Annotated in this window: 43 protein-coding genes, 4 tRNA genes and 1 riboswitch (1 of these 48 only partly in view); of the genes, 24 read left to right on the plus strand and 23 right to left on the minus strand. The window is 54.2% G+C overall.

The genetic code is table 11. The features are described 5' to 3' along the window. The 6 genes from MJ923_RS11670 to MJ923_RS11695 all read left to right on the plus strand — a co-directional run. A protein-coding gene (locus MJ923_RS11670) for an ABC transporter permease subunit (protein WP_240591228.1) crosses the window boundary here: on the plus strand, positions 1–213 show its 3' portion. It extends 699 nt beyond the left edge of the window; only the last 213 of its 912 coding nucleotides appear in the window; the start codon falls outside the window, past its left edge; it ends in the stop codon at positions 211–213. Beyond that, on the plus strand, positions 210–1,025 hold the full coding sequence (locus MJ923_RS11675; RefSeq protein WP_126167849.1) for an ABC transporter permease subunit: 816 nt from the start codon (positions 210–212) through the stop codon (positions 1,023–1,025). Before MJ923_RS11670 ends, MJ923_RS11675 begins: the two co-directional genes overlap by 4 nt. A 176-nt stretch (positions 1,026–1,201) precedes the next feature. After that, entirely contained in the window at positions 1,202–2,488 is a 1,287-nt protein-coding gene (locus MJ923_RS11680; RefSeq protein ID WP_240591229.1) for an NAD(P)/FAD-dependent oxidoreductase, read from the plus strand. Between the two features lie 55 nt (positions 2,489–2,543). Continuing rightward, a complete protein-coding gene (gene gabD, locus MJ923_RS11685; protein WP_240591230.1) occupies positions 2,544–3,986 on the plus strand; it encodes an NADP-dependent succinate-semialdehyde dehydrogenase in 1,443 nt (480 codons plus the stop codon). A 21-nt stretch (positions 3,987–4,007) separates the two neighbouring features. Continuing rightward, positions 4,008–5,285, plus strand: a complete 1,278-nt coding sequence (gene gabT, locus MJ923_RS11690; protein ID WP_240591231.1) for a 4-aminobutyrate--2-oxoglutarate transaminase — start codon at positions 4,008–4,010, stop codon at positions 5,283–5,285. Between the two features lie 137 nt (positions 5,286–5,422). Then, positions 5,423–7,543, plus strand: a complete 2,121-nt coding sequence (locus tag MJ923_RS11695; RefSeq protein WP_240591232.1) for a methyl-accepting chemotaxis protein — start codon at positions 5,423–5,425, stop codon at positions 7,541–7,543. Between the two features lie 59 nt (positions 7,544–7,602). Here the strand turns inward: MJ923_RS11695 and MJ923_RS11700 are convergent, their stop codons facing one another. Continuing rightward, a complete protein-coding gene (locus MJ923_RS11700; RefSeq protein ID WP_240591233.1) occupies positions 7,603–9,468 on the minus strand; it encodes an MOSC N-terminal beta barrel domain-containing protein in 1,866 nt (621 codons plus the stop codon). A 194-nt stretch (positions 9,469–9,662) separates the two neighbouring features. Continuing rightward, positions 9,663–10,115, minus strand: a complete 453-nt coding sequence (gene azu, locus MJ923_RS11705) for an azurin (protein WP_240591234.1) — start codon at positions 10,113–10,115, stop codon at positions 9,663–9,665. Between the two features lie 255 nt (positions 10,116–10,370). Between azu and MJ923_RS11710 the strand changes: the two genes are divergently transcribed. The 5 genes from MJ923_RS11710 to MJ923_RS11730 all read left to right on the plus strand — a co-directional run bounded on the left by MJ923_RS11710 (position 10,371) and on the right by MJ923_RS11730 (position 15,222). Next, a complete protein-coding gene (locus tag MJ923_RS11710) occupies positions 10,371–10,715 on the plus strand; it encodes a DUF805 domain-containing protein (protein WP_240591235.1) in 345 nt (114 codons plus the stop codon). A gap of 81 nt (positions 10,716–10,796) precedes the next feature. Then, a complete protein-coding gene (locus tag MJ923_RS11715) occupies positions 10,797–11,390 on the plus strand; it encodes a hypothetical protein (RefSeq protein ID WP_240591236.1) in 594 nt (197 codons plus the stop codon). An 88-nt stretch (positions 11,391–11,478) separates the two neighbouring features. Continuing rightward, a riboswitch (cobalamin riboswitch) is annotated at positions 11,479–11,606 on the plus strand. Positions 11,607–11,692: 86 nt separating this feature from the next. Further along, a complete protein-coding gene (locus tag MJ923_RS11720; RefSeq protein WP_240591237.1) occupies positions 11,693–13,672 on the plus strand; it encodes a TonB-dependent receptor in 1,980 nt (659 codons plus the stop codon). A gap of 80 nt (positions 13,673–13,752) precedes the next feature. Next, positions 13,753–14,349, plus strand: a complete 597-nt coding sequence (locus tag MJ923_RS11725; protein ID WP_240591238.1) for a GDSL-type esterase/lipase family protein — start codon at positions 13,753–13,755, stop codon at positions 14,347–14,349. Between the two features lie 144 nt (positions 14,350–14,493). Next, positions 14,494–15,222 carry an HDOD domain-containing protein gene (locus tag MJ923_RS11730; RefSeq protein WP_126167839.1) on the plus strand — a complete coding sequence of 243 codons (729 nt, stop codon included), beginning with the start codon at positions 14,494–14,496 and terminating at the stop codon, positions 15,220–15,222. A 64-nt stretch (positions 15,223–15,286) separates the two neighbouring features. Here the strand turns inward: MJ923_RS11730 and MJ923_RS11735 are convergent, their stop codons facing one another. Then, positions 15,287–16,186 carry a LysR family transcriptional regulator gene (locus MJ923_RS11735; protein WP_240591239.1) on the minus strand — a complete coding sequence of 300 codons (900 nt, stop codon included), beginning with the start codon at positions 16,184–16,186 and terminating at the stop codon, positions 15,287–15,289. Positions 16,187–16,350: 164 nt separating this feature from the next. On the opposite strand from MJ923_RS11735, the gene metE reads away from it, so the two are divergent. Both metE and MJ923_RS11745 read left to right on the plus strand, forming a co-directional pair. Beyond that, positions 16,351–18,621, plus strand: a complete 2,271-nt coding sequence (metE, locus tag MJ923_RS11740; protein ID WP_240591240.1) for a 5-methyltetrahydropteroyltriglutamate--homocysteine S-methyltransferase — start codon at positions 16,351–16,353, stop codon at positions 18,619–18,621. A gap of 88 nt (positions 18,622–18,709) precedes the next feature. Beyond that, a complete protein-coding gene (locus MJ923_RS11745; RefSeq protein WP_126167836.1) occupies positions 18,710–18,919 on the plus strand; it encodes a dodecin in 210 nt (69 codons plus the stop codon). On the opposite strand, the gene queG is transcribed toward MJ923_RS11745, so the two are convergent. Further along, positions 18,916–20,076, minus strand: a complete 1,161-nt coding sequence (queG, locus tag MJ923_RS11750; protein WP_240591241.1) for a tRNA epoxyqueuosine(34) reductase QueG — start codon at positions 20,074–20,076, stop codon at positions 18,916–18,918. The two genes, MJ923_RS11745 and queG, sit on opposite strands and share 4 nt — an antisense overlap. Before the next feature lie 194 nt (positions 20,077–20,270). Between queG and MJ923_RS11755 the strand changes: the two genes are divergently transcribed. Next, the gene (locus tag MJ923_RS11755) at positions 20,271–21,083 is read left to right on the plus strand and encodes a substrate-binding periplasmic protein (RefSeq protein WP_240591242.1); all 813 of its coding nucleotides are present in this window, start codon (positions 20,271–20,273) and stop codon (positions 21,081–21,083) included. Between the two features lie 289 nt (positions 21,084–21,372). Here MJ923_RS11755 and MJ923_RS11760 read toward each other — a convergent pair whose 3' ends face one another. After that, the gene (locus tag MJ923_RS11760; protein ID WP_240591243.1) at positions 21,373–23,256 is read right to left on the minus strand and encodes a tetratricopeptide repeat-containing diguanylate cyclase; all 1,884 of its coding nucleotides are present in this window, start codon (positions 23,254–23,256) and stop codon (positions 21,373–21,375) included. A gap of 190 nt (positions 23,257–23,446) precedes the next feature. Here MJ923_RS11760 and MJ923_RS11765 point away from each other — a divergent pair, with 190 nt between their 5' ends. Beyond that, entirely contained in the window at positions 23,447–23,971 is a 525-nt protein-coding gene (locus MJ923_RS11765; RefSeq protein WP_240591244.1) for a phosphatase PAP2 family protein, read from the plus strand. Positions 23,972–23,980: 9 nt separating this feature from the next. Beyond that, positions 23,981–24,415, plus strand: a complete 435-nt coding sequence (locus tag MJ923_RS11770; RefSeq protein WP_240591245.1) for a DUF3069 domain-containing protein — start codon at positions 23,981–23,983, stop codon at positions 24,413–24,415. Positions 24,416–24,476: 61 nt separating this feature from the next. Here the strand turns inward: MJ923_RS11770 and MJ923_RS11775 are convergent, their stop codons facing one another. The 3 genes from MJ923_RS11775 to MJ923_RS11785 form a co-directional block, all read right to left on the minus strand. Next, entirely contained in the window at positions 24,477–26,165 is a 1,689-nt protein-coding gene (locus MJ923_RS11775; RefSeq protein WP_240591246.1) for an NAD-dependent malic enzyme, read from the minus strand. A 226-nt stretch (positions 26,166–26,391) separates the two neighbouring features. After that, positions 26,392–26,853 (minus strand): YehS family protein, encoded by a 462-nt coding sequence (locus MJ923_RS11780; protein WP_126167829.1) that lies wholly within the window; start codon positions 26,851–26,853, stop codon positions 26,392–26,394. A gap of 93 nt (positions 26,854–26,946) precedes the next feature. Next, complete coding sequence (locus tag MJ923_RS11785) at positions 26,947–28,077, minus strand: serine hydrolase (RefSeq protein ID WP_240591247.1); 1,131 nt, start codon at positions 28,075–28,077, stop codon at positions 26,947–26,949. 156 nt (positions 28,078–28,233) lie between these two features. Between MJ923_RS11785 and MJ923_RS11790 the strand changes: the two genes are divergently transcribed. Then, positions 28,234–30,810 carry a TonB-dependent receptor gene (locus MJ923_RS11790; RefSeq protein ID WP_240591248.1) on the plus strand — a complete coding sequence of 859 codons (2,577 nt, stop codon included), beginning with the start codon at positions 28,234–28,236 and terminating at the stop codon, positions 30,808–30,810. Positions 30,811–30,896: 86 nt separating this feature from the next. Here MJ923_RS11790 and MJ923_RS11795 read toward each other — a convergent pair whose 3' ends face one another. The 3 genes from MJ923_RS11795 to MJ923_RS11805 all read right to left on the minus strand — a co-directional run bounded on the left by MJ923_RS11795 (position 30,897) and on the right by MJ923_RS11805 (position 34,026). Then, a complete protein-coding gene (locus tag MJ923_RS11795) occupies positions 30,897–31,400 on the minus strand; it encodes a DUF4447 family protein (RefSeq protein WP_240591249.1) in 504 nt (167 codons plus the stop codon). A gap of 14 nt (positions 31,401–31,414) precedes the next feature. After that, the gene (locus MJ923_RS11800; RefSeq protein WP_126167825.1) at positions 31,415–31,816 is read right to left on the minus strand and encodes an SMI1/KNR4 family protein; all 402 of its coding nucleotides are present in this window, start codon (positions 31,814–31,816) and stop codon (positions 31,415–31,417) included. 122 nt (positions 31,817–31,938) lie between these two features. Next, complete coding sequence (locus tag MJ923_RS11805; RefSeq protein ID WP_240591250.1) at positions 31,939–34,026, minus strand: M13 family metallopeptidase; 2,088 nt, start codon at positions 34,024–34,026, stop codon at positions 31,939–31,941. A 230-nt stretch (positions 34,027–34,256) separates the two neighbouring features. Here MJ923_RS11805 and rsuA point away from each other — a divergent pair, with 230 nt between their 5' ends. Continuing rightward, a complete protein-coding gene (gene rsuA, locus MJ923_RS11810; protein ID WP_420854448.1) occupies positions 34,257–34,949 on the plus strand; it encodes a 16S rRNA pseudouridine(516) synthase RsuA in 693 nt (230 codons plus the stop codon). Positions 34,950–35,094: 145 nt separating this feature from the next. Here the strand turns inward: rsuA and MJ923_RS11815 are convergent, their stop codons facing one another. The 4 genes from MJ923_RS11815 to lhpI form a co-directional block, all read right to left on the minus strand. Continuing rightward, positions 35,095–36,024, minus strand: a complete 930-nt coding sequence (locus MJ923_RS11815) for a DUF4097 family beta strand repeat-containing protein (RefSeq protein WP_240591252.1) — start codon at positions 36,022–36,024, stop codon at positions 35,095–35,097. Continuing rightward, on the minus strand, positions 36,021–36,578 hold the full coding sequence (locus MJ923_RS11820; RefSeq protein ID WP_240591253.1) for a hypothetical protein: 558 nt from the start codon (positions 36,576–36,578) through the stop codon (positions 36,021–36,023). Before MJ923_RS11820 ends, MJ923_RS11815 begins: the two co-directional genes overlap by 4 nt. Continuing rightward, positions 36,575–37,138 (minus strand): RNA polymerase sigma factor, encoded by a 564-nt coding sequence (locus MJ923_RS11825; RefSeq protein WP_240591254.1) that lies wholly within the window; start codon positions 37,136–37,138, stop codon positions 36,575–36,577. The genes MJ923_RS11820 and MJ923_RS11825 overlap by 4 nt, the downstream gene beginning before the upstream one ends. A gap of 110 nt (positions 37,139–37,248) precedes the next feature. Then, the gene (gene lhpI / locus MJ923_RS11830; RefSeq protein WP_240591255.1) at positions 37,249–38,211 is read right to left on the minus strand and encodes a bifunctional Delta(1)-pyrroline-2-carboxylate/Delta(1)-piperideine-2-carboxylate reductase; all 963 of its coding nucleotides are present in this window, start codon (positions 38,209–38,211) and stop codon (positions 37,249–37,251) included. A 300-nt stretch (positions 38,212–38,511) separates the two neighbouring features. On the opposite strand from lhpI, the gene MJ923_RS11835 reads away from it, so the two are divergent. Together MJ923_RS11835 and MJ923_RS11840 are read left to right on the plus strand one after the other, a co-directional pair. After that, positions 38,512–40,377, plus strand: a complete 1,866-nt coding sequence (locus MJ923_RS11835; protein ID WP_240591256.1) for a methyl-accepting chemotaxis protein — start codon at positions 38,512–38,514, stop codon at positions 40,375–40,377. A gap of 122 nt (positions 40,378–40,499) precedes the next feature. Further along, a complete protein-coding gene (locus tag MJ923_RS11840) occupies positions 40,500–42,074 on the plus strand; it encodes a sensor domain-containing diguanylate cyclase (RefSeq protein WP_240591257.1) in 1,575 nt (524 codons plus the stop codon). A gap of 626 nt (positions 42,075–42,700) precedes the next feature. Here MJ923_RS11840 and MJ923_RS11845 read toward each other — a convergent pair. The 6 genes from MJ923_RS11845 to MJ923_RS11870 all read right to left on the minus strand — a co-directional run bounded on the left by MJ923_RS11845 (position 42,701) and on the right by MJ923_RS11870 (position 46,005). Beyond that, positions 42,701–44,326, minus strand: a complete 1,626-nt coding sequence (locus tag MJ923_RS11845) for a methyl-accepting chemotaxis protein (protein ID WP_240591258.1) — start codon at positions 44,324–44,326, stop codon at positions 42,701–42,703. Between the two features lie 157 nt (positions 44,327–44,483). Continuing rightward, positions 44,484–44,570, minus strand: a tRNA-Leu gene (locus MJ923_RS11850). Positions 44,571–44,600: 30 nt separating this feature from the next. After that, positions 44,601–44,687 (minus strand) — tRNA-Leu (locus MJ923_RS11855). Positions 44,688–44,724: 37 nt separating this feature from the next. Continuing rightward, positions 44,725–44,811: transfer RNA gene (locus tag MJ923_RS11860), tRNA-Leu, on the minus strand. Positions 44,812–44,863: 52 nt separating this feature from the next. Beyond that, positions 44,864–44,939: transfer RNA gene (locus MJ923_RS11865), tRNA-Phe, on the minus strand. A 301-nt stretch (positions 44,940–45,240) separates the two neighbouring features. After that, positions 45,241–46,005 (minus strand): outer membrane protein assembly factor BamD, encoded by a 765-nt coding sequence (locus MJ923_RS11870; RefSeq protein WP_126167815.1) that lies wholly within the window; start codon positions 46,003–46,005, stop codon positions 45,241–45,243. A 122-nt stretch (positions 46,006–46,127) separates the two neighbouring features. Between MJ923_RS11870 and rluD the strand changes: the two genes are divergently transcribed. From rluD to clpB, 3 genes are all read left to right on the plus strand, one after another. Beyond that, positions 46,128–47,102, plus strand: coding sequence for a 23S rRNA pseudouridine(1911/1915/1917) synthase RluD (gene rluD / locus MJ923_RS11875; RefSeq protein WP_126167814.1), 975 nt, complete (start codon positions 46,128–46,130; stop codon positions 47,100–47,102). 1 nt (position 47,103) lies between these two features. After that, positions 47,104–47,970: a peptidoglycan editing factor PgeF gene (pgeF, locus tag MJ923_RS11880; protein WP_240591259.1), complete on the plus strand. Its 867-nt coding sequence runs from the start codon at positions 47,104–47,106 to the stop codon at positions 47,968–47,970. Positions 47,971–48,076: 106 nt separating this feature from the next. Beyond that, entirely contained in the window at positions 48,077–50,650 is a 2,574-nt protein-coding gene (gene clpB / locus MJ923_RS11885) for an ATP-dependent chaperone ClpB (protein WP_240591260.1), read from the plus strand. Between the two features lie 120 nt (positions 50,651–50,770). Here clpB and MJ923_RS11890 read toward each other — a convergent pair whose 3' ends face one another. Beyond that, positions 50,771–51,220, minus strand: coding sequence for a DUF4124 domain-containing protein (locus MJ923_RS11890; protein WP_240591261.1), 450 nt, complete (start codon positions 51,218–51,220; stop codon positions 50,771–50,773). A gap of 83 nt (positions 51,221–51,303) precedes the next feature. Here MJ923_RS11890 and pssA point away from each other — a divergent pair, with 83 nt between their 5' ends. Next, a complete protein-coding gene (pssA, locus tag MJ923_RS11895; protein WP_240591262.1) occupies positions 51,304–52,167 on the plus strand; it encodes a CDP-diacylglycerol--serine O-phosphatidyltransferase in 864 nt (287 codons plus the stop codon). On the opposite strand, the gene MJ923_RS11900 is transcribed toward pssA, so the two are convergent. Then, positions 52,158–52,583, minus strand: a complete 426-nt coding sequence (locus tag MJ923_RS11900) for a hypothetical protein (RefSeq protein WP_240591263.1) — start codon at positions 52,581–52,583, stop codon at positions 52,158–52,160. The two genes, pssA and MJ923_RS11900, sit on opposite strands and share 10 nt — an antisense overlap. Between the last annotated feature and the right edge of the window lie 137 nt (positions 52,584–52,720).

Raw genomic sequence — 52,720 nt, forward strand, 5'->3', positions numbered from 1 at the left:
GTGTTTATTCCGTCGGTGGGTGAGTTCGTTATCCCTGAGCTGCTCGGTGGTCCGGACTCGCTGATGATAGGTAAGGTATTGTGGCAGGAGTTCTTCAACAACCGTGACTGGCCGGTCGCCTCGGCGCTGGCGATAGTGATGCTGGGACTTTTGATTATCCCCATTACCCTGTTCCATCATTATCAGGCCCGTGATTTGGAGAAAGAGGCATGAAAAAGCTGAGTTTTTCTACCGTGATGTTGTGGTTGGGGCTCATCTTCCTTTATGCCCCTATGTTTATCCTGATTTTCTACTCCTTCAACGCGTCCAAACTGGTGACCGTATGGGGCGGATTTTCGGCCAAATGGTATGTGGAGCTGTTTAAGGATCAGCAAATTCTCGATGCGGTCTGGACCAGCCTTGAGATTGCCTTCCTGTCGGCTTCCATGGCGGTGGTGCTGGGCACCATGGCGGCCTTCGTGATGACACGTTTTCGCCGCAGCTGGGCCAAGTTGTCGCTGTCGAACATGATCACAGCGCCACTGGTTATGCCAGAGGTGATCACAGGTCTGTCGCTGCTGCTGTTGTTTGTGCACATGGCCGACCTTATCGGCTGGCCTGCCGAGCGTGGCAGACTCACCATTTGGCTGGCGCACTCCACCTTCTGTGCCGCCTACGTGGCCGTGGTGGTGTCGTCCCGTTTGCGTGAACTGGACATGTCGATTGAGGAAGCGGCAATGGATTTGGGGGCTACGCCGCTCAAGACCTTCTTCCTGATCACTGTGCCCATGATTGCGCCGGCGCTGACCGCGGGCTGGCTGCTGTCTTTCAGCCTGTCACTGGACGATCTGGTTATCGCAAGCTTCGCCTCTGGCCCTGGTGCGACCACGTTGCCGATGGTGGTGTTCTCCTCGGTGCGTTTGGGGGTATCGCCCAAGATCAACGCCCTGGCGACGTTAATCATCCTCGCGGTATCGCTGATGGCTTTCCTGTCCTGGTACTTTGCTCGCCGGGCCGAGAAGAAGGCCAAGGCCGCCATGGAATAGTGCCTGGTGGCGCTTGGATTAACCTGCAAACGGTCGCTTCGGCGGCCGTTTTTGTTTGTTTAATATATTCAACAAATATGCAAAATATTCGGCAAATACGGCTAGAGTTTCCCTTGTCGAAGGTGTAGGATGGTTCCGTTGTTTAAAATAATGAACATAAGAAAGAAGGAAGCATCATGTCTGCTACACCTCATACCGAGTCCTACTATGCCGCTTCCGCCAATGACACCCGCATTCGTCCTCGTCTTGAGGAGCATCTTGAAACCGACGTGTGTGTTATAGGCGCAGGCTATACGGGTCTGTCCTCGGCATTGCATTTGCTTGAAAGTGGTTTCAAGGTCGTGGTTTTGGAGGCCGCCCGAATTGGTTGGGGCGCCTCGGGTCGCAATGGCGGCCAAATCGTTAACAGCTATAGCCGAGACATTGATGTCATTGAAAAAACCGTTGGCAAGGAAAAGGCCAAGCTGTTCGGTGAAATGGCATTTGAAGGCGGTCGTATCATTCGCGAGCGCATCGAAAAATACAATATCGACTGCGATCTGAAAAACGGCGGCGTATTTGCCGCACTCAACCAAAAGCAGATGGGTCACCTCAAGGCGCAAAAGGCGCTGTGGGAAGCTCACGGCCACACTGAGCAGCTGGAAATCCTCGACGAAGCCGGTATTCGTAATGTGGTAAATACTGAGCGCTACGTCGGCGGTATGCTGGACAAGAGCGGCGGTCACATTCATCCGCTGAATCTGGCCCTCGGTGAAGCCCGCGCGGTCGAAAGTCTCGGCGGTAAAATCTTTGAAGACTCGGCTGTGCTGGATGTGGTCGAAGGTGAGCCTGCTGTTGTTAAAACCGAGTTCGGTCAGGTAAAGGCCCGTTTTGTGGTGGTGGCCGGTAACGCTTATCTTGGCAAACTGATGCCTGAGCTGATGGCCAAGTCCATGCCCTGTGGCACCCAGGTGATCACCACAGAACCCCTGAGCGATGAGATGGCAAAGAGCCTGCTGCCACAGGATTACTGCGTTGAAGACTGTAACTACCTGCTGGACTATTTCCGTCTCTCCGGCGACAAGCGTCTGATTTACGGTGGCGGCGTGGTGTACGGCGCCCGCGATCCGGACAACATCAAGTCCATCATTCTGCCGAAAATGCTGGAGACTTTCCCGCAGCTTAAAGGTGTGCGTATTGACTACACCTGGACAGGTAACTTCCTGCTGACCCTGTCGCGTCTGCCTCAGGTGGGCCGTATTGGCAAGAACATCTATTACTCCCAGGGCTGCAGTGGCCACGGTGTAACCTACACCCATCTGGCGGGCAAACTCATTGCCGAGGTGCTTAATGGTCAGGCTACCCGCTTCGATGTCTTTGCTGAACTGCCCCATTATCCGTTCCCAGGTGGCCACGCGCTGCGGGTGCCATTCAGTGCCATCGGTGCCTGGTATTACACCATGCGTGACAAGCTTGGCATTTAACAGCGTTTTCGGCGTAAGTGCCCAGTAACAGATATCAAGTAACAAGGAGTCAGCTGTGCAGCTCAAACGTCCTTCACTATTGAAAACAAAGTGTTATATCAACGGCGAGTGGCGCGATGCCCTGTCCGGTGAGACAGTGACCATTGCCAATCCGGCCACCAATGAGGCCATAGCTTCTGTGCCGGTGATGGGCCGTGATGAAACCCGCGAGGCCATCGCTGCCGCCGAAGCGGCGCTGCCAGCCTGGCGTGCGCTTACCGCCAAGGAACGTGGCGCCAAATTGCGCCGTTGGTTTGAGCTTATGCTGGAAAACGCCGACGATTTGGCGTTGATGATGACCACAGAGCAGGGCAAGCCGCTTGCCGAGGCCAAGGGCGAGGTGGTGTATGCCGCCTCCTTTATCGAGTGGTTTGCCGAAGAGGCCAAGCGTCTTTACGGCGATACCATCCCGGGTCACCAAGGCGACAAGCGCATCATGGTGATTAAGCAGGGCGTGGGTGTGACTGCGGCCATTACGCCGTGGAACTTCCCGGCGGCGATGATAACCCGTAAGGCCGGCCCTGCGCTGGCTGCGGGGTGCACCATGATAGTAAAACCTGCGCCTCAGACGCCTTTCACCGCGCTGGCGCTGGCCGAGCTTGCCGAAGAAGCGGGTATGCCACCTGGCGTATTCAGCGTGGTTACCGGCGATGCGGTGGCCATTGGCAACGAGCTTTGCGAAAACCCCGTGGTGCGCAAACTGTCGTTCACCGGTTCCACCGGTGTCGGCATTAAGCTGATGCAACAGTGTGCACCAACCTTGAAGAAAGTCTCGCTGGAGCTCGGCGGCAACGCACCCTTTATCGTGTTTAACGATGCGGATCTGGATGCAGCCGTTGAAGGCGCCATGATTTCCAAATACCGCAACGCCGGTCAAACCTGCGTCTGTGCCAACCGTCTCTATGTGCAGGACGGTGTGTATGATGCCTTCGCCCAAAAGCTAGCCGCTGCCGTGGCCAAGCTCAAGGTGGGCAATGGCGCCGAACCCGGCGTGACCACAGGCCCGCTTATCAACGCAGCCGCACTTGAGAAGGTGCAGAGCCATCTGCAGGATGCGCTGGATAAGGGCGCGACCCTGGTTGCCGGCGGTAAGCCGCTGGGTGGCAACTTTATGGAACCTGCAATTGTGACCAACGTGGATGCCAGCATGAAGGTGGCCCGTGAGGAAACCTTCGGCCCACTGGCACCGCTGTTCCGCTTCAGCGATGTGGATGATGTGATTCGTCAGGCCAACGATACCGAGTTTGGCCTTGCAGCTTACTTCTACGGCCGTGACATCTCCCTTATCTGGAAGGTGGCCGAGGCGCTGGAATACGGCATGGTGGGCGTGAACACCGGGCTTATTTCCACCGAAGTGGCCCCTTTTGGCGGCATGAAATCATCGGGTCTGGGCCGTGAAGGCTCCAAGTACGGCATCGATGAGTATGTAGAAATCAAATATATCTGTCTGTCGGTGTGACCGGCGAAACAGGAGTACCCTATGAGCTTGACCAATGATTCATTGATGGTTCGTCGCCGCGCTGCTGTAGCCGGTGGCGTTGGCCAAATCCACCCTGTGTTTACCGAGCGCGCCGAAAACGCCACCGTGTGGGACGTGGAAGGCCGCGAGTACATCGACTTTGCCGGCGGCATTGCGGTGCTGAACACCGGCCACTTGCATCCCAAAGTGAAGGCCGCCGTGGCCGAGCAGCTGGAGAAGTTTTCTCACACTTGTTTTATGGTGCTGGGCTATGAAAGCTATGTGGCCGTGTGTGAAAAGCTGAACCAGTTGGTGCCCGGCGACTTTGCCAAGAAGTCGGCGCTGTTTACCAGTGGCTCTGAAGCGGTGGAAAACGCCATCAAGGTAGCCCGCGCCTACACCAAGCGTGCCGGTGTAATTGCCTTTACCTCGGGCTACCATGGCCGCACCATGGCGGCGCTGGCGCTGACCGGTAAAGTGGCGCCTTACAGCAAGGGCATGGGGCTGATGCAGGCAAACGTGTTTCGCGCCGAGTTCCCCTGCGCGCTGCACGGGGTGAGCGAAGATGACGCCATGGCCTCCATCGAGCGTATTTTCAAGAACGACGCCGAGCCAAGCGATATTGCCGCCATTATCCTCGAGCCAGTGCAGGGCGAGGGCGGTTTCTACGCTGCGACCCCAAGCTTGATGAAGCGCCTGCGCGAGCTCTGTGACCGCGAAGGCATTATGTTGATTGCCGATGAAGTGCAAACCGGCGCTGGCCGTACCGGCACTTTCTTTGCCATGGAGCAAATGGGCGTAGCGCCGGACATCACCACCTTCGCCAAGTCGATTGCCGGTGGCTTCCCGCTCTCGGGTATTACCGGCCGCGCTGAGGTGATGGATGCCATTGGCCCCGGCGGCCTTGGCGGCACCTACGGTGGTAGTCCGCTGGCCTGCGCCGCAGCGCTGGCTGTGATTGAAGTGTTTGAAGAAGAAAAACTGCTGGAGCGCTCAAACGCCATCGGCAAGACCATCAAGTCTGCCATTGGTGAGCTGGCCAGCCGTTATCCGCAAATCGCCGAGGTGCGTGGTCTGGGTTCCATGATAGCTATTGAGCTGATGGAAAACGGCAAGCCTGCCCCTGAGTATTGCCCGCAGGTGCTCACCGAGGCCCGTAATCGCGGCCTTATCCTGCTGTCATGCGGTACCTACGGTAACGTGCTGCGGATTTTGGTGCCCATCACGGCGCCGGATGAGCAAATCCAGCGCGGGCTTGAGATCATGGCTGAGTGTTTCGAGGCCGTACTCGGCAAATAATCTCAGCAACAAAGGCGGCCCATCAGGGGCCGCTTTTTTGTTGGATTAAATGATGTTATTGCGCAAGGTGTTACAGGGCAGGGAAGCTCATACCGACTATACTCAGACATGCCTTTTTTGGATTTTTGGGGAAAACCATGAAAAGACTTCCTTTGCGTCAGAAGCTGCTTTGGATGACCTCGGCACTGTTTCTGGCCACAGTGGCGATTATGTCCGTCAGCCTCTGGACCACATTGTCTGCCGATACCGAGGCGCTTGCCAGTGAGGTCGATGATGCCCTCAATGATGAAATTCGTGCCAAGCTGACTGCCAGTGCCGGTCGATACGGCGAAAAGGTGGCTGCATTTATCAACGAGGCCTACCGTATTCCCTATTCGTTTTCTGCGATGATGGAAGACAGTGCCCTGAATCAGGGGATGAGCCGCGAAGCAGTGCAGTCGGCAGTGGGCGCCATTTTGCAAAAAAACCAGCAGATATCGTCCATGTATTCCCAGTTCGAGCCCAACGGCTTTGATGGCCGCGACAGCGAGTTTACCGCGTCCGGACTGATGCACTCGGTGGCCGAGGTAGGCACCCTCGAAGTGTATTTTTATCGCAACGACGATGGCAGCATCACTCAGCAGCAAGTGGATGATGCCAGTGAAAAATACGTCGATACTCTCAATGAATTCGGTCTGCGCGAGGCCGAGTGGTACCTGTGTGCCAAAGACAGCGGCAAGCCCTGCCTGATGGAGCCCTACTTATACGAAATCGAACCCGGCAACAATATGCTGATGACGTCGCTCACAGTGCCGATAATGCGCGGCGGCCGTTTCCAGGGCGTGGTTGGGGTTGATTTGAACCTGCCGGTATTTCAAAAGCTGATTGAGGAGCTCTCGGCCAGCCTCTATCAGGGCAAGGCCAAGGTGACTTTGCTGTCCGGTAAAGGGCTGGTTGTGGCGGCGAGCCACTATGACAAAAAAGCGCGGCCACTGGCTGAATCCATCGACAGTGGCCTGTCACAGCAGATCCTGGCGCTTGGCAAGGGAAGTGGTTACTTACTGAATGACACCAGTCTGATAGTGGGTTACCCCATTGAGATCCCACTGTCGGGCAGTCAGTGGCTGCTCAGCATTGAGGTGCCCCGCGAGATTGCTTTTGCCAGTGCCGACAAGGTGCACGACAGCATGGAGGCCATGGCATCGGGCATGGGCCGCTTCGTGTTGCTGCTGGGTATTGCGGTGGCGGCAGTGGCTGTGGTGCTGATAGCCCTGTTTATCCGCAGCATTGTGGCGCCTATTCAGCAAATTCAACAGCGGGTAAGCCAGCTTGCCAGCGCCGAAGGGGACCTGACCCAGACGCTGAAAGTGGAGGAGCATGCTGAGCTGATTGCCCTTGGCGATGGCTTTAACGCCTTTATCGGCAAGCTTCACGGGCTTATCAGTGACCTTAAGTCGGTAGCCACTGAATCGCGCCATGAGAGTGAGGCCACCGCACGTATTGCCGACGAAACCAAGCAAAGCGTAAACCGTCAGTACAGCGAAATCGAAAGCGTGGTCACTGCGGTAAACGAGATGAGCCACACCGCCCATGAGGTGGCCAAGGCGTCTGAGCAAACTGCGTCTGAGTCGTCGGCAATGGCATCGCAGGTGAAGCAGAGTCAGGATAGCCTCACCGAAGCGGTGAAACTGGTTTCCACCATGGCCAATGAGTCTCAGCAGGCGAAAATTGCCGTGGGCAAGGTGGCCGACAGCAGCACCAATATCAGTAAGATTTTGGAAGTGATCAGTGCCATTGCGGCGCAAACCAACCTGCTGGCGCTTAACGCGGCTATCGAAGCGGCCCGCGCCGGGGAGCAGGGCAGGGGCTTTGCGGTGGTTGCCGATGAGGTTCGTTCGCTGGCATCCAAAACCCAGGCTTCAACTGATGACATTGGTCGCTTAATTGATGCGCTGCAACAAGAGGTCAGCGGCGCCACCAACATTATCGACAATGGGGTGGAGCTGGCCGAGCAGGCAACAGCGCAAACCGAACGGGCATTTGAAGCGCTGTCATCCATGGTGGAGCGGATTAATGAAATCTCCAATCAGGTGACCCAAATTGCCACCGCAGCCGAAGAGCAAAGCTCGGTCACCGAAGAGGTCAGCCGCAACATCACCGGCATTTCTGACTCGGCAGCCGAGCTGATGCAGCTTGCCGAACGCGCCCGTGAAAGCAGTGAGAGCCTGGCCAAACTGGTGGGTCGCCAGGATAGTGAACTGGCCAAACTTCGTACCTGAGGTCATTCAGTACAAAAAAGGCAGCCCGGAGGCTGCCTTTTTTCAATTGGTGTCAGCAGTTAACTTAAGCTGATGTCCACATCGTTCAGCGGCACAGCGCAGCAGGCCAGGATCAGCCCCGCGTTTTGCTCGGCTTCCGATAAGGCTTCGGCTTTGTGCTGCACCACCTCGCCGCTGACGAGCCTGCATTTACAGCTACCGCAGATCCCGGCGCGGCAAGACCAGGGGATGCTGATGCCCTGCGACTCGGCCTGAGCCAGCAGGCTGGTTTGGTTGTTGCCTTGAAACGCCTTGCCCGCGATGCGAATGCTGACGGATTTCTCTTCTCTGGCAGCAGGAGCTGCCAGGCCGCCAAAGCTTTCGGTGTGGATTTGCGCCTGGGATACTCCTACTGCCTGCAACTGGGCTTCCACATGTTGCATAAAGCCAACGGGCCCGCAAATATAGGCTTCGGTGGTGGCGAGTTGATGCTCAAGCCTGGCGATGCAGTTTGACTCGTGAGCAAGCCAGCGACCGCGATTCCCTTGCCAGCTGTCATCGGCCTTGGTCAGCCAAATCTCTAGCGTCATGCCACTGGCGGCAAGTTCACCTAACGCCTCGGCTTCCGGGATGTCCTCCTGGCTGCGGCATTGATGGATAAAATGGATATGAGACAGTGGCTTGGCATCAGTTGTTGCGCCGCCTTGCTGAGTGGCCTTCAGCAGGGCGGTGCGGGCCATGGCCAGCATGGGGGTGACACCTGAGCCTGCGCTGACAAGCAGCAGTGTTGTGCCCGCCCTGGGGCTGAAACGTCCTTCGGGGCGTCCGCAGAGCAGAGTGCCCCCAATCGCCAGTTCGTCATGCAGCCAGTTGGAAATATGCGCGCCTTCGGTGCGTTTTACCGCGATATGATACCGGCCGTCCCCCGGGGAATGGGTCAGGCTGTAACGGCGGATGTGGCGCTCACCATCGATGTCCACGGCAAACACCAGGTGCTGGCCCGGCAGGAATCCCGGCAGTGGTTTTTCATCGGCGGCTTTGAAAGAGAAGGCACAAAAATCACGGGCAATGATGCGTTTCTCGGTGAGGATTAGCGCGCGTTTTGCCGGAGCCAGATTGCGATAGTGTTCGCTCTCCTGGGTTTCCAGTACCTCAATGACATCGTCTTCGTGGATGGTGCCTTCGTTCAGGGCTATCAAATTCTGGCCAAAGTTGACATCGCCATTGGCACTTTTGCGAAACTTGCTCAGGGTCGAGAGTGGTTCACCCTGGGGATGGAAGCGGGCGGTGCCGGGCTGCACCGTGGTCATTACGCAGCGGCCACAGGGCTTGGCCACATCGAACTCGACCTCACCAATACGAATACGCTTCCAGGTATCCTCTTCGAAGGCGCGGGTGTCTGAAACCACCAAATTGGTGCGAAATTGGCTCATCTGGCTGATGGCGTCGGCCCGCAAATTGAGATCTTCAAGCGAGGCATCACTGATAAGCAGCAGTGGATAGCCATCGGCAAAGCTGACTCGGGTGCCGAGCTTTTCGCGGTAGCGGTCGGAGGTTTCGCCAAGCCATAAAAGCTGTGCACTTTCGCCTAAAATGGATGACACCCAGGCATCAGCAAGTGGATGGGTGGCCAGGCCATTGAAGCTGTCTTTCCAGACCCGGGTTGGTACCTGGGTGCGTTGAAAGGCCGATGCTTGCAAACGCAAATCCGGCTTACCGGTAAACCTGAGCCAGAGTTCACCGGACTGAATGGCTTCGTCGGTTCCAAGCGGCTGGATCTGTTGCAGTAATGGATGGGTTCGGGCGGTAATGAACTCGCCATTTGGCCGCACCACCATAAAGCGGCGATCCCCGGCAAGCCCTTCTTTGCTGACCCGCGCCTGAGACAGCCTCTGCGCGGCCATGGACTTGACCGGATAGATATGGATTTCACTGAGTTTCGCCATTGGCCTTCTCCCTGCATCGGCGGCAAAAGGCTCACTATATACGTTTCGCGGGCAAAACAGCAGCCGTGAAGCGGGGTTTGATGACGTGGTCGGGCTGCGGGCCTGCTATTGCTTGCAGCAAAAGAAAGGGGCGCTGGGCCCCTTTGGCGTCGTTAAGGCGTTCTCAGGGCCCCTTTGGCGTCGTTAAGGCGTTCTCAGGGCGTGATGACGAAGCTGCCCTGCATGATGGCCCAGTGGCCGGGGAAAGAGCAGAAGAAGCGGTAGGCCTCAGCGGGCGCCAGGCCTTCCAGGCTGAAACTGACAGAGGTGGACTCGCCGCCGCCCACCAATGCCGTGTGCGCCAGCACCCGGGTATCATCGGCCTTGATGTAAGCTGCGTCGGGGCCAGCTGCCATGCCGTCGGTAGCGACCGCCTGGACATCGGCAGCTTTGGTCAGCACCCAGTTATGGCCCATGGCTGTTTTGGGCAGGGTACCAGTGTGGGTCAGGGTCAGAGTGACCTGTTTGCAGCTGGCCGGAACCGTCAGCTCCTGTGCACTGAATTGCATGGCGTCGTTGGCGCTGATACTGAGTTCGCAGTCGGAGGCAAAAGCCGGTGCTGCCAGGGGGCTGCTGCCGAGCAGCAAAGCCAGAGTGAAGTGTCGCATATGCTTATCCTTTTTTGAGTTATCGGCAGGATAATAGCAATTGATTTTATGCAAATGGGAATTATTTACATTTGTTATCTAAGCTGGTACGACCTTGGTTCGCCTTAATCATTAGGCGGACTTTTCATGCTTTGAAAATGTGCTGTCTATGTTAAAGTATCGCCACCTGCCAACAGCAGGTGAATGAATCATAAGGATAAAGCCGTATTTTATGCGGTAACTTGGGGCGAGATTGCCCGTTTTTAAGGAGAAACCATGGAATACTTTATTGGTGCACTGAAAAAGTACGCTGATTTTACAGGTCGCGCCCGTCGCAAAGAATACTGGATGTTCGTCCTGTTCTACTTGATTTTTTATGTTGTGACTATTGGTATTGATATGGCTTTGGGCACGACATTTATCGCCGCAATTTTCTCGCTTGGTTTGTTGCTACCTTCTCTGGCCATCGGTGCCCGCCGTCTGCACGACACGGGTCGCAGCGGTTGGTGGCAGTTAATCGGGTTTATCCCATTGATTGGCGCTATCGTACTGATAGTTTTCTACTGCCAGGACAGCCAGGACGAAAACGATTACGGTGCCAACCCTAAGGCGCTGGCCTGATACATCCGGGGGAGGCATTGCCTCCCCTTGTCTTTCAGTCGTTTCAGGATGAAACGGCATCGACTATCACGGAAGCTGACGATGACCCGATATCTGCTCCCTCTGTTCGCCCTGTTTGCCGCAGCGAATGTCCAGGCCCAAACCCAGGAGTTATCTCTGTTTGGTGCCCCTTTCTCATTTGAATTGCCGGACGGCTGGAAACAGGCGGCGCAGGACAGCCGCGCAGACATGGTCAGTTCCGAGTTTGTGCCTGCGAGCGAAAACCTCAATCAATGGGGCGCCCTCATCTGTATTCAAAGCTTTAAACTGGCCGGTGAAGCGCCGTCGCCGGAAGTGTTCCTCGATAGCCTGGCAAGCCAGTATCAGCGCAGTTGTGAAGGTGAGTCGTCTTACCACAAGTTGGGCGAAACCCAGCTCGATGGTCATCAGGGCTTTCATGGCATCTTGGGGTGCAGCCGGATGCCCAATCAGCACCAATCCATGGAAAATCAGCGGCCGTTTTTCAGCGAGCCGGAAGGTGAGGTGGGTTACTACACGGTTTTCCTGCGCCCGGGGCAATTGCTGCTGATGCACAAATCCATGCGAGGCCAGGTGTTTGGCGCGCAGAATATTCCGCTGACACCCGCTAACCATACTGAATTTATTGCCTCTATGTTGCCACTCAGGCTGAAGTGAAACGCCAGTAAGGCAATACAAAGGTATTAGACATTTATACGTATAGACGTCTATAATGCGCCGCCCGCCGAGTTCGGGCGGTTATTTTTTAAGTCAACCCTTTGGGTGCCCGCATTGGCGGGAGAATCGGGAAGTCGGTGCAAATCCGACACTGCCCCCGCAACGGTAATGGCGTTTTGCCTGAGTCCGGAGACCGGCCCAAAAGAGGTTTTGCTGTGGATTTCGGTGGGCAGATCCGCACATGTGGCTCCCTTTGGGCCGCCGACAACCTGCCCCGTTTCCCTTGAAGGAGAAAAAGGAAAATGGGAACCAAACCTTCTTTTATCGCACTGGCCGTGGGCGCTTTGCTTGCTCCTGCAGCTTTTGCCGGATCCTCTGCCGTCGTGGCAACTCTTGATGATGCTGACGCCAAAACCCTTGCCGACGAACACCTGGTGGTGATCGGTCGCCAGCTCGACACCCCGTTGAATATTGCCGCCAATGTGGCAGTGATTACCGCTGAAGAGATAGCTCTCAGCGGTGCCACCGACCTTGCGGGTGTACTGCGCGGTCAAAGTGGCATTCAGGTGAGCGATAACGGAGTAGGCCCCGTGTTTGCCATGCGAGGCTTTGGTGCTGGCCAGGCTGCCAACAACACCTTGATTCTGGTTGATGGCCGTCGTCTGAATAACATCGATATCGCAGCCCCGAGTTTGTCGGCGGTTTCTGTCAGCCAGATTGAACGAATTGAGATCCTCTCCGGCAGTGCCGGTGTGCTCTACGGCGACCAGGCCGTTGGCGGTGTGATTAATATCATCACCAAGCGCCCGGAAGGTCAGAGCGGCGGCGCCAGTATAGGTGGCGGCAGTTTTAACAGCCTCAATGCCTCGGCCGATTTTGCCACCGAAATCGGTGCTGGCTGGCATGCCTTCTTTGGTGGTCATTTCGATAAGAGTGATAACTACCGCGATCACGCCAAGAGCGAGACCGGCAGCCTGCTGGGTCGCCTCGAGTACCGGGGGGATAGCAATCAGTTTTTTGCCGAAACTTCGTATTTCGACAACGACAGACAGCTGGCAGGCTCGCTGAATGAAGCACAGCTAAACGACAATCCGCGTCAGGCCAATGAATACAATGCCACTGATTATCAGCATGAAATCACTAAAGCGGCCCGCAGTGGTTATCAGCATCAGTTAACCGAACATTGGGCCCTGGGCGCCGATGTGGATTACAGCGACACCCAGGTGAACTACATCAGTTGGGGTGGTCAGGGCACCACTGAGCGTTCACTGCTGGCATTCTCGCCCAAGGCTATCGGCAAATATCAGACCCGTGCCGGAGAGCTGAAGCTTATCACGGGCTTTGACCTGTCCCGCGGCGAGTCGGAATTTGAATCTGCTTACATGAGCCGGGGCAACACCCAAAAGCTGTGGGCTGGTTTTGTGCAGGCCAGCGTGCCGTTGACCGAGCATTTCAGCTATGTGGTGGGTGGCCGTTACGCCGAAGTGACCGATGACATTCGTGATGGCAATACCTTCCCCAATGGCGGCGAGCTTGACAACGATGCCCACGCGCTGGAGCTTGGCGTCAATTATCGCCCTTCCGATGCAAGCCGCTTTTATCTGCGTGCAGAAGATAACTTCCGCTTTGCCAAAGTCGATGAGCAGGCCTACACCTCCCAGGGCAGCTTAAGACCCCAAACCGGCCGCAGCTACGAAGCGGGCTGGGATTATCTGGGCAATGCCCAGGCGCTGCGTCTGAGCCTGTATCGCCTGTCGCTGGAAGATGAAATCGTATTCGACCCCAGCGCCGAAACGCCAACCGGCGGTTTCTTCCAGGGATCCAACGTCAACGCCGATGAGTCCCGCCGTTATGGCGCAATGTTGGATTGGGACTGGCAAATCAGCGATGCCGTTAAACTGGGGCTGGACTACCAGTACACAGATGCCGAATTTACCAAAGGCCCCAATGACGGTAAGGCGCTGTCCTGGGTGGCCAGACACAGCGGCCGCGCCTTTGCAGGTGTGAACCTTGCAGAGCACTGGCAGCTGTATCTGGACGCCAGCTATACCGGCAGCCGCTTTGTTGAGGGTGACAATGCCAACGCAGGCAACCAGTTGGATGCATTCTGGCTTGCCAATGCGGCACTGAACTTCAACATCGACGCCATCAATGCCAGCCTGCGGGTGGATAACCTGTTCGATGAGCAATACGCCGCTTCTGGCTATTACAGCGAGTGGGGCAATGGCTATTATCCCGGCGAAGGCCGCAAGATCAGTCTGACCTTGGGCGTGCGCTACTGATAAACGCCTGAAAACAAAAAGCCGGACTTGTGTCCGGCTTTTTTTTCGGCGATAACAGGTGTACTGAAAGGGAGACAGCTGTGCGACTGAGATATTGTTTGGCCATCATATTGATGCTGAGCGCCTGTGGCGGTCCGCGTTTGCCTTATTTGGGCGAGAATGCCCGGCTGCTGGCTTTTGGCGACAGTCTCACCGTGGGTGTTGGTGCCCCGGATGACGGCGATTATCCGGCGCACTTGGCCCGTCTGTGTGACTGTGAAGTCATCAATGGCGGGATCTCCGGTGAAACCACCGCCGAAGGGCTTACCCGTTTTGCCGAGGTGCTGGAAGAATCCCATCCCGATATGGTGATCTTACTCGAAGGTGGCAATGATATTCTCAGAAACCTCGACAAGGTCGACCTAAAAGCCAATTTGGCGGCTATGATTAGGGAAGCTCAGGGCAGGCAAATTCCGGTGCTGTTGGTGGCCGTACCCGACAGGCAATTGTTTTTATCGCCACCGGACCTTTATGCTGAACTTGCCGATGAGTATTCATTGCCGCTGCTGGAAGACACCCTGTCCAAGCTCCTGACTGACAGCGCCATGAAATCGGACACTGTTCATTTAAATGACGCTGGTTACCGGGTTTTGGCCGACGATATTTACCGTTTGGCGAGCCAAAGTGGTGCCTTTTGATGACATGTGGCTAAAAAAGTGCAAACCCCGGGAAATCAACTTGACCGAGAACAGGATTTTATGGGTAAATTCCCCGATAATAATAACCAGGGCGGGTGTTGGTCAGGTCTTATTTCGTTGCCCGGACAAGAATAGGTTAGTTTCATGACTGAGCTTGAGCATCAGGTTTTTTCTCAAATCAGGGCGATCATTGCCAATGAAGAACAGGTCATTGGTCGTCGCGGGATCCTTATCCCGCTGAAAAAGGCCATCATCGCAGACGGTGATGTGCGTAATGTGGTGGACATAGTGTCCAGCGATCCCGCGTTGGCGGCGCATTTGTTGTGGCGCTCTACCACTGCTCACGCTGGTGGTGTAGCCAATAACAGCAAAAACCGCAGCCTTAAGGATGCGCTTATTCGCCTGGGTCAGGTCAACATTTACCGCTATGCCTTCAGTTTTTACCTCAAAGAGCGCCTCGATGAGCTGCCCCAGCCGTACAAAAAGTTGGTGCAGGGCTACTGGCGCCTGACCGAGAGCATTGCTGCTTCTGCGGTCGACAGCTTAAAAGATGTCGGCAGCCATATAGACCCGGATGAAGTGCAAACTCTGGCGCTGTTCAGCGTGTTCGGCCAAATCATTGCGCTGACCGCCTTTGCTTATCTCAATGCTGAGTCGGAAGAGTCGTTCCCGCTCAGTATCATCAAGCAAATCATAGATACCCAACAGCAGACGCTGACGCTGGAAGCCTTTGATTCACTGGGGCTGGATGAGGAGCTTAAAGAAGAGTTTATGATTGCTCACAACCTGCGTCAGACCCGAAACCCCAACTCAGCCGGTCTGGTGCTGCGACGGGTGTTGTCGATGCGTGGGTTGCTGCTGAATCCACTGTAAGAATGCTAAAAAAACGCCTGCATTTGCAGGCTTTTTTTATGGGTACTTTTCTATAAATCGGCTGTTATCGCGGCTGGCGGGCAATGCCTTCTGCGGCAACCAGTTCCAGATAACGTTGCAGCTGACTTGAGTTGGCACTGCCACGACGGTAGGCGCCAAACAGGGGGCGTTTTAAGCCCTCAGCGCCGAGGCGCACGCTGGTCAGGCTGAGTCCCTGGGCTTCGCTGATTGACCAGCTTGGCAGGGCGGCAATACCATCCTGGCAGGCGATGCGTTGCAGCAGTACCGAGGTGAGGTCGCAGGTTTTCTGCACCCCCGGGGTAACGCCAGCAGGCTCCAGAAACAGCCTGAACAAGTCCAGGCGCTCCAGTGGTACTGGATAGCTGATAATCGGCAGTCCTTCCAGATCCCGTGGCAGCACCTGTGGCTTGTTGGCCAACGGATGTTCGTTGGCAACAGCCAGACGCACTTCAAAATCAAACAGATGCTGATAAGCCAGTTGGTGGCCGGGCACAGGATCGGACGTCAGCACTATGTCCAGCTCGCCAGATTCCAGCGCGTTGAGGGAGTCGAACAGGTGACGACTGGAGAGATCCAGATCTGAGTCAGGAAACTCTGCCCGGAAGGCTTCCATCACAGGCATCAACCAGCGAAAACAGCTGTGGCATTCAATCCCAACCCGAATAAGGTTGGCATCACTCTCCAGCCCCTTTTTCAGTACAGACTCGGTTTCCATCACCCGCGGCAGAATTTCTTCGGCCAGATTCAGCAATCTGGCACCTTCCTGGGTAAAGGACAGGGGTTTACTTTTTCTCACAAACACAGGCGAGTTGATGCGGGTTTCCAGCTCTTTAATCTGATGAGACAAGGCAGACTGGGTGACAAAGCGTTTTTTGGCCGCGGCCGCGAGGCTGCCACTCTCTTTCAGTGCCATCAGGGTGCGAAGGTGTCTTAGCTCTATCATCTCTACTCCACATGAAGTTTGTTCATGTTGCCCGTGAATGCAATTCGTTTGCTTGCCAGAAGACTACCACAATAAACTTCTAGACGTCCAGACGCCTATTAAAATTTGTTTAACAGGGGTCTCTCTTTGAATTGTGTTCATATTAAACCAATAAGGTATACAATATGCAATTAAATAGTCTTGGTTTCCCACGGATAGGACGTCGCCGTGAGCTGAAGTTCGCCCTCGAGCAATACTGGCGTGGAGAGTTGTCCCAGAGCGAGCTACTGGCACAGGCCAAGGCTCTGCGGCAGACCCACTGGCAGTGGCAGGCTGATGCTGGGGTAGAACGTTTGCCGGTGGGGGATTTTGCCTATTACGATCAGGTGCTGACCCTGGCGGCGACCTTAAATGCTATTCCTTTGCGCCACCGCGATGGCGATAAGGTGGATCTGGATACCCTGTTCAGGGTTGCCCGTGGCCGTGCGCCAAGCGGCAAAGCCGCAGCAGCGGCGGAAATGACCAAGTATTTCAATACCAATTACCACTACATAGTGCCCGAGCTTCACGCCGACCAAACTTTTTCCATCGCCTGGACTCAGTTGTTTGATGAAGTTGAGGAGGTCAAGGCGCTGGGCTACGACCCCAAGCCCTGCATTCTGGGCCCCGTATCTTTCCTGTATTTGTCGAAAGCCTACGGCAGTGAGTTTGATAAATTAAGCCTGTTGCCTCAGCTGCTGGCTACCTATGCTGAGCTGCTGGCGCGCTTTGCCGCTCAGGGCGTGAGCTGGGTACAAATTGAAGAGCCTGTGCTGGCGCTGGATCTGGATGAAAGCTGGCAGGCAGCCTTTGCCACGGCGTACCAGGCTTTTACCTGTGTGTCGGTTAAACTGCTTTTGACCAGCTACTACGGCTCAGTGGCCCATCATGCTGACATCATAGGTGCGCTGCCGGTGGCGGGGCTGCACCTGGATCTGGTGTCTGCGCCGGAGCAGCTTGAGGTCTTTTTGCCCAAGCTTGGACAGCAGCAGGTGCTGAGTTTGGGGCTTATCAATGGCCGCAACGTGTGGGCCGCCGATCTTGATGTGATTGCCGAGCGTATTGCCCCGCTTGCAAGAGATCTTGGCGATCGCCTGTGGTTGGCAACTTCCTGCTCGCTGCTGCACACGCCGGTTGATCTCGATGTGGAAACCACCCTTAAGCCTGAACTTAAGCGTCAGCTCGCCTTTGCCAGGCAAAAGCTGTTGGAGCTGAGAAGTCTCGATACCCTGCTGACCGTCCCCAGTGGCCCTGAAGCTGCGGCGATTGCCGCCGAATGTGCGGCGCGCCGCGCCGAGCGCGCCCAGGCCGCCGATGCCGCGGTGGCCGCCAGGCTGGATGCACTCACCAGCGCCGATTTTGAGCGTCAAAGTGCGTTTGCTGCCCGTCAGCAACAGCAGCAACAGCGGCTTAAGCTGCCACTTTTGCCAACCACTACCATTGGTTCTTTCCCGCAGACCCCGGCCATTCGAGCCCTGAGAAGCCGTTTGCGCAAAGGTGAAATCAGCGTCCTTGAGTACGATAACCAGCTTAAGCAGGTGTGCCGCGATACCATCGACCGCCAGCTGAAACTCGGCATAGATGTGTTGGTGCACGGCGAAGCTGAGCGTAACGACATGGTGGAGTACTTTGGTGAGCAGCTCGAGGGTGTTGGCTTTACCAAAAACGGCTGGGTGCAGAGTTACGGCAGCCGCTGCGTAAAACCGCCATTGATATACGGCGATGTATCTCGCCCTAGGCCGATGACTCTCGACTGGGCCGAGTACGCCCAGAGTCTGACCGACAAGCCGGTGAAAGGCATGCTGACCGGGCCTGTAACCATTCTGCATTGGTCGTTTGCCAGGGAAGATATCAGCCGCGAGACTATCTGTAAGCAAATTGCACTGGCGATTCGCGATGAAGTGGCGGATCTGGAGCGCTCAGGCATTGCCATTATCCAGATTGACGAGCCAGCGTTCCGCGAAGGGTTGCCCTTGCGCCGCGTTGACTGGCAGACGTATCTCGACTGGGCAGTGGACTCCTTTAAGCTGAGCGCTGCCTGCGTGCGGGATAATACCCAAATCCACACTCACATGTGCTACAGCGAGTTTAACGACACCATAGCTGCCATTGCCGCCATGGATGCCGATGTGATCACCATCGAAACCAGCCGCTCGGCCATGGAACTGCTGCGCGCCTTCGAAGACTTTGAATACCCGGCCGAAATTGGCCCGGGTGTGTACGATATTCACTCGCCCAATACACCGGATGTGGAGGCCATGGTGGCGCTGATGGAACGGGCGGCCAAGCGCATTCCGCTCCGGCAGCTTTGGGTCAACCCGGACTGTGGCCTTAAAACCCGTACCTGGGATGAGGTGGAGCCGGCGCTGCGTAATATGGTCGATGCCACCCGCGAGCTGCGTCGCCGCCTGGGCTGAGGCTTGGCTCTGAAATCAGGGACTATACTGAGGGAACAATACCGAAGATGCAGCCCAAGGCTGGATCTTCGCCATCAGGAGGCTTGCCATGAATCATGTCTACAAGATAGTTGAAGTCACAGGTTCCTCTACCCTCAGCAGCGACGATGCCATACGTAATGCAGTGGCTGCGGCGGCGCAGTCACTGCATCATCTGCGTTGGTTCGAAGTGATAGAAACCCGAGGTCACCTTGAAGCGGGTGTGATAGCCCATTGGCAGGTAACGGTGAAAATCGGTTTTACCCTGGATACGCCTTAGGCGTCTCTGGGCATGCCTTTTTCGATGGCGCGCACCAGTCGCGCCGTCTTACGACTCTCTGTAGTGAGGCCACTTTGCTGACGGGCAATGGCCCAGTGAATGTGCTCTGCTACCATCTCATCCATGTTTTTATCCATGAGCCGTGCGTTCAGGGCGCTCAGCACTTCTTCGCTTGCCGGCGCATTCCCGAGTGCTACCGCAATGTTTCTAAGCCACCTTTTATGGCCAATGCGGCGGATGGCGCTGCCCTCGGTCTCGCGCAAAAAGGTAGCTTCATCCCAGGCGAATAAGCTTAGCAGCGACGGCAGCTTGAGTGGCTGGCGGGTTTGAAAGTCGGCTTCAGCTGACAGCGGTGAGCCACTGTTGACCGGACAGGCCAGCTGGCAGTCATCGCAGCCGTAAATGCGATTGCCCATCAAGGGGCGGAATTCTTCCGGAATGGCGCCCTGCAACTCAATGGTGAGGTAGGAGATGCAGCGTCTGCCATCCACCACATAGGGCGCGACTATGGCGTCGGTCGGGCAGCTTTTGATGCAGGCAACGCAGGTATTGCAATCCTCGGCAATGGGAATGTCGATGGGCAATGGCAGGTTAACCAGCAGCTCGCCCAAAAAGAACCAGCTGCCAGCCTGATGATTAAGAATAAGCGAGTGCTTACCGGTCCAGCCCAGGCCGGCTTTTTCCGCCAACGGCCTCTCCAAAATTGGCGCCGAGTCGACAAAGGGGCGAAAGTTTGACGATGCAAAGCCTCGCTCGGCAAGCCAGGCATCGATTTGCTCACCAAGCTTTTTCAGTCGATTGCGGATCAGTTTGTGATAATCACGGCCCCCGGCGTAACGGGAAATGTAGCCAAGGTTGGGGTCGCGCAGGTTGGTGGCAAAACCGGCGTTTTCGGGCAGATAATCCATACGTGCAGCAATCACCCGAATGGTGCCGGGGTGCAGCTCCTGCGGGCGGGCACGCATCAATCCATGGGTTTCCATGTAAGCCATCTCGCCGTGGTAGCCCTTGGCGAGCCAGTCGAGGAATTTGGGCTCTTCGGCCGATAAGTCGGTGTCCGTGATCCCAAGCTCAGCAAAGCCGAGTGCCTTGCCCCAGGTTTTTATCTGGCTGGCAAGCTCACGAAGATCGGCGGCACAAGGGAGGGATTCGGACATGAGATTAGACTGGCTGGCTGAAAACCCCGACATCTTAGCAGCTTTTACCATCATCGTCAGGCCAGTGCTGGAGTGGTGTGGCAATGACCGCTATGCTGTAACTATGATTTATCCGCACTTGGTTGCTTAAGTCGGCAAACGCTTCTGCATCCGTGGGCGAGATATTGGACGCTTCGCTGCCGCAAGGACTCGCCATGCGCCGATTTGGCCTCACCTGCTTTGCTTTGATGTTGCCATTGCTGCTGACATCGGGCTCGGCTTTGGCCGATGAGGTATCGCCTGTACCGCCGCAACTGCGGCTACTCACCGAGCCGCTGCCGCCTTTAAGTTACATGGAGCAGTCGCGGATGACTGGCTTTTCGGTTGAGCTGGTTGAGCGGTTAAAGCCAAAGGTTGAGGTTAGCGCCGACATCGAGATGCTGCCTTGGGCGCGGGCCTTTAATATTGCCTCCCACACCCCAAATGTGATGTTGTTTTCCACTGCGCTACGGGACAGTCGCCGCAGCCAGTTCGACTTTGTCGGCCCCATCGCCACCGCCCGAATCATGCTTTACAAGCTCACATCCGATGAAGCCTTGCCGACGGATATAACCGAGGCATCGAAACTGGGCAGCCTCGGGGTTTACCGTGGCTCACCCGCCGAGCGTATTTTAAAGCAGGCAGGGGTGCAGAATTTTGAGGTCTCAAGCTATCCCTTACAGTCACTGCGCCAATTGCTGGCGGGCAGAGTGCGTTTCTGGTGCCAGGTTGATTTGACCGTGGACCGGTTGCTGACGCAGGCCGGTACCAGTGAGCAGGCCTTAACCCCGCTGGCCGAGCTTGAGCGGATTGAGCTGTATCTTGCGTTTTCACGGGGCACCTCAAAGGAGATGGTGGAGCGCTGGCAGCAAGCCTTGATGACCTATCAGGAAGAGGGCGGATTTGCCGAGCTGTACGAGTATTGGTTCAGGTTGCCGCCTGAGTCTGACCGCAGTCATATTCTCTGGCGACTGACGCCAGAGGGGTGAGGAAGATGCGAACAAGTAGCACAGCTCTGGCTTTGATAGCAGCGACAGTTCAAGGCATTCAACTGAAGGCATGGCTGGGCGCCTCCGCTGTCCTGCTGAAGTTGAATAACGCCGCAATGGTGTAGCTAACAAAGCCCCGCAGGGCGTGGCTTACAGCGGTATCTGCGACGTTACCTGCTTTTGAAATCAAAGAGGTGCGAAGGACTAGGGCCATTCGCTGCGAACTGTGCCTTGCATCTATCCACTTTAAGCCGACGCAGAGCAAGCGAGGGACTTATTCGTACCTTCCTTAAGCGTCCTTTTCTACCCGATTGCGGCCGTTGTGCTTGGCGCGGTATAGCGCGTGATCGGCGCGGTTGAGCAGCGCCGAGAAGTTCTTGTCTTTTTCCGCATCAAAAGCGGCCACCCCGGCACTGATACTCATGCCCAGACCTTCGGCCACCTTGGACAGGTCAGTGCGCTCTATATTGCTGCGAAGACGCTCAGCAATTTCAACCGCTTGCTCAAGCGTGGTATTGGGCAGCAGCGCCAAAAACTCTTCACCGCCAATCCGGCCAACCAAATCTCCTCTACGCATCTGGCTGCCAGAGCAGCTGGCCATGGCCATCAATACCTTGTCACCAATATCGTGACCGAAGTGGTCGTTGATTTTCTTGAAGTGATCGGCATCGAACAGGATAACTGACAGCGGTTGCCCCTGTTTGGCACTGCGGAATAAAGCGTCGCCCTCATGATAGGTGTGGCGACGGTTTGCCAGTTGGGTCAAATGGTCGGTCAGCGCCAGCCGCTCCATCAGCCGCGAACGCTGGGCCTGCTTGAAGGCAAATACTGACACTATGCTGAGAATGATGATACCCATGACGATAATGGTCAGCTGCAGAAACTTGTTTTCCTGCAGTATGGTCATCTCTTTTTCTCTGAGCCTCTGAAACTCAATCAGTTGCTTGTTTTGGTTCTCAATACGGTCAGTGTCAAAACGGGTGCGCATTTCGGTGGTGCGCTGGGACTGCAGCTGATTATCCAGCTCAGCATGAATGGCGTTTTGAATTTCCAGCGCATAAAAGGCATTAGCCCACTCTTCCAGCGCGACATAGGCTTGGCTCTTGGTGAGATACAGCTCGGCAAGCCCGCGTTTATTCTGAATTTGCTGAAAGCTTTCTTCGCCGATTTCAAGCAGCGGCAGCGCCTCGTTGGCCTTGCCTTCCGCCAGCAGAATTTGCGCCATAAACAGATGCTCGTAAGCGTAAAAACCAACGTGCTCGGGCTTGATTAGTGGGAATGCCAGTTCGAGGTTGGCTTTGGCTTCTTTGAGTCTGGCGAGCTTTATCAGGCTGCCGCTCATGTTCACCCGGGTAGTGGCGACACTGATGTAGTCGTTCCGCTCCTGCCAGGCTTGCAGCACCTCCTGATACATCTTCAGTGCCTGCTCCTGATCGTTCATGGTCTCGTAGGCCATGGCGATTTCGGCCTTAACACCGATGACCCCGAATTCATCCGCCAAGTCCCGATACATCTCTTCCAGCTCTTCGTAGTAACGAATCGCGGTAGCCGGATCGCCAAAACGACGATAGCTGGTGGCAAGTTCCATCAGGTTGAAACGGGCCCAATACTGCAGGTTGAGGTTTTCGTAGAGGTGCTGCGCTGTGATGAGATCTTCCAGCGCGTCGGCAAAGTTGCCCTGATAAGAGAGGAGAGCGCCGCGCACACCGCGGGCGTCGGCGATAAGCCGTGGCTCTTCAGCCTGATACGCCAGCGCCACCGACTTGTTGAAGTCATGCATCGCCTCGTTGACCAGACCTTTTTGCTGCAGCGTCCAGCCTCGGCACAAAATAAGATCAGCATTGGTTGCTATATCTGATTGCACCGACGGCAGTGCCAGTTGTTCGTTCGCAAAATCAATCGCTTTGTCCAGCTCGCCTTCCTTACTCAGGTCAAATGTCCAGCATTGGAGCCGCTTGAGTTTCAGATTGCGCTGCAGATCATCGGGGGAGATATTGGCTGCGATTTGATTGACTTTGCTTTGAATGACTTCGAATTCTACCAGGTCGCCGCTCTCGATCTCTTTGATAAGATTATCGATTTCTTCCAGCGATAGATCTCCCGCCAAAGCAGGAGATGTAGGGCCAAGCAGAGCTGCGGCCAAAAGCACAGAAGTGAGCAACACTCGGATCATGAAGAGTTGGCGTCGTTTGTTATTATCTTTATTTAGGATAAATCATAACCGTATGTTGTGGCGTTTCCCAACAAATTATTGATAGGTTCAGCAAATTTACCTGTTTCATTCTGCTGGATTTTTGCACCGTTTTGCATTTGTCCGGCGGAATGTGTATAAGTCGGCCTCGGTTTTTTAACGAGTGAAGCAAATGAAACACTGGATACTGCTGAGCCTGTGTTTGTTGTCCTTTGTCACTCAGGCCAAGGACAGCCTGGAAACATCCGGTGATGCACTGCATTACCTGCTACCCGCAACCGCGCTGGGCGCCACTTTGTTTTATGAAGAAGGCAACGAAGGCTCGTGGCAACTTATCAAAGCTGCCGTGGCTGGCCGGGTTATTACCGAGGGGCTTAAATACGCGGTGGAAAAAGAGCGCCCTGATGGTTCAGGGGATGATGCCTTTCCATCGGGCCATACCGCAGACACCTTTATGGCAGCCACCTTTATTCATCAGCGATATGGCTGGGAATATGGGGTACCTGCCTACGCGTTGGCAAGCTATGTGGGCTATACCCGGATTGAGAGTGACCGGCATGAGATTGAAGATGTGCTGGCCGGTGCTGCTATTGGCGTGCTGGTGGGTTGGTACTTTACCGAACCCTATGAAGGGGTAAACATAGTGCCTGTGGTGGCAGATAATCATGTTGGCCTTTACATCAGTGGCCGTTTTTAAGGACGTAATATGTTTGAGTTAACCGATACTTACCGTGCAGAAGCCCAGGCTGTGGCCGACAGTGTGGCCGGGCGGGTGGTCGCTCTTGAGCGTCTACCTGAGCCTTTAATCGCGGCTTACCGAAATCTGTGCGATGAGCTGCTGGCCGATGAAAGCAGCCGCTTCACAAACGCCTGGGATGCCTTACCCTCCAGTGCCAAAGCCTTGTTTGAGCGCAGCCGCTTTCACGGCTTTTACATTGCCAATGCATGGATCCAATTGAGTATTCTGGCGCAGGACATTGTTGAGCGTCAGGACACCGACGAAGCTATCGCCGAGCAGGAATACAGTGGCCTGTATGCCCGGATGGCACAAGAGTCGTTGAAAGAAAGCCTTAAGAAGCTGAAGAAAGCCAGAACCGATCGCAGCATGTTAAACAGCATGCGTGAGGTGATGGGGCTGTAAGTTCGCTTTGGAAGAATAAAACGCCCGGCTTAGGCCGGGCGTTTTTTATGGTGGACAGCAATCAGAATGAAGTGCGTTTGTAGCGGCGGTATTCCGGATACCAGAAGTTCGCCTCAATCGACTGCTCCAGCAGTTCGTCTGTGGTATCCAGCGCATGGCCCTGGGCAATAGCCACCTTGGCAACGGCAAAGGCGATGTGCTTGCTCACTGTGTGGATTTCTTCCAGTGGCGGCAGCAGTGCGCCTGTGCCATTGATGGCAAGCGGCGAGCATTCCGCCAGCGCACGGCTTGAAGCCATCAGCATCTCATCGGATACCCGCTTGGCGCCGCAGGCCAGCACCCCAAGGCCAATGCCGGGGAAGATGTAGCTGTTGTTGCACTGGGCAATATCGTAAGTGACATCATCTACTACCACAGGCTCGAACGGGCTGCCGGTGGCCACCAGTGCCTGACCGTTGGTCCAGTGCAGAATATCCTTCGGAGTGGCTTCAACCCGGCTGGTGGGGTTGGACAGCGGGAACACAATAGGGCGCTCACAGTGGCTGTGCATGGCGCGGATTATTTCTTCGGTAAAGAGACCCGGCGCACCGGACACCCCAATCAGCACTGTCGGCTTGGCGTTGTTGACCACATTGAGCAGCGACATATTGTCGCTGAAGTCCTGCCATTGGTTCACTGTATCAACTTTCTGCGCCAGCTTTTGCTGGAATGGCAGCAGGTTGGGCATGTTGTCCAGTAACAGTCCCCAGCGGTCGACCATAAATACCTGGCTGCGGGCCTGCTCGTCGCTGATCCCTTCGGACACCATTTGCGCCACTATGGCTTCGGCAATACCACAGCCTGCGCTGCCGGCACCGAGGAAGGCAATTCGCTGGGCGCTGAGCTGAGTATTGGCGGCTTTACAGGCGGCGAGCAGGGAACCGACCGTCACGGCCGCAGTGCCCTGAATGTCGTCGTTGAAGCAGCAGTACTTGTCTTTGTACCGCTCAAGCAGTGGCATGGCATTTTTCTGGGCAAAGTCTTCAAACTGGATCAGCACATCCGGCCAGCGTCGATGCACGGCTTCCATAAAGGCTTCGATAAATTCTGCGTACTCGTCGCCGCCAATGCGCGGATGGCGCCAGCCCATGTACATGGGATCTTCCAGCAGGTGTGGATTGTCGGTACCCACATCCAGGGTGATTGGCAGGGTATAGGCCGGACTGATGCCGCCACAGCTGGTATAGAGTGACAGTTTTCCGATGGGGATCCCCATGCCGCCAATGCCCTGATCGCCCAGACCCAAAATACGCTCGCCGTCAGTTACAACGATAATTTTTACCTTGTGACGGGTGGAGTTGTTGAGGATGTCGTCAATCCGATCCTTGTTGGGATAGGAGATAAACAGACCCCGGTTGCGGCGGTAGTTCTTGGAGAAGCGCTCACAGGCCAGCCCCACAGTTGGGGTGTAGATGATGGGCATCATCTCAGCGATGTGGTTTTGCACCAGACGATAGAACAGGGTTTCGTTGGTGTCCTGGATATTGCGCAGATAAATGTGCTTATCCAGGTCGTTACTGAAACTCTTGAACTGATCGTAAGCGCGGGATGCCTGCTCTTCGATGGTTTCGATGGCGTAAGGTAACAGGCCTTCGAGGTTGAAAAATATCCGCTCTTCTTCGGTAAAGGCACTGCCTTTGTTAATGAGCGGGGCCTCAAGAATGGCGGGACCGGCGAACGGTAAATATAGCGGGCGTTTGTTATCGTCCATGGGCTACCTTTTGATTGCTTTTTTGGGTATGAGCGGTTGGCTGTCAATAACAGTAAAGATTATCACGAAATGTGATCTTTGTAGCTTTGGCGGGAAAGTAAATTGCGGATTTTTTCACAAATAAGCGTTTTAAACACATGTGCTTATGTGTCGAAAACGTTAAAAAATACGCGTGTATGGCGACACGCGTATTTTCAAGGCTGTTTAATCGACCTGGCGGGTAGCGTTAACGGCCACGATGATGCCTGGACAATCCTTTGAGGAAATTGCGCAGCAGCTGATTGCCGCAGGGGCGATAGTGTTTGTGGTCTGGGTTGCGGAAAATGGCGCCAAGTTCCGACTTGGATAAATCAAACCCAGCCTTGGTCAGCAGCGCGAGAATGTCATCCTCTTTGAGCTCCAGTGCAATACGGATTTTTTTGAAAATCAGATTGTTGTCGAGCGGCGTGGGCTTGGGAATGTCACTGCCGGGCTTCAGGCCACGGCGGCTGATAATCAGCCCATCGAGGAACTGGCACAGTTCTTTATCGGTGCAGGGACGAAAACCCGGCTCATCGTCTTTTTTCAGCATGGCCAGCAGCGCATCTTCGGTGATGGGCTGATGCACCAGGGCAAACAATTGCACCATCCCGGCATCGTTAATATCCAGGGCGAAGCGCAGACGGCGCAAAATATCGTTGTTGGTCATAGTTGTCCAGATTGAGGAGCTGATTTGGCGGCAAATGCCGAATGCAGCAATTATACCCAAGGCAGGCCCTGGGTGCGACTGTCCACTCGGCTTTCAAAGGCTATTGGCATACTCACGAACCAAGAGTCTGAGTTTGTCCATTCTGGCAAAGGCGCGCTCCATATCGGCAAGATCCCGCGAGACATTGTCCAGCATCACCAGTTGCAGGCCGCTCTCGGGGTAATAGAGCATCAGGCTCATATAGCCGGGTACATAGCCGCTATGGCTGTACTCCAGAGGGGTATCGACGATTTGAAGCCCGAGTCCATAGCTCATGGGCCCCCATCTATGTTCCCGTTCTGCCCATGGTGTGACCATGGCATTCAATGCCGATGCCGTTAGCAATTTGCCGCCAAACAGCCGGTCCTGAAAATCTGCCATGCCGTCCACGGAGGCAATCAGGAGTCCAGAGGCAAGTTCAGGCTCGGAAATAGTGAGTTCAGTGGCGGTAAACCTGGGGCCATTTTCTGTCAGCTGCTCTTGAAAGCCCGCCTTGAGTCTGGGCTGACGGGCCATTATCTGGCTGAGTTCACCGGTTTGTGCCTGGATATCCCATTGCTGGCTGATGAAAAAGTCATTCAGCGCCACTTGGAGCCCTGGCTTGTGATCTTGCTGAATGTTTGATTGGACACTGGGCTCTGTGCTGGAAGGGGCAGGGAATAGCAATCTCGCCAGCAGCTGATAATTGGCATTGCTGTAGACAAATGCGGCCTTATCTCCCTGCTTCTTGTCATGTAAACCACTGCCATTTCGATTAATTTCCGAGGTGTGGCTGAGTAGCATCAAGGGTGTCAGTGGCGCAGGCCGTCGCAATATCGCCGACAGGGCATTCTGATCCAGCGGCTGATTTAACTGCGCTTCATGCTGCGCCAGATAGAAAGCGGCAAACACGGTTTTTGACATGGAACCAATCACATAAAGATTGCCCTTGGTCGCATAGGCCTCATCTGATGTTGCCCGTGGACTTAGGTAAAGCGGGCGGCCGTGCTGGCGCAGCAGCACCTCGCCTTGAAAGTCTGTCGCCAGCTCTTCATCGATTGCCTTTGTCAGAGTTAGTGTCTTCTGAGCAAGATTTTGCCCCTCCGTGGTGTCATCTGCTTTCGCTACCAGGCCTGTGATAGACCACAGTGTGAAAGTGCATAAGAGCCAGGGTAGTGTCCACTCCATCCTTTTTACGACAGACATAAGTTTCCTTCAGAAAAATGTGCGCAATTGTTTCTGTGTTGTTGACATTGTTAATGATTTGATTAGCTTGGAAGCGTACATCAGTAATTACTCATCGATGGGAGTGTGCGGTCGCCGGTGGGAAAAAACAACAATCCACACAATTGGGGAATGACTATGAAAGCTCAAAAATGGATCCCGAGCGCTTGCGCTCTGGCGGTGGCTCTGGCGTTGCCATCCATTGCATCAGCGGAAGATGGCGCAAAAGTTGAACGTATCGAAGTGACAGGTTCGCGCATCAAACGTACCGACCTTGAAGGGCCCTCACCCATTCAATCCATCGGCAAAGACGATATTGCCAATATGGGGTTTGATAACCTGCAGCAATTGCTTGAAAAGATCCCCGCCAACGGAGCCGGTGCCTTCTCAACCCGTGGCAACAGCCAGGACTCTACCGCCAATGGTGCAGCTTCTATCAGCCTTCGCGGAATGGGACCTGACGCAACTCTGGTGCTTATTAATGGTCGCCGCGTGGCCATCAGCTCCTTTGCTGAAGGCGTAAGCAACTCCTTTGTTGATATCAACAACATTCCCGTATCGGCCATTGAGCGCATTGATATTCTGAAGGATGGCGCTTCAGCCATTTATGGCTCTGATGCCATTGCCGGTGTAGTCAACATTGTGCTGAAAAAAGACATCGAAGGAATCGAAGTTAATCTGGGCTACGGCACAGCTACTGGCCCAAACTACGATGAGCAAACTGCCAGTCTGGTGTGGGGAACCAAGGGCGAGAAGGGTAACGCATCCATCATCCTCGATTACTTCAAAAATGGCACCCTGAGCGCCGATGAAATGGGCCGCTTTGGTACGGCGAATCAGGAACCCTACGGCGGTGAAGATTTCCGTTCATCCCGCGGTTATCCTGGCTATTTCTATGTAGATGGCGTGAAAACCATCGACCCCGATTGCCCTCCTGAAAACGCAACGTCCGGCGGCAGCTGTCTGTTTGACTATGGTCCGTATAACCTGACAATTCCCGGTGCTGAGCGCGTGGGCGCCATTGGTCAGTTCGAATACTTCCTTAATGATGATTTGACTGCCTTCCTCGAATTTGCGGTGCAGCACAACACCTCTGAAGCCGGTGGTGCTGCCACACCACTGGATGAGTCTGCAGGCCTTACCGTACCCGGGTCGCATCCAAACAATCCTTGGGGTAAAGACATTCAAATTGGCCGTTACCGCCCGGTAGATGCCGGAGCGCGGCGCTGGGATATTGAATCTGACAGTATGCGCTTGGTGGCTGGTCTGCGCGGTACAATTAAAGAGTGGGATTGGGAAGTAACAGCTCAAAAAGGTCGCAGCGAGTCGACCCAATCCGGTGACCGCTCTCAGGGCTGGGTGCGGGTGGATTATCTGCAGCGTGAAATCGATGCCGGTCGCTACAATCCCTTCGGTGCGGCGGTTAACTCACCGGAGGTGATTGATGCCATTACCACCAGTCTGGTGCGTCAGGGGGTGTCTCATATGACAGCCTATGATGCCAGCGTGACTGGTCAGGCGTTCACTCTGGGCGACCGTGATGTGATGATGGCTGCGGGTGTGGAATACCGTGAAGAGGATGTCAGTGACGTGCCTGATGAGCAGTTCCAGCGTGGTTTGATTTTTGGTACCGAGTCAGTGTCTGCCTCTGCTAATCGTGATCAGTGGGCTGCCTATGTGGAGTTTTCACTGCCACTGGCTGATAACTTCGAACTGCAATTAGCTGGCCGCTATGACCACTACAGTGACTTTGGTTCCACTACCAATCCTAAGGTAGCGTTTCAGTGGGGGATTACTGACGAGCTGACAGCCCGTGGCTCTTGGGCTACCGGCTTCCGTGCGCCATCTCTGGCGCAGATTGGCTTGGGTCCTTCAGAAGAAAGCAGCTTCTTTATCGATAATTATCGCTGCGCAGCAGACGGTGTGGATTGTACAGCCCTCGATTACAACACCGAGTTTGCTGGCAACTCAGAGCTGGGACCAGAAGAGTCTGAAACCTGGAACGTGGGTCTGATTTGGGCACCATCCCAAGCGTTTGATATTGGTTTTGATATCTTCAGCATTACTCAGGATAACAAGATTGATAAGCAGCCGTTGGGCGAAATCTACAATGCCAATTGTAATGATCAAAGCAGTACCATCTGTGAACGTCTGGCGCCACAGCCTGGTCAGTCACTGGGCCCCATCGATGTCATTCACTCAAGCTTTATCAACCTGAGCGCTCAGGAAGCGCAGGGTATGGATCTGTCGAGCCATTACACTATGGAGATGGACAGCTATGGTGACCTGAAATTTGGTCTGGAGATGAGTTATCTGCACAAATTCGAGAAAGATGGTCGCGAATGGACCGGTGAATACCGTTACCCACAGTATCGTTGGTTGGCAACTACCAACTGGAGATTGGATAACTTTGCCGCTAACCTCAACCTCACCTATATTGGCGAATTTGAAGATACACCGGATATTGATTTCGATGGCGATCTGGACTTCGACCGGAACCAGTCCCGTACTGTGGACTCACAGATATTGGTCGATATGTCAGCATCTTATCGTTTCAGCGAAACTTTCAAGTGGACAGTGGGCGTAAACAACGTGCTGGATGAAGAGCCGCCATTTGCTATCGGCGATGGTGACTCAGACCTTTATGGTTATGTGATGTCAATTCACAACCCATTGGGCCGTTACGTGTACACCAAGGTGACCATGAACTTCTGATAACCGCATCAGCAACAAAAACGGCATCCAGGGGATGCCGTTTTTTATGTATTGCAATTGCTATGTACAGTAATAATGCCTGAGGCTTATTTCAGCTGGGCTGCGGCCCACTTGGCGCGGCTTTCACGGCTTTCACCGAGGCTATTTTGCTCGCGGAAGGCTTTGTAGCTCTCCACATCCAGAGGCACCAGGGTCACTTCGACTTCCAGCATCAGTTGGCACTCTTTTTTGATGCGCCAGGCGGAGGTGTTGTACAGCTCTGCCAGGGGCAGCGAGCTTAAAAACTCCGGGTTGTACTGGGCGTACAGGGCTTGCGTGGGGTAAACCACAAAGGCCAGGCGGCGCTTGGGCTCTTTTTTGAACATGGCTTCGATGCCGTCTGAGGTGTTCAGCACCTGCATCTCAATCACTTCGTCGATATCCAGCAGTTTTTTCTGTGCCAGACCGGGCGCTTCAGTGCTGCCTGCTTCCCAGGCAATCACCTCATCTTCACTGTGGCCGGTGACTGTGCCCGCCTGCGCAGGGCTCAGGCCCAGTGACAGCCTCAGGTACTGCATTTCAATGCCGTTGAGGCCAATCTCTTTTGCCATGATGGTTTCCGTAATTAACTGTTCATCCAGACGTCTTCGGCCCATTCCCAGAAGGAGTCCCACTGGTCTTCGGTGAAGTCGCCAAAGGCCCAGTAGTGTACCTGACCTTCCTGATCGATACAGTAAAAGTTATCGCCGTTCTGGCAGATAGGTATCATGGCGCGGGGCAGGCCGATGGACCAGGCATAAGCAGCCACTTCCGGTAAGAAGGTGTGGCTTTGACGGTCGGCGGCTGTGACTGGCTCCAGACTGCCCACAATCACGTCACTGGCATGCAGCAGGTATTCTTTTAGCTCAGATGGCAGTGGGATCAGTATCTCTTCTTCCACGTCAATCAATTGATCAAATGAAGGCAGTTCCAGCGGTACCGGAACCTGTTCACTCATTTCTTGTAGTTGTTCGATGAGTTCGTGCATGGTGATTACTCCTTGGAATTAGCCGAGTATAACCATGGCCTGATATAAAAAAAAGGGCGCCCTGAGGCACCCTTGATTTGTATCAGTTTTTACTGATTTTTACCCTTGTGGGCGCGTCTGGATTACCAGATTTTCACGCGCTTTTCAGGGGCCAGATACATGGCGTCGCCTTCTTTCACATCGAAGGTGCTGTAGAACTCAGGCATGTTCGACAGCGCGCCCAGGGCGCGGAACTTGGCCGGTGAGTGCGGGTCGGTGGCCACGCGGTTACGCAATGCTTCTTCTTTCATCTTGGCGCGCCAGATTTGGGCAAAGCCGATGAAGAAGCGCTCGTCGCCGGTCAGACCGTCGATAACCGGCGCTTCTTTGCCGTTGAGTGACATCTTGTAGGCCTTGTAGGCGATGGTCACGCCAGACAGGTCACCGATGTTTTCGCCGAGGGTCAGCTCGCCGTTCACGTGCAGGTCGTCAAACACCTGATAGCCGTTGTACTGCTCAACCAGGGCCTTACCACGGGCAGCAAACTCCTGCAGATCCTGCTCGGTCCACCAGTCACGCAGGTTACCTTCGCCGTCGAACTTGGCACCCTGATCGTCGAAGCCGTGGCCCATTTCGTGGCCGATAACCGCACCGATACCACCGTAGTTCACAGCATCATCGGCTTCCATGTTGAAGAAAGGTGGCTGCAAAATAGCGGCAGGGAACACGATTTCGTTCATGGTTGGGTTGTAGTAGGCGTTCACGGTTTGTGGGGTCATGTGCCACTCGTCGCGATCGATTGGGGCACCCAGCTTGGCCAGCTCTTTTTCATGCTCCTGAGCAGACGCGCGCTTGGCGTTGCCAATCAGGTCATCGGCCTTGATGGTCAGCTTGCTGTAGTCTTCCCACTTGTTGGGGTAGCCAATTTTTGGATTGAACTTGGCCAGCTTGTCTTTGGCGGCTACCTTGGTGTCGGCGCTCATCCAGGACAGCTCTTCAATGCTCTTACCGTAGGCACCGCGCAGGTTTTCAACCAGTTCCTGCATACGGGCTTTGGCTTCTGGTGCGAAGTGACGCTTCACGTACACTTTACCTACCACTTCGCCGAGCATGCCGTTTACTGAGGCAACACCGCGCTTCCAGCGTGGTTGCTGCTCGGCCTGGCCGTTCAGGGTCTTGGAGAAGAACTCAAAGTTTTCTTTGTCCAGCGCTTCGGTGAGGTAACCGGCGGCGTGGGTCAGGGTTTGCCACTGCAGGTAAGTCTTCCAGCTGTCCAGCGACTCACTCTTCACCAGGGCGTTCAGGCCTTCAACAAAGCTTGGCTGGTTGATGATGATGTCGGTTTGCTTGTCGGCACCCAGAGCCGCCAGATACAGGCCCCAGTTGATGTCCGGCGCCAGCTTTGGCAGGTCGGCAACCAGGTACTTGTTGTAGGTCTTGGTGCTGTCGCGAACGTCAACCACGTTCCAGTGGGCGTTGGCGATGGCAGTTTCCAGCTTAAGTACGGTCTCAGCAGCTTCTTTACCGCCGCTCAGGCCAGCCAGTTCGTACATTTTTTCGATGTGAGCCTTGAAGGCGTCACGAATTTTCACGAAGCGCTCGTCTTCGTTGAAGTAGTAATCTTTCTCAGGCAGGCTCAGGCCGTATTGCCAGATGTGAGTGGCATAGCGGCTGGAGTCTTTGGCATCCACACCAATGTAAAATGCCATTGGAGTGCCGCCGCCAACGATTTGGCTGTGGGCGAAAAATTTCACCAGATCGTCAGTGTTGGCAATGCCCTTGATGGCATCCAGCTCTGGCTGAATAGGGGTGATGCCCAGCTTGTTGAGGGTTTCCACATCCATGAAGGAACGGTACAGATCGGCAACTTTCTGCTCGTCTGTGCCTTCTTTCAGGTTCGGGGTTGCAGCTACTTCGTCGATGATGGCTTTTACGTCGTCACGTGACTTTTCACGCAAATCGTAGAAGGCGCCGGTGCTGGTGCGATCGCCCGGGATCTCGGTGTTCTTGTTCCAGGTGCCGTTCACATAGTCGTAGAAGTCATCCTGTGGGCGGACGCTCTTGTCGAAATTGGCAAAATCAATACCTGAGCCCAGGGCTTTGGCTACGGCTTCTGCGGCTGCGGTTTTGGCGACTTCAGGCGCTTTGGTTTCTGCAGCTTTTTCTTGATTGCACGCGGCCAGACCCATGATGAGCGAGGCACACAATCCCCCGATGAGTACTTTTCTCATTGCTTTTCCTTGGTTGTTTCGCCTCCGTTCGATACCTTTTTAAGTATTTCGTCCGGTTAACAGGCGGTTACTGTGCTTGTGTCCGGCCGATATGTTAAGGCTTTTGCAGGAATGTAAACAAGGGCGGGGCAACAATAGTTTGTTAAGGGTTGTAAGCAAAACTGTCGACATTGCCTTTTAGTGTCGCCGCGGCATAATGGCGGCGCAAATTCACTGTGGGATAGATGATTGTGAGACTGGATAAATTTCTGGCGGAAACCACCGACCTTAGCCGTGGTATGGCAAAAAAGGCCATTAGCGGCGGCGATGTTACCTGCAACGGTGAGGTGGTGACGAATCCGGCCTTTAAAGTGCCGGAGGGCGCGCGCGTCTGTCTTGAAGGTGAACACCTTGAGCTGGTGGGCATTCGCTATCTGATGCTGAACAAGCCGGTGGACACCATTTGTTCCACCCAGGATGAATACTATCCGTCGGTGATTTCGCTGCTCGATATTGCCCGTGCCGACAAACTGCACATTGCCGGGCGTCTCGATGCCGATACCACCGGGCTTGTGCTTATTACTGACGATGGTCAGTGGTCGCACAAGATCACCTCCCCAAAGCGCGATTGCGCCAAGCGCTATCGGGTACAACTGGCTGACCCGCTTACTCCGGATTTGATTGATACCTTTGCCGGCGGGCTGCAACTCAATGGTGAAGAGGGGCTGACCAAGCCTGCAGTGCTTGAGATCCTGGCGGACACCGAAGCTCTGCTCGGCATTACCGAAGGCAAGTACCATCAGGTAAAGCGGATGTTTGCTGCGGTGGGAAACAAGGTGGTTGGCCTGCACCGCGAGGCGGTAGGAGCCATCGAGCTTGACCCGGCGCTTGAGCCTGGAGAGTGGCGTTACCTGACCGAGGCCGAAATAGCCTCTGTTAACTAGCGTGTGAAATCGCTTGTGAAGTAGCGCAGCGAACTCGCCTCCAGCCTGCGGTTAACGGCGCCGCTGTTCACGTGCGCCACTTGATGCAAAAGTATAAAAAAGGCCTTCAATGAAGGCCTTTGTTGTTTTTCTCCGAGTGTCTGGCTCATTCCAGCGACAGGGTGCCACTCAGGGTCGAGAGTTCAATCACTCCCTTGCCGTTGCCAAGCTGCATGTTCAGGCTGCTGCCAGCACCATACTTAGACTTCTTGGGTGCTTCGCTGGAAATGCCGTTGCTAATTTTGCCTCCCGGGCCACCATTGATGGCGACGCGAGCGTCGGCATTAGTGAGCAGCTTAATCAGGATATCGCCGCTGACGGACTCCCCCGATACCTTCACATCACCTTTGAGTGCGAGCTCTGCATCGCCACTGACGGCGTTGTACTGCAGCGCGCGGGCATTGGCGAGCCTGGCTTCAGTATCGCCCGATACCTGTTCGATATGCACCACCTGAGCTTCAGTATCGAGCTTGATATCACCGCTCACGGACTTGTAGCTGGCATCCGGGCTGCTGGAGTCCTTGTCCTTGATGGCGCCGGAGACGGTTTCCATGCTCACTTTGCCGCTCAGTCCTGTGGCGTCAATTTCACCGGAAACCGTGTTGAAGTTGACTCTGCCGCCAAGTGCGCCTGCCTTGATGTCGCCGGATACAGTACCAAGATCCAGCTCGCCATTGAGGCCATTAACCTGATAGTCGGCTGACACGCCTTCGGCTTTCAAGGTCAATGCGCTTGGCACCTTAATGACCAGATTTGAGCCCTGATTGTTTTTACCCTGATAGCTTTTGGGCATCTTGTCTTCCAGCAGAATACGGCCGTCCTGGCTTTCAAAAATCAGACCTTTACTGAGTTCGTCCAGGGTGCCCTGCACCTGAATTTTGTTCTGATCCCAGGGGCTTAATTCAACGTTGCCGCGTTGAACCCGGATTTCCAGCACCGACTGGGCACCAAGGTCCAGGCTTTGGTCCACTTTTTCGGCGGCAAATAATGGGCTTGCGAGCAGGCACAGCAGCGACAGTGAATGCAGTGTCTTCATAGGGTGTCTCCTTGTGTGGCGCCGGCTGGCAACCTTTGTCCCTGGGTGAGAAGTTCAATTTCGCGGCGCTGGACCCAGAGCCAGAGCTGCCAAAGTTGTTTGTCATTCGGATTGGCTTTGAGCGAGCCAAGGATTAGCCGCGCGGCCTCCCGAAGCTCTTTAAGCCCGGCATCCACCGGTTCCTGAAAACCCACCCGTTGCCAGCCGTGGTTGGAAGACTCGGCAAGGGAAGCCACTTCCTGGCGATGAGCAAGCTCTATGCTTTCAATCAGCGGCAGCAGGCTGGTATCCACTTCGGGTGCATTGCCATTGGGCGTCAGCGGCATCAGCGGCATCAGCGGTGTCAGGGCCAGCAGCAGCGTTGCAGCCACCGCGGTGGGCACATACCAGGGTAGCCTTGTGGGCCGTGCTTGTTTCCGGTCTTCTTCGGCCCGCGTTGGCTGCGGGCGGTCGAGTCTTGCGGCAATTGCATCCCAGTTAGCCGCGGTCGGCGTCAGCTCCCTGGGGGCATTGGCAATCAGTTGGTCGAGGCGTTTGTCGGCTGCATTGGTCATGACAGCATCTCCTTCATCAGTTCCCGCGCTCTGTGGTAGTGGGCTTTGCTGGTGCCAGCTGAAATACCAAGCACTTTGGCCACTTCCTCGTGGGAGAAGCCTTCAACGGCAAAGAGTACGAATACCAGTCGCGCCCGCTCCGGCAGTCGCAGAATTAAACGGTCGAGCAGAAGATTATCGTCCTGCGACGATGACTGCGGCGCGTCCTGTAACTGCCAGTCGGGGATGAAACGTGCCCAAAAGTTGCGGTGCTGCTTGAGGGTATTCAGCGCCTGATTGAGCGCCAGCGAATAAAACCAGGTGCCAAACTGGCTCTCACCGCGAAACTGCGGCAGCTTGTGCCACAGGCGTACAAAACTTTCCTGCAGAATTTCATCGGCAAGGCTGGGCTCGCCGCCAAGGCGCAGTGCCAGGGCATAAATCCGTTTATGATGCCGTTGATACAGCTGTTCAAAGGCGAGCTTATCGCCGTCAGCGGCCAGCTGGGCCAAATGGCTGTCGCTGACGTCTGCTTGCTGTGTACTGGCTTGCTTGGAGATGGGGAGCACCTTGGGTTCCATCGGTCTTTGTTTGCTATTTAAGACAGATGCCCAAGATAGAAAGGTTTAGTCGGGATGCCAATTTTTTTACATCCCGACGGTTAATTGCAGTCAAACGGATGTGAAAACGCTTATATCGGCTCGCGATTGGTTTGGTTAAGACGCTGATATACAAGCCTTGCTCCGGCCAAATCGGCAAGGGCGGAGCCCACACTTTTAAACAGGGTGATGTCGTCATCCGATTGTCTGCCACCAACTTCGCCGCTGCAAAGCTGTGAAAGTTCGGCCCTGACCGAAGACAGGGCAAAACGCCCTTCGGCTACCGGCAGCAGCAGTTCTCCAGCTTCGTTAAATACATTCAGGCGTGAATCGACGAAAACCTGAGCATTTATCACCAGTTCTGTATCACATTCCCTACAGTTTTTATGGTGATTGCCGACAAAGTCGGTATGGGTACCTGGCGTGACCAAGGCGCCGCTGAAAAGCGGCTCCGGGCTGCCGGTGGCACAGCTGATGATATCGGCCCAGGGTACATCCTGTTCAAGGGTCTGGCTGATGGTCACTGTCATATCTGGCCTTGCCACCTGAATTTGCCGGCACACCTGCTCGCATTTGGCAGAGTTTCGCCCCCACACTCTGATCTCACGGATGGGTCTGACACTGGCATGCGCCAGGGCCATGAAAGGCGCCAGATTCCCCGTGCCCATCACCAGCAGCCGGGAGCTGTCCTTTCGAGCCAGGTAATCGGCCGCCAGCGCTGAAACCGCCGCGGTGCGCCAGTAGGTAACACTGGTGCCATCCACCAATGCCTGCGGAGCACCGGTTTGACGATCGAACAATAGAATTTGCGAGTAAAGGCTCTGAAACCCAGGATTTTTGGCAGGATTATCAGGAAGGTAAGTAAAGGCTTTCACGCCTATGCTGTCGTCGTCCCAGGCTGGCAGAACCGCAAAGGCGTCGTGGCTGTCGGCGGCCAGCGGGTAAACCTGCCGCTGTGGAATGGAAGACGGGCGGGCAAATTGTTGCCGCAGGGCAGCAATCAGGGCATCAAAAGTCAGTGACTGATGCACCTGGTGGGCGTTGATAACGTTCATGGGCAGCACCTGTGTGGGCACGTAAAGCAAAACGTGCAGAGAAGAATTTTGGAATATTGTATGCAATATTGCTTGGCGCTGTAAATGTGCTCTTTTGCCGTGCTGGTGTGAATGCTGGCCTGGTTAGTGTGTATCTGTAAAATCTACAGTAATTGAATAATTTAATGGTAAAAATTGCTTTTCATTTGCAAAATTGCAACAGAAAATATTGGTGACATTTTTGTGACAGGGATGCGTCCGTATACCAATTTCGAACTTAGGGTCTACAGTTAATAAGAGCGGGCAACCGGGGAGAGTAACATGCTCATTCGTCAAAAATTAATGCTCAGTGCAGCCCTGTCTATCGGTGCACTGGTCGCCATGTTTGGCCTTCAGCTCTACTCGGGGAAAACTCAGGTGGAATTAGCCCTTGCCGCCCAAACCGTGGTGGAGCTTGAACGGGATATGCTGGAGCTGAGAAAGGATGAAAAAGACTTTCTCGACCGCAAAGAAATGGAGTACGTGGCTGACCATAAAAAGCACGCTGATGCCTTGCTGACCAAGCTGGTCTACATCCAGCAAGTGTTTGCCGAATATGAGATCCCCCCGACGGCGCTTAACCGCTTTGAAGTGCTGGTGAATCAGTATCTGGCTTTGTTTGCCGATGTTGTGGTGCTTGAGCAGCAAATTGGCCTGAATCCAAAAGCCGGGCTGTACGGGGCACTGCGCGATGCAGTGCATAACGTCGAAACCCTGCTTAAGCAATACGATCAGGCCGAGATTGCGGTGCAAATGCTGCAACTGCGTCGCAATGAAAAAGACTTTATGCTTCGCCGTGACGCCAGCTACATGGATAAGTTTCAGAAGACGCTGGGGAATTTCAACTCAGTGCTGGACAACGCCGATCTGGACGAGTCAGTGAAAGTGCAGGTTCGTCAGTTGATGGCGGATTATAAAAAGAACTTCGAAGCCTTGGTGAATAAAGAGAAAGAGTTTGGCTTGGCTAAAGAGGAAGGCAAGCTCGGTGAACTGCGCAAAGTGGTGGGTGAAATCGACCTGATGACACTCGAGCTGCGTGAGCTGGCACTGGCCGAGATCCACGACGAAGAGTCAGACAGTGTCTTTATGGCCACCACCCTGTTTGCGGTGATTGCCGCGCTGGTGGCCATTGTGACCCTGATGATCATTCGCGCCATTATTCGCCCCATCAACAATATTAACCAGGTGATTTCCCAGGTGGGACGTGAAAAGGATTTGACCCTCAGATGCGATACCACCAGTGAAGATGAGATTGCTGAAGTTGGCTTGCACTTTAATCAGATGGTGGAAAGTTTCCAGGCACTGATCCAACAAGTGAATGAAGCCGTTGCTGTGATGCACGAGTCGTGCAGCGAGCTGTCTGAAAACGCCACCCGCACCTCTGATGGCGTGATGCGCCAACTTAACGAAACCGATATGGTCGCCACCGCCATTACTGAAATGGGCGCCACCATCGATGAGATTGCCAAGAACACCGAACTTGCCGCCGAGCGCGCCAATCAAACCCACACCAATGCCCAGAATGGTCAGTTGGGCGTGGAGCAGACCATCGAAAAAATCCAGTCGCTGGCACAGCAGCTCAACAGCTCTGCCACTGTGGTTTCTGAACTTGAGCGCGACAGCGGCACCATCGGCAGTGTGTTGGATGTTATTCGTGGTATTGCCGAGCAAACCAACCTGCTGGCGCTGAACGCCGCTATCGAAGCGGCCCGTGCCGGTGAGCAGGGGCGGGGTTTTGCGGTGGTGGCCGACGAGGTTCGCTCTCTGGCCATGCGTACCCAGGAGTCCACCGAAGAGATTGCCGGCATTATTCAAACCCTGCAAAGCCGTACCCGCTCCATTGTGCAACTGATGGAAGCCAGTCAGCGTCAAGGCGGTGAAAGTGCCGAGCAAGCGGCCAGTGCCGGTACCTTGCTGGCGCAGATCAATGCCGATGTCACCAACATTATGGACATGAGCACCCAGATTGCCGCTGCCATTGAAGAGCAAAGCTCGGTGGCCGCCGAGGTGAACAAGAACGTGGTGATCATCCGTGACATCGCCGATGAGTCTTCCCATGCCGCGCTGGCCAATGCCAAGGCATCGGACGATGTGCGTGAGCGGGCGGAGTACCTCAAAAACGCCGTGAGTCAGTTCAGGATTGTGTAGCGATTCAATATCGCCTAGATCTTGAAAAGTCATATAAAAGCCGCCATTGAGCGGCTTTTATTTTTTCAGCAAATTCTGTGTCGCTGGCTAAGCTTAAAGTATGAATGGCTGGGGCTGGGACTATGAGGCTAAATCACTTTACCTTGCTGCTTGGCGGTGGACTCACCCTAATAGCGTTTGTGACTTCCTTTCTGCTCTATGGCCTGTTTCTGCGGCCAAGTCTGTTGCATGAACTAAAAGATCAGCAAGTAATGGAAGTTCGCGCCTTGCAGGCTGGGATGGATTTCTTTCGTCAGCCACTGACCACCTTCAGTTTCGATTATGCCGTGTGGGACGAAATGGTAGAATTTGCCAAGAGTCCTACCGATGAGTTTGTCGAATCCAATCTGTATGACGAGGCCTTTGTAGCCGCTGATATGGACGGCGCCTTCCTGTTTGATACCAAAGGCAAACTGATCTGGGCCTATCAATCTCAGCCCGGACTGCTGCCGGAGGACATTCAGAATCAACCCATTTGGTTTGGCCGGGTGCTGCCGGGGGAGGATGAGCTTGCCAACGACAGACCAAGCAGTCGTTCAGGGATCCTGAGGCACGGCGCCAAGGTGATGTTTTTCAGTAACAGTACAGTGTTGCCAAGTAAGGGCGTGGGCAAGATTGTCGGCAGCTTTATGGTGGTACGCATAGTGGATGTGGCTCTGACCGAGAAGCTTAAGCAGCTTACGCTGGTAGAATCCAGCATGGCACTGGCGAACCCCAGGCTTCACGGCAGTTTGCCTACCCTGCAAGGTCTAATCACTATCCAGGATGTGCTGCAAACTCATCAGTGGCTTTTGGAAGATGTGTTCCAGTCTCCCGCGTTGGTACTTACCGTCAGGCATCAAAAGGGCGAGCTACCGTCCTTTATTTCCCGTGAGTCTGGGCTGATATTCATTACCTTTATGGTGGTACTGCTGATTGGTACTGTGCCAATTTCGCTGCTGGTGTTAACGCCCCTTGGCAACATCAATCGGGTGCTGATGAAGATGACTACCAGAGGGCGGATGATAAAGATAAATCAACGCTTCTTTTTGGATGAGCTCGACAGATTGACATCGTCTTTCAACCAGCTTGCCGAAATGCTGGAGCGGCACCAAAACTACCTTGAATCCTTGTCACTGAAAGATCCACTCACAGGTATTGCCAACCGCCGTGGGCTTGAAGCATTTGCCGAACGGGCTCATAAGGAGTGGCGGGAAGGTAAGGGGGCGTTGGGCTTTTTAATGGTTGATGTGGATGAATTTAAAAAGTTCAACGACACCCAGGGCCACAGTGCCGGCGATAAAGCACTGCTCGCGATCGCTCAGGCGCTGCTGATTGAATGTCGCCGCCGCGGTGAACTGGTTACCCGTTTTGGCGGTGAAGAATTTTGTGTGGTTGTTCATGGTGATAATGTTACCCAAATTGAACGTCTGGCCGAGCGGATGTTGGTGCGGATCCGCTCCATGGCTATTCTTCATCCGGCAGGGCAATTTGGCTGCGTCACCATCAGTATCGGTGGCATTCTGTTTGAGCGGTATGACAGACAGTTTGATGATACTTCTTGGCAGGATATGTTGGTGATGGCCGATAAGCAGCTGTATCTGGCGAAGTCTGAGGGCAGGAACCGCGTGTGTCTGCGCTTTATGCAGGCGGCCAAGTTGGTGAAAACTGTTGGTTGATGCGGGACCTGCTGCTTTGAGTGCCTGACGTTTTGAGAGCCCAAGTGCGATAGCTTGCTTTTGCTCGCTTTCCTTTCTCGTTTAGTATCCTTGTATCTCTCCTTACATTACTCATATTGTTGACCACAGTTGATATCGGCTGCGGTGCACATCAGCTCATTTAAAACATCTGGAATAGCGTTCAGGGCGCCTCTGGTTACAGGTGTCCTGAACCTCGGAGAATGGCCCGAGAGGTAAGTGGCCGTGCTGAGTTGATTTACACCCCGCCAGACTTTGGAAAACGCGCCGGCAGAGAGCTGAATGCGTATCCCAAAACGCGGCATACAGGCTACGAGGTGACCAATCGACATGGCAAGTAAGCCGCGTGGTCACTAATCGACGTGGCAAATAAGCGCTGAGGCAAATAAGTGCGAGACTGAGGAGCGGTAAATAAACACCTGATGAGAGTCATTTCTTACTGGTGCAAATAAAAAGACCGCCGTGGCGGTCATTTTAAAGGGGGGACTTAGGTTACTTATTGCTGCCCATTCGCTCACGCTGGGTGTCCGGTCTTTGCGGTTACAGCAGCAAAGGCAACAGCAGTAGAAGCCGCGGCTAATCCGCTACAGCCGAGCAATCCCGGCGGCTTACAGGGTGAAGGTACCCACCTGTTTGCGCATTTGTCCTGCCAGGCTTGCAAGCTTCGCCACTGCATTGGTCATATCGTTTGAAGCCTGGGTTGAGGTCTGGGCGATATCACTGATGGCGATAATGCTGCGGTTGATACTCTCTGCCACGCTGCTCTGTTCCTCCGCCGCCGTCGCGATATGGGTGTTGAGCTGGGTGATGCTATCTACTGCGGTGACGATTTCCCTGAGGGCAACGCCAGCTTCATTGGTACTGCGGTTGGCTTCATCTACCTGATTTATCCCTTGCTCCATGGAGCTGACGGCACTTTTAACCCCTTGTTGCAGTGACTCAATCATCGACTCAATTTCCTGAGTCGATTCACTGGTGCGCTGGGCCAGGGTTCGCACTTCATCCGCTACCACCGCAAAACCGCGTCCCTGCTCACCGGCACGGGCTGCTTCGATTGCGGCATTCAGCGCCAGCAGGTTAGTTTGCTCGGCGATACTCTTAATCACATCCAGCACCCGACCAATGTTCTGGCTCTCGGTTGCGAGCTGGCCAATCACTGAGGCTGTGCTTTGGATTTGATTGGCCAGTGCCGACATGCTGGAAATGGACTGCTGGACAATATTGTCGCCTTTGGTCGCACTGTCGTCAGCGCTTTTGGCCGATTGAGCGGCTGAGTTACTGCTTTGGGCAACCTCGGCCACGGTTGCTGTCATTTGATTCATGGCAGTTGCAGTCTGCTCGGTTTCCGACTGCTGCTGATACATGCGTTCGTTGGCTTGCTGGGTAAATTCATTCAACTCATCAGCGGCATCACCCAGGGTGCCTGCAGCGTCGGCAATACTCTTTAAAATGCCCTGCAGATGCTCCACCACGCCGTTAAGATCTTTGCTGATGTGTCCAAGCTCGTCTTCATGGAATACGTCAAAGCTGACTGTCATGTCGGATTGCTCGCGGATAAGCCTGAGCTTTCGACGTATTTCGGTTACCGGCAGCATTACCCCGCGGTTGACCCAATAGCCGAATAGTGAGGTGACCACCACCGCGAATACTGCCAAAACGGAGAACCAGACAACAGAGCTTGAGTGGAGCGACTCTACCTTGGCACGCTCTTCACCGGCTATCTTGATTTGCAAAGTAACCAGTTCGGCGATTTTGCCGCTGATGGGGTCTATCACATTGTAAAGCGGCATGATGTCGTTTGAGAGTTGGCCGCTGATATTACCGGAAAGGCCGTTCAGCTTATTCTGTAACTTGCCAATTTGCTCGTTGGCCGGGCCAAACAGCCCCTCGGCTTCACTGGCGAGTGCTCTTTCTTCGTCTGTCAGTTCGGTGGCCATGTATTTGCGCCAGCGCTTGTCGATGCTCTGGCTGGCATCTACCAGGCCACTTCTTGCTTCTTCCGCGCTGAAGCCGCCGGCATTGGCCTTGTTGATGGCATCAATAACAAATACTGCATAGTCATCGCCAATCAGTTTGAGATCTTCCAGAGGTACCACACGATCGTTATAGATGCTGAGCACGCCATCTTCGATTTTCGACATGATGGTCAGCGACGCGCCGCACAATATGATCAGTAAGGACACGGGAAGAAAGAAGCCAAGCAGCATTTTGTGCTTGATCTGCAACTGGTTCATCACACACCCCCAAACAGGGAAATGACGCTTCCTTGATGGTGGCTCAGTCATGCCTTTGGTTGAGCCATAACTATAGGTATAGCAAAAGGAGGGGTAATTCGGGGGAGAAGGGGAATTTCAGGCACAAAAAAACCTCGCCTGAGCGAGGTTAATTTGTTGGTACAGGTGAGAAGACTTGAACTTCCACGCTCGTAAGAGCACCAGCACCTGAAGCTGGCGTGTCTACCAATTCCACCACACCTGCACTGTATTGTTAAAGACTCTTTGTGTTAATTGGTACAGGTGAGAAGACTTGAACTTCCACGCCCGTAAGGGCACCAGCACCTGAAGCTGGCGTGTCTACCAATTCCACCACACCTGCACAATGAGTCTTTGTACAGCTAACTATAATCGCAAAGTGGTACAGGTGAGAAGACTTGAACTTCCACGCCCGTAAGGGCACCAGCACCTGAAGCTGGCGTGTCTACCAATTCCACCACACCTGCACTGTACTTCTTTGCAATTTTTCTCAGTCGCCTGAGCACCTTAAGTTGAAGGTGGTGCCCGAACCCGGAATCGAACCAGGGACACGCGGATTTTCAATCCGCTGCTCTACCAACTGAGCTATTCGGGCGACGGGGTGCATTAAATAGCTTTTGGGGTTTTGAGTCAACTCTTTTCTTAGGAATATTTCAAAAATATGTGTGTTTGGATAAGTTTTGCCCAAAACCGCCTGAAAGCGGTGTTTTTGTGTATTTTTCTTGTGCAACCCGGTTGGGTTCGCCGTTTTTAAGAAGGGTTTTTGCCGGACGGCAATTTGGCTGTAGCGCCCATGTAGAAAGCGAAAAGGAAAATCAAAGCGTAGATTTTCAGGCTTGGGTGGGTAAAAAAACAACGCCCGGCGATTTGCCGGGCGTTATAAAAGGGAGGAATGCTCAGTCTTGCAGCATTTCGTTGTTGGGATAATTCTCCCGCATCACCATCAGTACGTGGGATTTAAGCTGTTCTTGGCCCAGCTCATCATAAGCTTCGGCCATGATTTCCAGCGCCCGTTCAGTAGAAGGGGTACCCGGGAAGGACTCCATCACAGATTGAGCACGCACAGCGGCGGCACTCCAGGCGTTCATCTTTACATAGTATTCGGCTACCTGAATGGAGTAGCGTGCCAGACGATTCTTCAAATATTGCATCCGCTGACGGGCATCGGCGGCATACTTGCTGTTGGGGAAGGTCTTCAGCAGCCGGTCGAAATCCTTGAAGGCATCCATGGCGTTCTTGGGATCCCTGTCGGTACGGTCGATGTTCATCATCTCGTGGAACAGATAGCTGTCGGCCTGCATGTTTACCAGACCCCGCATATATTGCACATAGTCAACATCGGGGTGGGTGGGGTTCAAACGCAGGAAGCGGTCGATGTTGGCAATCGCCTGTGGCGTATCGTCCAACTTATAGTAGGCGTAGATCAGATCCAGTTGCACCTGAGTCTTGTGCGGGCCAAAGGGAAAACGGGAATCCAGGGCCTCCAGGCTCTTGACTGCTTTGGAGAAATTACCCAGCTCCATGGAGGTTCGGGCCTGGGCATAAAGCGCGTCAGGCGACTTCTGGCTCAGTACAACATCTTCCTGACTACCCGAGCTGCTACAAGCGCTCAGAACCAGGGCTAACAAGGCAACGGCCGAGCCTTTGGCAAATTTTGACATACGCGAATTCAATTCTTTTGAAGTTGTAGTTAAGAATTCTTCCATTTCACGATAAAATGGAGAACATCCGATTGTAACAGATAGCACACCAATTTGGACCCCAATGCAGGGGTACGGTTCCCATGACCCAAGAGATTAATCTAAAAAGCGAGATTTCAGCAACACAAACGGGGCTGAGACTCGATCAGGCCGTCGCGGAATTATTTCCCGACTATTCACGCACCCGCATCAAGGAGTGGATCCTGGCGGGCAACGTCTATATAGATGGCGTTGCCGTGACCAAGCCCCGTGAAAAGGTGCTGGAATCCCAGGTGATCGAAATCGAAGCCTTCCTCGAAGAAGAGGTTGTGGCTGAGGCTCAGGCCATCGATTTGGATATCGTCTATGAAGATGATGACATTCTGGTGATTAATAAGCAGGCGGGCCTGGTGGTTCACCCGGGGGCTGGCAATGCCGATGGCACCCTGATGAATGCACTCTTGCACCATTGCCCCGAAATCGAGCATGTGCCCAGAGCCGGTATCATCCATCGTCTGGATAAAGACACTACAGGTTTGATGGTGGTGGCCAAAACCGTCGAGGCCCAGACTCATCTGGTGGCCGCATTGCAAGCCCGTGAAATCACCCGTGAGTACGAAGCCATAGTGCTTGGCACCATGACCGCTGGCGGCACAGTCGATGCGCCTATCGGCCGTCACCCGACCAAGCGTACCCATATGGCGGTGCATCACAGTGGTCGTCCTTCGGTGACTCACTACCGGGTGGCAGAAAAATTCCGTGCCCACACCCGCTTGCGCCTGCGTCTGGAAACAGGCCGTACCCACCAAATTCGTGTCCACATGGCCCATATTGGTCATGTACTGGTGGGCGACCCTGTATATGGTGGCCGTCCAAAACCACCAAAAAATGCCAGCCCGGAGTTTTTTGAAATCCTGAAAGCCTTCACCCGCCAGGCGCTGCACGCGGTAAGGCTGGAGCTTGCGCACCCGGTCACCATGGAAATTATGACCTTTAATGCGCCTATTCCTGAGGATATGGTGCAGTTGACCAAGGCGCTTCGCAAAGACACCGAAGCCAACCCGCAGGATCACCTGTAGCATGCCCATCGGCGACTGGCTCATCCCTCAGGGGGTACAGCTGGCGTTTACCACCCGTAACGGTGGTGTAAGCCAGGCTCCGTACAGCAGCCTCAATTTGGGGCTGCATGTGGGGGATGATGCCGGCTGCGTGCTTAAAAACCGTGACATCCTGTTTGATAAACTTGGGTTGAAATCTCAGCCAGTGTGGCTCAATCAGGTGCATGGCATAGAGGTGCACGAGGTGCATGAGGTGCGTGAGGTGCATGAGATGCATGAGATGCATGAGATGCATGAGATGCATGAGATGCATGAGATGCATGAGATCAGTTGCGATGTGCTGACTGCCTTGTCATCAGCAACTGACTCTACTCACGCAGACACTCAAGTCGATGTTCAGGCTGATGTTATTGATGCCGATGCCAGTTATAGCCGGGTGCCTGGCGCCGTCTGTGTGGTGATGACTGCCGATTGTCTGCCGGTGCTGTTTGCCTCCAAAGATGGCCGCGAAGTAGCAGCTGCGCACGCAGGCTGGCGAGGCCTGTGTGACGGTGTGCTTGAAGCCACGTTGGCAAAGTTTGAATCACCCACAACAGAGATATACGCCTATCTTGGTCCTGCAATAGGACCAAAAGCCTTTGAAGTGGGCGCTGAGGTTCGCGCGGCTTTTATAGCGCAGGATGCCGACGCCGAAAGCTGCTTTGAAGACATTGGCGGCGGAAAGTTCCTGGCCGATATTTTTGCCCTAGCCCGCCAGCGTCTTGGCCGTGCAGGTATTAAACACTGTTTTGGCGATAATATTTGTACCTACTCCAACCCTGCTGACTATTTTTCTTATCGCCGCGATCGGGTAACTGGCCGCATGGCTGCGCTTATCTGGCGAGATTGATTCACTTTTTTGCAGTGGGTGAATTTTGCCCACTTGAAAAATCCCCATTCAGCCCCATCTTTTAGCTAACCCAGGAATTCCTGCAGTTCGTGTTTCAGGAGGCTGTATGCGACTCGATCGTATGACCAACAAATTCCAGATAGCTATATCCGATGCGCAGTCTCTGGCGCTTGGCAGAGATCATCAATTTATCGAACCCGTTCACCTGATGATGGCATTGCTGAATCAGGATGGCGGCTCTATTCATCCTTTGTTAACTCAGGCTGGCATTCGGGTGAGTAACCTGCGCTCGCTGCTGTCTCAGGAGCTTGAGCGTCAACCTCAGGTGGAAGGTACCGGCGGCGATGTGCAGTTGTCGCAGGCGCTCATTCGTTTGCTTAACCTGTGCGACAAGCTGTCGCAAAAGCGTAAAGACAAGTACATCTCCAGCGAGCTGTTTGTGCTGGCGGCGCTGGAAGGTAACGACACCCTGGCGCAAATCCTCAAGCAGGCTGGTGCCACTAAAGAGCGGCTGGAGCAAACCATTGAGGATATCCGTGCCGGCCAGAAGGTGGACGACCCCAACGCCGAAGATAATCGTCAGGCACTGAAAAAGTACACGGTCGACCTGACCGAGCGCGCCGAGCAGGGCAAGCTTGACCCCGTGATTGGTCGCGACGATGAAATCCGCCGCACCATTCAGGTATTGCAGCGCCGCAGTAAAAATAACCCCGTGCTCATCGGTGAACCCGGTGTGGGTAAAACCGCCATCGTCGAAGGGCTTGCCCAGCGTATCGTCAATGGCGAAGTGCCTGAGGGCATCAAGAATAAGCGGGTGTTATCGCTGGATATGGGCGCGCTGGTGGCCGGTGCCAAGTATCGCGGTGAGTTTGAAGAGCGCTTGAAAGCCGTGCTCAATGAGCTTGCCCAGGAAGAAGGCCAGGTTATTCTCTTTATCGATGAGCTGCACACCATGGTGGGCGCCGGTAAGAGCGATGGCGCCATGGATGCTGGTAATATGCTTAAGCCTGCGCTGGCCCGCGGCGAGCTGCACTGTGTTGGCGCTACGACTCTGGATGAGTACCGTCAGTATGTGGAAAAAGATGCCGCCCTTGAGCGCCGTTTCCAAAAAGTGCTGGTGGACGAACCCACAGTAGAAGACACCATCGCGATTTTGCGTGGTCTGAAAGAACGCTACGAGCTGCACCACCATGTGGAAATTACCGATCCGGCCATTGTTGCGGCGGCAAGCATGTCGCACCGTTATGTATCGGATCGTAAGTTGCCCGATAAGGCTATCGACCTGATTGATGAAGCAGCCTCCAGCATTCGGATGCAGATTGACTCCAAACCCGAGTCACTTGACCGCCTTGAGCGCCGCGCTATTCAGCTCAAGCTGGAAGAGCAGGCGCTGGCGAAAGAAAACGATGAAGCCAGTCGCAAACGTCTGGAGCATTTGCGTCATGAGCTGAAAGACGTTGAAGCCAAGGCCAATGAACTCAACGAAATCTGGCGTACCGAGAAAGCAGCTTTGGCTGGCACTCAGCATATTAAAGCCGATTTAGAGCAGGCGCGGATGGATCTGGAAGTGGCCCGCCGGGCCGGGGATCTGACCCGTATGTCTGAGCTGCAATATGGCCGCATACCCGAGCTTGAAAAGCAGCTCGATTTGGCCGCCCAGGCGGAAATGCAGGACATGAAGCTGCTGCGCAACAAGGTTACCGATGTGGAAATTGCCGAGGTGTTGTCCAAGGCAACCGGTATTCCTGTGGCCAAGATGCTTGAAGGCGAACGTGAAAAGCTGCTGCAAATGGAGCATGCGCTCCATGAGCGGGTGATTGGTCAGAACGAGGCGGTGGATGCGGTGGCCAATGCCATTCGCAGAAGTCGCGCGGGCCTTGCCGATCCTAACCGCCCCATCGGCTCATTCCTGTTCCTTGGTCCGACCGGGGTGGGTAAAACTGAGCTGTGTAAATCGCTGGCAAAATTCCTGTTCGACACCGAATCGGCGTTGGTGCGCATCGATATGTCGGAATTTATGGAGAAGCACTCGGTTTCCCGTTTGGTGGGGGCGCCTCCTGGCTATGTGGGTTACGAAGAGGGCGGTTACCTTACCGAGGCCGTGCGCCGCAAGCCTTATTCGGTCATTCTGCTCGATGAGGTTGAAAAAGCGCATCCCGACGTGTTCAACATTCTTTTGCAGGTGCTGGATGATGGTCGCCTGACCGATGGCCAGGGGCGTACTGTGGATTTTCGTAACACAGTCGTGATCATGACCTCGAACCTTGGCTCCGACATTATTCAGGAACGTTTCGGTACCCTGGATTATGCCCAGATGAAGCAAGAGGTTATGAATGTAGTGGTACACAGTTTCCGGCCGGAGTTTTTAAACCGGATTGACGAGACTGTGGTGTTCCATCCTCTGGATGCCGAGCACATTAAAAACATTGCCTCCATCCAAATCGAGTCGCTGCGTAAGCGTCTGGCCGAGCGTGAGTTTGAACTTGAACTCAGTGATGAGGCGCTGGCCTTTATTGCCAGAGCCGGCTTTGACCCTGTTTATGGTGCGCGGCCGCTGAAACGGGCGCTGCAACAAGAGGTGGAAAATCCACTGGCGCAGAAACTGCTGCGGGGTGAGTTTATCCCCGGTAAGCCGATCCGGGTCGACTGCCAGGATGCAGAGTTGATATTTGCTCAGTGACTAAGACGGGCCTGAAGCTGAAGCTTAGGCATTCGGCGAGCGATAAGTTGATGCAGTAAAAAAGGGAGCCAATCGGCTCCCTTTCTTTTTTTTATCATCAGATGCTGGATGGTCCTTGGGTTACTTGTCCTTACAGAACAGTTCAACCCGTTTCTTTGAGTCGGCGAGGGCGGCTTCACGGTCATCATCAGACATCACCACAGGTTCATTGGTGGTCGGATCGGTTTTGGTTACCCGGTTGAAATTGGAGAGCACTTCAAGATTCTGTTTAGCTTGCTCACAGATGGCATCTGCCTGCTGGGCGTTTTGCTGACGAATAAGGTCAGCATTCTTTTGCTCTTCACTTGCCTCGGCATCCTGCTTGGTAGTCACCTTGGGGGAGTCAAAGCCAATCCGTTTGGGTTCAATTTTTTTGGCATCCAGGGTTTGCGCCTGAGCATCTTCTGCTGGGGGCTGCTCGCTGTAGTGGGTGACGCCATTCTTATCGACCCACTTATATATAGTGGACGCACCGGCCATGCCACTTGTCAGCAGCAGTGACACCAATAACACCTGGTATCTGGTTCCCATATAACCTGTCTCCAAAAGCGCTCGCCAGAGGCGGGCGAAAGTGTGATATCTTGGTAAGGATGTTAATCAATGATACTCAGTGTATGCAAAATATTGACAAGCCAACAGTAAAAAATCGCGGTATCTATTTGCTGCCGAACCTGTTTACCACTGCGGGGCTGTTTTCCGGCTTCTATGCGGTGATTGCTTCCATGAATGGTCAATTCGAATCGGCAGCGATTGCAGTATTCGTTGCCATGCTGTGCGATGGGTTGGATGGCCGGGTGGCAAGATTGACCAATACCCAGAGCGAATTTGGCGCCGAATATGACAGCATGGCGGATATGGTGTCATTCGGGATGGCACCGGCACTGATTGCTTATAACTGGGCTTTGTCAGATCTTGGCAAAATTGGCTGGCTGGCGGCGTTTGTTTATTGTGCCGGCGCCGCGCTGAGATTAGCTAGATTCAACACCCAAGTAGGTGTCGCCGATAAGCGCTGGTTCCAGGGGCTGGCGAGTCCTGCGGCCGCTGCCGTGATTGCTGGCACCGTCTGGCTTGGCAATCAGTATCATATTGATGCAGGTTCGGTGAGTTATCTGTTTGCTGCCGTCACTATCTGTACCGGTCTTTTGATGGTCAGTAACTTCCGCTATCACTCATTTAAAGAAGTCGACTGGCGCGGCAAGGTCAACTTTATCGTAATCTTGCTGGTTGTTGGTGTGTTCGTGGTTATCTCGGTCGAGCCAGCACTTATCCTCTGCCTGGGGTTTTATCTTTATGCACTGTCAGGGCCGGTTATTACTATTCGCTCCGTCAGGAAGCTGAAGGTTTCCCATGTGGTTGGTGATGATGAAGAAGATATCGACCAGGAAACACCGAAAAAGCCCGCGCAGGAGATGGATAACCAAAGCCAGACGCCTCAGCCAAATCAGCAGTCGAACTCGGATGACCCGCATCAGCCATGAGTCCGGCAGCATATAAGCGCTAGTGCTGATAAACGCTGGTAAAGCCACAACTCAAACCCAAACGCCGCATTGCGGCGTTTTTTATTTGGAAAAGTCGCCTGAAACTGACCATACTTTGATCCCTTCGGCGTTGTTTTGCTCGGGGCGGTGAAAACTTGTTCGCTTGAGCGTTTGGGTGCGAAAAAAACCTTGCGCAAAAGTTTGGGGTCCCTATAATGCGCATCCACTGACACGGCAAGCGGCGCTAAGCGTAGCGGGTTGTGAAGGTGGTTGAGATGAGCGAAAGCGAGTTTCAACAGCGCGAAAAGAAAGTTTGCAAAAACTGCTTGACGCGAAAACAGGAAAGCGTAGAATACGCAGCCCTGACCCGGTGAGCCCAGCGCGACCGGATGTTCTTTAAAAATCAGATAAGACAAGCAAATCTGTGTGGATACTCGCAGGTTGATGAAGTCGACAAAACGATTTTATCAATGAAGGAGTTTTCATGCAGAGCATGACAGCAGAAATTCATTGAGACCAAAACTTTAATTGAAGAGTTTGATCATGGCTCAGA

Source organism: Shewanella zhuhaiensis, from assembly GCF_022484835.1.
GTDB lineage: Bacteria > Pseudomonadota > Gammaproteobacteria > Enterobacterales > Shewanellaceae > Shewanella > Shewanella khirikhana.

Coding starts and splice junctions, on each gene's coding strand:
- MJ923_RS11675 (WP_126167849.1), top strand. CDS start 210: ATGAAAAAGCTGAGTTTTTCTACCGTGATGTTGTGGTTGGGGCTCATC.
- MJ923_RS11680 (WP_240591229.1), top strand. CDS start 1,202: ATGTCTGCTACACCTCATACCGAGTCCTACTATGCCGCTTCCGCCAAT.
- gabT (WP_240591231.1), top strand. CDS start 4,008: ATGAGCTTGACCAATGATTCATTGATGGTTCGTCGCCGCGCTGCTGTA.
- MJ923_RS11695 (WP_240591232.1), top strand. CDS start 5,423: ATGAAAAGACTTCCTTTGCGTCAGAAGCTGCTTTGGATGACCTCGGCA.
- MJ923_RS11700 (WP_240591233.1), bottom strand. CDS start 9,468: ATGGCGAAACTCAGTGAAATCCATATCTATCCGGTCAAGTCCATGGCC.
- azu (WP_240591234.1), bottom strand. CDS start 10,115: ATGCGACACTTCACTCTGGCTTTGCTGCTCGGCAGCAGCCCCCTGGCA.
- MJ923_RS11710 (WP_240591235.1), top strand. CDS start 10,371: ATGGAATACTTTATTGGTGCACTGAAAAAGTACGCTGATTTTACAGGT.
- MJ923_RS11715 (WP_240591236.1), top strand. CDS start 10,797: ATGACCCGATATCTGCTCCCTCTGTTCGCCCTGTTTGCCGCAGCGAAT.
- MJ923_RS11720 (WP_240591237.1), top strand. CDS start 11,693: ATGGGAACCAAACCTTCTTTTATCGCACTGGCCGTGGGCGCTTTGCTT.
- MJ923_RS11730 (WP_126167839.1), top strand. CDS start 14,494: ATGACTGAGCTTGAGCATCAGGTTTTTTCTCAAATCAGGGCGATCATT.
- MJ923_RS11735 (WP_240591239.1), bottom strand. CDS start 16,186: ATGATAGAGCTAAGACACCTTCGCACCCTGATGGCACTGAAAGAGAGT.
- metE (WP_240591240.1), top strand. CDS start 16,351: ATGCAATTAAATAGTCTTGGTTTCCCACGGATAGGACGTCGCCGTGAG.
- MJ923_RS11745 (WP_126167836.1), top strand. CDS start 18,710: ATGAATCATGTCTACAAGATAGTTGAAGTCACAGGTTCCTCTACCCTC.
- queG (WP_240591241.1), bottom strand. CDS start 20,076: ATGTCCGAATCCCTCCCTTGTGCCGCCGATCTTCGTGAGCTTGCCAGC.
- MJ923_RS11755 (WP_240591242.1), top strand. CDS start 20,271: ATGCGCCGATTTGGCCTCACCTGCTTTGCTTTGATGTTGCCATTGCTG.
- MJ923_RS11760 (WP_240591243.1), bottom strand. CDS start 23,256: ATGATCCGAGTGTTGCTCACTTCTGTGCTTTTGGCCGCAGCTCTGCTT.
- MJ923_RS11765 (WP_240591244.1), top strand. CDS start 23,447: ATGAAACACTGGATACTGCTGAGCCTGTGTTTGTTGTCCTTTGTCACT.
- MJ923_RS11770 (WP_240591245.1), top strand. CDS start 23,981: ATGTTTGAGTTAACCGATACTTACCGTGCAGAAGCCCAGGCTGTGGCC.
- MJ923_RS11775 (WP_240591246.1), bottom strand. CDS start 26,165: ATGGACGATAACAAACGCCCGCTATATTTACCGTTCGCCGGTCCCGCC.
- MJ923_RS11780 (WP_126167829.1), bottom strand. CDS start 26,853: ATGACCAACAACGATATTTTGCGCCGTCTGCGCTTCGCCCTGGATATT.
- MJ923_RS11785 (WP_240591247.1), bottom strand. CDS start 28,077: ATGTCTGTCGTAAAAAGGATGGAGTGGACACTACCCTGGCTCTTATGC.
- MJ923_RS11790 (WP_240591248.1), top strand. CDS start 28,234: ATGAAAGCTCAAAAATGGATCCCGAGCGCTTGCGCTCTGGCGGTGGCT.
- MJ923_RS11795 (WP_240591249.1), bottom strand. CDS start 31,400: ATGGCAAAAGAGATTGGCCTCAACGGCATTGAAATGCAGTACCTGAGG.
- MJ923_RS11800 (WP_126167825.1), bottom strand. CDS start 31,816: ATGCACGAACTCATCGAACAACTACAAGAAATGAGTGAACAGGTTCCG.
- MJ923_RS11805 (WP_240591250.1), bottom strand. CDS start 34,026: ATGAGAAAAGTACTCATCGGGGGATTGTGTGCCTCGCTCATCATGGGT.
- MJ923_RS11815 (WP_240591252.1), bottom strand. CDS start 36,024: ATGAAGACACTGCATTCACTGTCGCTGCTGTGCCTGCTCGCAAGCCCA.
- MJ923_RS11820 (WP_240591253.1), bottom strand. CDS start 36,578: ATGACCAATGCAGCCGACAAACGCCTCGACCAACTGATTGCCAATGCC.
- MJ923_RS11825 (WP_240591254.1), bottom strand. CDS start 37,138: ATGGAACCCAAGGTGCTCCCCATCTCCAAGCAAGCCAGTACACAGCAA.
- lhpI (WP_240591255.1), bottom strand. CDS start 38,211: ATGAACGTTATCAACGCCCACCAGGTGCATCAGTCACTGACTTTTGAT.
- MJ923_RS11835 (WP_240591256.1), top strand. CDS start 38,512: ATGCTCATTCGTCAAAAATTAATGCTCAGTGCAGCCCTGTCTATCGGT.
- MJ923_RS11840 (WP_240591257.1), top strand. CDS start 40,500: ATGAGGCTAAATCACTTTACCTTGCTGCTTGGCGGTGGACTCACCCTA.
- MJ923_RS11845 (WP_240591258.1), bottom strand. CDS start 44,326: ATGAACCAGTTGCAGATCAAGCACAAAATGCTGCTTGGCTTCTTTCTT.
- MJ923_RS11870 (WP_126167815.1), bottom strand. CDS start 46,005: ATGTCAAAATTTGCCAAAGGCTCGGCCGTTGCCTTGTTAGCCCTGGTT.
- rluD (WP_126167814.1), top strand. CDS start 46,128: ATGACCCAAGAGATTAATCTAAAAAGCGAGATTTCAGCAACACAAACG.
- pgeF (WP_240591259.1), top strand. CDS start 47,104: ATGCCCATCGGCGACTGGCTCATCCCTCAGGGGGTACAGCTGGCGTTT.
- clpB (WP_240591260.1), top strand. CDS start 48,077: ATGCGACTCGATCGTATGACCAACAAATTCCAGATAGCTATATCCGAT.
- MJ923_RS11890 (WP_240591261.1), bottom strand. CDS start 51,220: ATGGGAACCAGATACCAGGTGTTATTGGTGTCACTGCTGCTGACAAGT.
- pssA (WP_240591262.1), top strand. CDS start 51,304: ATGCAAAATATTGACAAGCCAACAGTAAAAAATCGCGGTATCTATTTG.